The organism is Streptomyces sp. NPDC005728 (assembly GCF_040630895.1).
GTDB lineage: Bacteria > Actinomycetota > Actinomycetes > Streptomycetales > Streptomycetaceae > Streptomyces.
The window spans coordinates 1-56,254 of sequence record NZ_JBEXYL010000055.1 but is presented as its reverse complement, the minus strand read 5'-3'; the positions used below and the strand labels follow the sequence as shown (position 1 = coordinate 56,254).

The following is a 56,254-nucleotide window of genomic DNA, read 5'->3' as shown; positions in this document are numbered from 1 at the left end:
CCGCTCGTTCAGCAGCCGGCTGAAGACGTCGTAGGACCGCTCACCCTGCGCGGTCCGCTCGATGACGTACGGAACCGTGTACGACCCCATGTCACAACCCCATCCGTCGGCGCGACGCGGCCGGGCGGATGTCGGCGAGCGACTCCACCACCCGGTCCACGATCCCGTACTCCCTGGCCTGCTCGGCCGTGAACCAGCGGTCCCGGTCGCCGTCCCGCGTGATCGTCTCCTCGCTCTGCCCGGTGTGCTCGGCGGTGATCCGCTCGATGGCCTTCTTGGTGAACTGGAGGTTCTCCGCCTGGATCTCGATGTCCGCGGCGGTGCCACCGATGCCCGCCGAGGGCTGGTGCATCATGATCCGCGCGTTCGGCAGCGCGAACCGCTTGCCGGGCGCCCCCACGGTGAGCAGGAACTGGCCCATGCTGGCGGCGAACCCCATCGCCAGTGTCGAGACGTCGTTCGGGACGAGCCGCATGGTGTCGTAGATGGCGAGCCCCGCGGTGACCGACCCGCCGGGGCTGTTGATGTACAGGCTGATGTCGGTACGCGGGTCCTCCGCCGACAGCAGCAGCAGTTGCGCGCACACCCGGTTGGCCGACACGTCGTCGACCTGTGTGCCGAGGAGGACGATCCGCTGGGCGAGCAGCTGTGCCGCGAGATGGTCGTCGAAGCGGCTGGGCGGTGTGTCGCCCTCCTCCGCGCGGGGCGGGAGCGTGGTGAGTGGAGTCATCAGGTCTCCTTGTCGAGGCGGGGATGCCGTTGACTCCACTCTTGACCTCGGGAGATCCCCGGATGCGGTTTCTCTGCTCGCCGCAGATTCGCCACCGGCAGAAATGACGGCTCAGTCCTTCTCGCGCAACTGCCGGAAGAACGCGGTTAAGTCCGCCACCAGCAGGTCCGGCTCCTCCATGGCCGCGAAGTGTCAGCCCCGCTCGAACTCCGTCGGGCGCTGCTCGATGTTCTCCGTCCGCTCCGCCCTGTGCCGCAGTGGCACCTGCAGGTCGGCCGGAGAACACGGCGAGCACGGTGTCATCGTCGGCGGCCGCGACATCGACGACGACCAGGCCCGGCCGGCTGACGTACATGTGCGGTCCGTGGAAAGGGGCTTGGGACGTGTACGAGGGTCTCCGCTGGTGGGTCGATGAGGAGAGCCGGAGCCGACGACACGATGCCCCTCCGGAAGCCCCCTGCCAGCACCCCGATCCACAGCCACCGCGCATCCGCACCGCATCGCATCGCGTGTGACAGCGTTGTACGGAACCTGTCACAGGGCTCCCACCGCCAAGTGCCGCCGCTACCCCCAGAGCCCCATCGGGTGGGATGTTTGCCGACCGGAGAGGCCCGCAAAGGGCCACAGGGAGGGATCGGGGTGGGCACCTTGACGCGCCAGCAATACCGCACCAGCAACGACAGAACCGCCGGACGGGCTCGGAGAATGGGCAGGACCGGCGGAAACGACACAACGCAACGCCGTCGGGCGGCGGTGACCGCCACGGCACTTGCCATGGCCCTACCCCTGACCCTCAGCGCCGCACGAGACGCGTCGGCGGCGGGCGACCACCAGATCGTCTTCGCCCGCTACACCGCGGCCGCACCCGTCGAAGACCTCTACGCGATCTCCTCCGGCGGTGGCACGCCCGTCAAACTCACCCACACCTCCACCGTCAGCGACGTGATGCCCAGCTGGTCCCCGGACGGCAAGCGGGTGGCCTTCGTCCGCTATGGGTCCGGTGGCGCCATCGACGGCATCTGGACGATGAAGACCGCGGGCGGCGACCTGAAGGCCGTCCCCGGCACCAAGGGCGCCTCCGACCCGGCGTGGTCACCGGACGGCAAGCGGCTCGCCTACGCCAAGCCGGTCGGCACCCAGCGCGAGATCTATGTGGCCGACATCGACGGCACCCCCGCCACCCGACTCACCCACAACGCGGCGGACGACCTCCATCCGACGTGGTCCCCGGACGGTAAGTACCTGGCGTTCAACCGTGCGGACGCGGGCGGACACAGCAGAGTGATGCGGATCCGGCTGTCCACCCTGGCCCAGACGGCGGTCACCGGGTCCGGCTCCCACGACTGGACGCCCGACTGGTCGCGCAGCAACCGGATCGCCTTCAGCCGCGTGGACTCTTCGGGATTCGCCCATCTCTACCTCGTCCGCCCCGACGGCACCGGACTGCACCGCATCACCGCGGCCCGCCTCAACGACAAGAACCCCTCGTGGTCCCCGGACGGCAGCCGCTTGGTCTTCACCAGAGGCGGTGCCGACGACGCGGACCCCGAACACCTCTACCTGGTACGGGCCGACGGCACCGGACTGACCCAGCTCACCAAGACCGACTCCCATGACCTGGAGGCTGACTGGCGCCGGTAAGGCGCCCGTCGGCGACCGGCGGCTTGCCCCGGCTCGACGCGGGTTACGGAGCGAGGTCGAGCGGACGATCAACCGGCTGAAGATCTTCCGCGCGGTCGCGACCGTTACGACTGTGAGGAGGTCGGGGGGAGCCGCCGTCCCCGTCGCCCGGAGCCTTCTTGCTCACGCCGCCGTCGTCAGCACGGCCCCCACAGCCGACGGTCCTGCGCGGGGCCGGATCGCTCCTCGAACCACTCGGGTCGCACCACGTCCCCGCGTAGTTCGCGGCCTACGCGAACGACACCGAGGTGTTCCACCGGCTCCGCGCACCAGCCCCGCAGAGCGAGGCCGACACGGCCTCGCTCGTGGAGGCCCTGCTCACCGAGCAGAACGAGGACGGTAGCGCCGTATCCGCCGTGACGGACACCGCGACCAGCCAGGTGGTCGGGTGTGCCTGGGACCTGTCGCTGCGATATCGGATCGAGGGTCGGAGCTGTCTGGCGGCCGCTTAGGATCAGCCCATGATCGCTGACCTCCAGTGTGTGGTGCTGGACTGTTCCGAGCCGACGGAACTCGCCGAGTTCTACCAGATGCTGCTCGGCGGGGCTGTCAATCAGGAGGATCGGCGATGGGCCCTGGGTGAGGGCTGGGCCACCTTGCACACGCCGTCCGGCCTCGTCCTCGCCTTCCAACGGGTGGCCGACTACATGCCGCCGCAGTGGCCGGACTCGACCCGGCCTCAGCAGTTCCATCTGGACTTCGGGGTCGCAGACCTGGACCGAGCCCAGGAACAGGTGCTGGCCTCGGGGGCGAGGATGCTGGATGACGGTTCCGGTGGGCGGAGCTGGCGTGTCTATGCCGATCCGGCAGGACATCCGTTCTGCCTGGTACGGCACTGAGGAGAGGGAACCAGCTGTCGACACCCGGCGCACGAGCACGGCCGGACGAGGAGGGCGGCCGCGGTCACGGTGCCGAGGTGGACCAACGTGTTGCGATCTTTGTACCTCTCTGTCGAAGCCCGGAGGCCGCCCGGCGCGTGAACCCCGGCGCAGGCGGGCGGGCTTGTGGTCCTTCTTCTCCGGGATCACGTGCCGGATACCGCGCTCGGGGAGGTAGATGCGGATCTCGCGGTTGCTGATTGCCTTGTCGGCGCCACGCTGTCCGGGGTGCGGCGGGGGCACCCGAGCCACGTGCGGGGAACCCCGATTTTGTCCATGCCCGGCTGGAACTGCGTGCAGTCCGCCCGCTGCCCCGGCAAGGTCAGCGGGAACCGACGCCGCCGCCCCCAGCGAGGCAACCGGCGCCTTCAATTGGCACGAGGCCATGAGGATTCCACGGCACCGTCGCCGCGAACCGGCTCTGGCTTCGTCCATGATCCGCCGGACAGAACCTGACGATGAGGCGCGCGAAAACCAGTGGAGCAGCGCCGCCGGACGCCATTACCGTGCTGCCGAACCAAGTCGTCTGGTCAAGGACGTGCCATTGTACACCCTGTGAGACCTCCCGAGCGCTGATTCGTCGCGCGTCGCGCATGTGCGCCGCGCTCCTTTCTGCTGCCGACTTCTCACTGAAACCGGTGTATTTCTGTGCTCAACAACTGGGTGGTCGCGCCCACCTGCCTGCCGCTCGTTCTCCGCCGTTGCCACGCGTGTGCATCCGAGCGCTTCCGGGCAAACGGTAAATTCCGCGTCAACGCAAACCACAAGCTCATCGACGCCTGGCTCCTCGCGCTCTGTACCGCTTGCGGGGAAACGACAAAGCTCACGGTCCTGGAGCGTATGAACGTGCGCTCCGTGCGACGTGAGCTGCTGGACCGGCTGCATGCCAACGACCCTGGTCTGGCGGCTGAGTTGCTCCAGGATCCGGTCGTGTGTCGCCGTAATCGCATCACCCTGGACTGGGACAACGCCTGGCGCCTCGACACCGGCGGATCGGATCACCTGGACCGCGAGGTGATCGACGTCTCGGTCCGCTTTGCGGCGCGGATCCCTGTCCGGCCGGTGCGACTGATCGCTGAAGGGTGCGGTCTTTCGCGGGCCGAGGTCGAGAGACTGATCACGGAGGGGAATCTCGTTTCAGCAGTCCGGCTGAGCGGCAAGCTCTCCGGCGACTTCACCTTCACGCTCAAGCGCTGAGCCCTCCTCGGACCAGGGGCCTGTCCGGCAAGATCCGCCGGACAGGCCCTAGCCGAGACGGTCGACGGCCTCCTTGGCCTCCTTCAGGTCGGCGCCCGTGGCCTCCCGGTACACCTTGATCGCGTGAATCTTCTTTCCCTCGCGTACGAGTGCGGCCACCTCGTCCATCCGCGGGTGCTCCTCGCGCAGGTCCAGGTGCTCCATGATCAGGTCGAGCTTGCGCTCGACGCGCGCGAGGCGCCGGTCGGCCCGTGCGAACCGGCTCTCGGTGCTGAGGATGCAGCCGAGCACGGCCAGTGCGAGAGCAAGAAAGCCCACTATGTCCATGACCGTGATCTTAGAAGCCCTTGCACATTCCGTGACGTGGACACGCCCGCCGGGTGGTGATCCGGGCGCGGGCGGCTGGACGGAGTGGAAGGGACAACCGCATGACGTGGTCCCTGTCCCTCCCCCAGCCGATGCTGACCCTCGCCGTGGACAGACTGCCTGCCCGCCGGGTGGGCGGCGGAGCCTGCATGGGGCGGCGCCGAAGCCAGGCGGGCGCGGCCGGCGCACTTCGTCGTGGTCGACGTAGCCTCAGCGCGTGTGGACGTTGAACTGATAGAAGGCGCGCCCGAGTTCGGCCGCCTGATCGCCGCGGTCGAGGAGGCCGGCGAGCGCGTCCGGGTCGCCACGGACGGCGAGCCGGCCAGAGCGCTGCTGACGGCGGCTGAGCCGGCAGTACTGGAGTACTGGGCCGCACGTCACAACAAGGGTGCGCGACCGGAGGACGAGCCGGGTACGGACGTCAGGGCTACATGAGGCCGAAGCAGTCGGCGGCGTTCGCCGAACTCCTCGCCCGTCAGGCCCCGATCGACGCCGAGAACTGAACAGCGAACCCGTCTGGCCGCACTCGCCGACCAGCGGCAACGCAGAGGAAGTGCGGCCGGTTGAAGGTGATGTCAGACCTGTCTGCCAAGCTCCGGTCATGGAGATGACGCTGCAACTGACGATCGACTGCGCCGACATACAGAGGCTGGTGGCGTTCTGGAGCGAGGCTCTGGGATACGTACCCGAACCTCCACCGGGCGGTCATGCCACGTGGCGGGAGTACTGGGCAGCCACGGGGGTGCCCGAGGAGGAGTTGCCTGTCGGTGCGGGCGATACCCCGGAGTCGATCGTCGATCCCGCGGGGCAAGGGCCGCGGGTGTGGTTCCAGCAGGTTCCGGAACCCAAAGCCACCAAGAACCGCATACACCTCGACCTGAAGGTCGGCGGCGGCCGCGACATCCCGATGGCGGTCCGCACGCAGCGGGTCACCACCACGGTGGAGAGACTCATCGAAGCCGGCGCCAGCGTGCTTCGGGTCACGGATGAGCCGGACATGGGCCACTACGCCGTCGTGCTGCAGGACCCGGAAGGCAACGAGTTCTGCGTTGTCTAGGAGTCGTTCGGCCACGCTGCTCATCGCCACTCGCTGACGGCTGCGACCAGCACGGTCGCCTCGTAGCGGAGGGCAAGTATCACCCTGTCCCACAGCGCCTGCTCATCTACGACCTTGATCCAGCCCGTTCGGCCGGCTACGTCACCGCGGTCAGCGTTGCGTAGACCACGACGTTGCTCAGGTAACCGGTGCGTTTGGTGTAGCCGCCACCGCAGGTGATCAACCGGAGTTCGGGCCGGCCGGAACTGCCGTAGACCTTTTCACTGGGGAACTTCTTCCTGTCGTAAAGCTCGACGGCGCGGACGGCGAACACAGCTGTCCGCCGGTCCGCCCGGGTGATCTCGATGGTGGCGCCCTCGGTCAGGGCGCCGAGGTTGTAGAAGACACCGGGGGCACCGGTGGGGGTGTCCACATGCCCGGTGGCGATGGCGGTTCCTGCCGAGCCGGGAGCCGTGCCGTCGCCGTACCAGCCGGCGAGCCCGGGTTTGCCACCTGGTGGAGTACGTAGCGCCCCTGCCGCATCGAGGCCCACTCGTGTCATCGGGGCGTTCACGCCGATGGCGGCGATCCGGAGCCGGACCGGATCCGCGGGGGGCAGCGGATGGACCGTGGGGCGGGTGGGGTCCGCAGAGGTCGAGAAGGCCTGGGCCGCCGATGGCTGCGGTGGCTCCTCGTCGCGCACCCCGCTGATCAGCAGCACCGCACCTGCCGTCATTGCGCAGGCCAGAAGGAGCACGGCGGGGATGAACGGAACTCGGGAAGCACTGATGTGGTGTCCGGGCGCCATCGCGGTTGAGCCTTTGCTTCACGGAGGGTGCGTTGCAGCGGGTGGTGTGGGCCTCGCGGTGGACGCGTCTCGCGGCCACCGGATCGATGCCGTTTCGGGGCCGGTTACAGGCCGAAGTGGACGGGGCCGGCCGGCAGGGTCGGACGGTCAGGTTCGGTTGTCGTTCGGGCGGCGCCACATCCAGACCACACCTCCGGCGGCGGCCGTGACGAGCAGCCCACCGCCCAGGGCGAGACCCATGCCTGTTTCTTCGGCCGGACCGAAGCCGGCACTGACGGAGCCACTCGGAGGGCGACCGGTGACCTGGTACGTTTCCGTGACCTTGGTCAGTGGCGGACACTTCAGGGTGACTGTGTCGCTGCCCGGCCTGGTTTCTTCCGGGATCTGGAACTGGCCGGTGAGTACCCCCTCCTCGTCGCCTTCGAAGAGCTGGAACTCTCCTCCCACCTCCGACCGGCCCTTGCCGTAGTCCGCGTCAGGGTCGCAGGCCCTCGTACTGACCGTGACCGTGGAACCCGGGTAGGCATTCCACGGGTCGATACGGACATCTGAGTCATCAGTGGCGGCAGCGACCGGGATCTGTAGTCCGAGGGCACCGAGAGCCAGGCCGATACCTGCACCCACCTGTGTGTAACGCATGCGAATCCTCCAACGAAGCCTCTCCTGTTCCGCTCACGAGGCAACCGACAGTCCGTCAGTTCCGCAACCTGACGAGTCGCCAAATATGTCACCCAGTCAGATGCCCTGGCGTTCCTGCTTGATTGCTTACGCAGGTCACCGACGCGAAGACCATCAATACCAATCACCCACCACCCCCTCCCCATAACGGTGAAAGGCGACCGGGCGGGAAACGGTCTACGAGGCGCCCCCGCTCGCAGCACCTCGTGTCAGCCTGGGGAGACCTCGGCACCAGCCGGTCTGCGAAGCAGGAACCCGTAAGCCGGGCAACGGCCGGATCCCCTCATAGGGGAATCCCCCTCGTCAAGGAGCGACTGTCTGCCGACGGCGCATACACCAAGGTCCGGATACCCGATCTGACCGGTCAGGCGACGGAGCGGCGGGAGAACTGGCACCACCGGTTTGTCGTCGGGATCGCCCAGCGCAGCCGGACCGACCTCCTCACCCTCCGCGTAAGCCTTGTTCGAACGGGCCACACACTCGTTCCAGATCCACCGACACCGGTCCCACTCGGCTTCCAGCGCCCTGCGGGCCGTCTTCGACAGGCGCACACGGAGGTGTACCGGGCATACCCGGCATCCTCGCTCATGGTCGCTCCTGTCATCATGCACCCGAACCTATCCTGGGGGACTGACAGTTGAGCGCTCTCGATCATTGTGGGCAGCTGCCTCACCCCCGTCTCGGGGTGGACGCCGAATCGCCCTGGCGGCGATTCAGCTGCCTCTGCCCTGCTCCGCAGGAATCCGATTCCTCCCCGGCCTGAAGGCCCGGGCATCCTCGGAGATACCCGGCGAAACGCCGCCGTCGCTGCCAGGTGCCCGCCGATGACATGGTGCGATGCGTTCTCGATGCCGCCGGCTCCCGGATTGTGGCGGCCGCCGGCGGGATGCAGAGTGGTCTCGGGGCTGTCTGAGCGAGGCAGCAGGCGCACCGTGTGTCACGGATGCGGGCTGTGGTCCTCATGATGGAGCAAGTCGCGTGAGCCCGGAACCGACGAACTCGGTCACCGCCGAACGAGTGGATCGGTTCACTGGCCCCGCAAGCGGCGACCGACGCAAGATCGTCCATTTCAGGCAGGGTACGGAGGTGTGGTGCATGTCAGAGAAGAACCCAGCGAACGGGACCGCCGACGAGGGGCCCGAAATCTCGTTGCCGCCCGAAGTCCAGTTGCTGCAAGACGTCACTCCGCCCTTCTTCCCCGAAGGTGGTTCGGGAATGACCATCCTTGTCGAGTGGCCTCCCGGTCACCCCGGGCTCCCTCCGCACCGCCACTCGGGGCCGTCGTTCGGCTACGTGATGGAGGGCGCGGTCCGGTTCGAGCTCGAGGGTGAGCCGGAGCGTGTGGTCGAGGCCGGTGGGACGTTCTGGGAGCCGGGTGGTGACGTGATCCATTACCAGGACGGCAACGGCCTGTCGGACGCGTCGACCAAGTTCGTCGTGACCATGGTGTGCGCGCCGGGTCAGCCGATGCTCACGTTGGTCGACGAGGAGGAGCTGAAGGAGCGGGCACACCTGCGGGCCCCACGTCCCTCCAATGGCTGACCCGCGACGCCCTGGGTTCCCGGACTCCACCTGCAAGTCCCGTCCGGCCCGCGGGCGGACGATGCTGCTTTCGCAACACCCCCTACGCCGACTTGCGGCTGCCGGGACTCGGCCATCAGGCAGGACGGAACCTCCCGCGCCCTCGCGGTACAGCCAGCCCCTACCTCGGGCCGCGCGAGGTGCGACGGCTGGTCGATGACCCGCAGGTCTGCCCGGAGACGATGCGCGGGCAGCAGACGCTGTTTCCCGTGCGGCGGCGTCGTGAGCGCGTGTATACCCGGAGGTTCAGCGTCCGGACGTGGCCTGAGGAAGCAGCAGTCCTGTACGCACCCTCCGAACAGCGGGCGGCGAAGGGATGCTGCGGCCGCGCGCGGCACCGCCCAGACTGCACCCGCGATATGACACTCGTTATAGACCCGATGTAGCCTCCTATTATAACAATCGTCATAGGAGGCAGTCGTGACCATCATTACCGTGAACGCCTCGAAGAACCGCCTGGGGCTGGAGCAGCGCCGAAGGCTGGCCGAGACGCTGACCGACGCCGTGCTCGTGCCGGAGGTCGGGCAGTTCGCCCCTGCCGCGCGGGGCGGTTTTCAGGTGCACTTCGTCGAGCGGGAGCCCGACATGATGGCCATCGGTGGCCGACTGATCGCGGATGCGGGACCGGACCTCGACGTGATGGTGATCGACGTGGCGGTCATGGACGGCGACTGGCGCCAGGAGGTCCGTAGCCAAGTCATCGAGCGCGTCCTGGCCGCGACGGCCGACGCCTGCGGCCTGGCGGAGCCGTCGCCGGCCTGGTGGGTGAATTTCCGGGTGATCGACGAGGGCAGTTGGGGCTCCAGCGGCGGCGTGCTGTCGGTCCTCTCCCTCCTCGACAGTGGCGTGTTCACCGAGGGGAAGGCCGAGGCCATCCGCGCCGCCCTGAGTGCGTAAGGGAAGCCCGGCCGGCGAAGAGCGCGATGCTCGCGGGGCGCCGGCCGTCGCGCCATGGTGCTCGCAGGCCGGCGGCCGTCGCACCATGATGCTCGCAGGCCGGCGGCCCGCTCAGTGCTCGACCGCGGTGGCGATGAGGGCCTGGAGCTGGGCCGCGGTACGGTCGAGGGGATCGGTGCTGCGTTTGGCGCGGCACATGGCCACGGTGCCCTCGACGGCGGCGACGATGAGCGTGGCGATCTGCGCGGACCGCTCGGCGTCTGCGCCGTGCTCCCGCAGGGAGCCTGCGAGCAGACCCTCCCACTGCTCGAAGACCTCCGCCGCGGCCGCCAGGGCGGGCGGGACTTCGTCGGCGGGGGGTTCCTCGATGGCGACTGCCAGGACGGGGCAGCCGGCATGGAAGTCGGTGTCGACGACGATCTTCCGCCACAGGGCGAGAAAGGCGTTCAGGCCGGCGGCCGGGCCCGCTTCCAGCTCCTTGCGCAGGCTGCGAGCCACCCAATCGCCCGTGTGGCGGACCGCCTCCGAGGCCAGCTGCTGCTTGCCCTCGGGGAAGTAGTGATAGGTGGAACCGAGCGGCGCCTTGGCGTGCTTGGCCATCTCCCGGATGCTCGTGGCGCTCAGACCGCGCCGGCTGATCATGTCCGCGGCGCCGGCCACGATCCGCTCGCGGGACGGCGTGCTGCTCTTGGACACCTGTCTCCACTCTCCTCTGGCTATAACACTCGTCATAGTCTAGCGTGACCATCACCTATAACGACCGTCATAGCGCGACGGTGTCGCGAGATGGAGGAGCTGCCGTGCCGATGATCAGGCTGACCGTCCCGACCGGTGCGCTCACCGATCAGGGACGTACGACCGTTCAGCGTGACCTCGCCCGGGTGCTGCTGCACTGGGAGGGCGCGCCGGACACCGCCTTCTTCCGTGCCCAGGCGTGGAGCTACCTGACCGAACTGCCCGAGGGGGCTCAGGCGACCGCGGAGGACGACGCGCCCCGCTTCCTCGTGGAGGTGACGGTTCCCCAGGGCGCGCTGTCCGAGCGCCGCAGAACTGGCCTTGCCGAGGACGCCACCAAGACCGTGCTCGCGGCCGCCGGGCTGTCCCCGGCCGAGGCGCTGCGTGTGTGGGTACTGGTCCACGAGCAGCCCGACGGCACCTGGGGTGCCGGCGGCTCCGTGATCCGACACGCCGACCTCGTGACCCTCGCGAAGGGACAGGCCGATGCGTGAGCTGACGTACGTCGCGCGGCGCACCGTCGAGTGGCGCGAGGCCCCCGAACTCCGGGTCCAGTCGGCCGACGAGGCGATCGTCGCACCGATCGCGGCCACCTCCTGCGACGTGGACTCCATGATCCTGGCCGGGCACGGCTTCATCGACCCGCCGTTCGCACTCGGGCACGAATGCGTGGCCCGGGTCGTCGACGCCGGCGACGCGGTGACCGCAGTAGCCCCGGGCGACCTGGTGGTCGTCCCCTGGTCGATCAACTGCGGCACCTGCGACCACTGCCGCGCCGGACTGACCGCCCACTGCGGCTCCGTGCCACACATGGCCATGTACGGCGCGCCGATCGGCGGCAGTTGGGGCGGACTCTTCTCCGACCTGGTCCGCGTCCCGTACGCGGACGCCATGCTGGTGCCGATGCCCGCAGGGCTCGACCCGGTCGCCATGGCCTCAGCCAGCGACAACTGGTCCCTGTCCTGGCGCCTGGTCGCCCCGCACCTCAAGTCCCGCCCCGGAGCACGCGTCCTTGTCGTCGCGCGCGGCAGCATCGGTCTGTACGTGTGCGACATCGCCCGCGCGCTCGGCGCCTCCGACATCCTCTACGTCGACCCCGACCCCACGCACCGCGCCCTCGCCGAGAGCTACGGCGCCCGCACCGCCGAGACCCTCGAACCGGTACGGCACGGCTTCGACCTCGCCGTCGAGGCCACCGGACGCGTCGACCAACTCGCCATCACCGTGCACTCCCTCGCCCCCGAAGGCATCTGCGAATCAGGGGGCAACCACTTCCGGCCCGGCGAACTGCCGCTGCTCGACATGTACCTCACCGGCGTCACCCTGCGCATCGCCCGCGACAACGTCCGCGCGCACATACCCGACGCCCTCGACCTCGCCCTCACGGGGAAGGTCGCGCCCGAACGCGTCGTCTCCCACATCCTCGGCTGGGAACAACTCCCTGACGCACTCCCGGAGAACCACCTCAAACCCGTCTTCGTACGCACCATCGACTGAGCCGCCCGACCGCACCACCCCCGCCACACCGAGAACGCCGATGAACGCGTGGTCCCGCTCAACTACGGCGCCCCGAAAGCGTCGGCCGACCTCGCCGAACAGGCCCGCCGCGCCGCCGGCACCCGCCCCACGGCCCCGGTGACCCTGTCGGCCGCCGTCGCCGCCCGTGCCTACGCCCTCAACCACCAGCCCGAGCAGGCCCGCGCCACACTCGCGGCGGCCGACGCCATCATGAACCGGCTACCCGAAGGGGAACGGTCGAACACACGGCTGACGTACGGCGAGCAGAAACCCCACGTCCACCTCAGCCACGCCTACACCACGCTCCCAGACACCCGCTCCGCACATGAAAGCCGTCAGCGCGCCCTGGAACTGACCGCACCGACCAGCAGCACCATGACGCGCACCCTGCTGCACATCGACAGCGCCGCCGGTCGTCACCACGACCGCGACGGCGAAGAGGCGTGCCGCCGTACGGTCGCCGCCCTGACCGGACTGCCCGGCGACTACCGCACCCGCCTGGTCCGCCGCCGCACCCTGGACCTGTACGAGGCGATCCCCACCGAGCACCAACAACGAGCGCGCCGTACGGGAGCTGCGGGACGTCCTGGCCGCCTGAGAACCCGGGCCGAGGCCCTTCTCGGCCGGGTGAAACCCGCCCGGCGGTGGCGGAAGTCGCGGCCGCTGATGACGAAACCGCGTTCGCGGTCCAGGACTCGCCGCCCGATCGGGAATCGCACCGGCGGACCGAACGACCCGAGACCCCGGCCAGCCCGGCGTACGGTTGCGCCTCAAGTATCCGGAGGCCTACGACGAGGTCGTCGGGATTGCCGCCGCCGACCACACCGGCACGGTCGCCCCCACCTCCCAGCACGGCCAGGAGGTCGACATCTCCGCCCCGGCGTCGACATCCCCCGTCGGTGCGACACCACCTTCCGCCGCTACTGCACGGACGGCGGCGGCACCGCAGCGGCCTCCGCCCTGGTATCAGCCCAGGCAGCGCTGGTGTGGTCCAAGCACCGCGACTGGACGGCCGCGCAGGTCTGGCGAGTCCTGGAGGACACCGCGGGCCGCTCCTGGCCCGCCGACAACCTCAGCGTCTACCTCGGCTACGGGTTCGCCCGCGCCCGGCAGGTCCTGGTCCTCGGCCGGGGACGGCCCGGCCCCGCCGACCGGAACACCATGCCGGCATACGTCCAGCCGCTCCCCGGCTCGCCCAGCCACGGCCCCGCTCCGAAGCCCTCACAGACGGGCGCCAAGCCGGCCTCGCCAGCCGCTACTTCCCCGGCCGCCGCGGCCGGCTCCTCCGGGAGCTCCGGACTGCCGCCGACGGGCATCGCCATCGGTACGGCGGCCACCCTTGTCCTCGCCGGCGGCGCCCTCCGGGCCCTGCTGCGCCGCCGCGCCCGCTGACCGCCGGGACCTCGGCCCGCGCGCCTCCGTCGCGCTCCGCGACCGGCGGCGGGCCGTGGAACCGGGAGCGCCCGCGCAGCCGTCCACGGCGCCACTTGGGGCCTTCGAACGGGGCGGCGTTGCGGCCTTGGGCGCTCAGCGCAAGGCCCTCACGGGCTCTGTGACGGCCCCCAAGGCCCACATAGAGTCCCTTCCGGACGGGATGACCGAAGACGAATGACACTGTGCCGTCCAGCCGGGGCACGCCGGTTGGCGTCCTTCCTCAGCGCGCCGAGCCGCTGCCTGGCGCGGGCGAGGTCGCTGAGCTGCTCGGCGGTCAGCTTCAGCGCCGCCAGGTCGGTGCGCGGGGCCGCGAGGTCGACCGCCGAGCGGGCCTGCGCCGCAGGCCGCTGATCCTGGGCGGAGAGAGTCAGCTGCTCGGGCGCGATCGGCTGGTGCGCTGCCGGGCCGTGCAGGGGCGGCCGGTACGGCGGGCGTGCGCAGCCGGGCGGTGAGGACGCGGGCGGCAATGACGGCGCGGTCGTGGCGCAACGGCACGCGCGGGATGTCCCGCTCCCCTGACTCCAGGAGGAGGAAGGGCGCGGCCGGGTCCGCGGCCGGCTGCCGGTCCCGGACGGGCACGGCGGTCGGTGTCCGGGAGGGCGGCGAGACGGTGGGGGCGTGCAGGCGGTGTAGAGGCGGCAGCGGGGCTCCTCGCCGCTTTCGGTGTGGGCCTCGGTGACCTTCTCCCCCCGCTTGACCTTGCCCCAGCGGGAAGGACAACAGTGTTCCCAACGATCACATGAGCGGGTGGTGTGTGTGCTCGCCTGCCAGGCAGGACGAAGTGGGGAATTCGCGTGACCGCGACTTGCGTCATTCTCGATATCGGCGGCGTGCTGGAGATCACGCCGAAAACGGGATGGGTGCAACGGTGGGAAGAACGGCTGGAGCTGCCGCTGGGCACTGTGAATGAGCGGATGCACGACGTGTGGCGGGCTGGAAGCGTCGGGAGCATCAGCGAACGAGAGGTGCACGACCAAGTGGCGGCACGCTTGTGTCTCGACTCGCTCCAGGTCGAAGCCTTCATGGCTGATCTCTGGGCGGAGTACCTGGGGACGCCGAACGAGGAACTCATCACCCATGTACGAGGGCTGCGAGGAAGCTGCAGGCTGGGCATCCTGAGCAACAGCTTCGTTGGTGCCCGGGAGCGGGAGATGGCGCTGTACCACTTCGACGAACTGGTGGAACAGATCGTCTACTCGCATGAGATCGGTGTCGGCAAGCCTGACCTGCGTGCCTTCGATGCTGCTTGCGCCGGCTTGGACGTGCGGCCGGAGAACTGTCTCTTCATCGACGATGTCGCGGTCAACGTTGAGGCCGCTCAGGCGGCGGGCATGCAAGCGCATCTGTTCGAGGGAAACGCCGGGACCATCACACGCATCGCAACTCATCTGAACACAAACACCTGCCCCTTGGTGCCAGGGCATGTCCCGCTCGGTTGACGTCGGCCTGGCCGGTCTCCAGCGGTTGCCGGCCAGACATGGAGCGGGTTGGCCAGCCGGCTTCGGCGTGTTCGGCGCGGGCTCGGGTACTGGCGAGGCGGTAGGAGTCGCTGCCGGTCTCGATGAAGGTGCCGTTGAAGGTGAGCCGGACGACGTCGGCCGTGCGGAGACGGGGATCGGTGAAGGACTGCGTCCATCCGAACGACGTGTCGGAGGCGATGGAGACGCTGTTCCTCCTCGGTCAGGACATGGAACAGCAGTTCGGCGCCGTGCCGGTCCAGCTCCATATGTTGGGTCGGGCACAGGCTGCCGGCCGAGCGGGGCGGCCGGCCGCTGGAGAGTCTGGCCGACGAGCTGGTGGCGGCGATTCGGCTGCCCCTGCCCTGCTCCGCAGGGATCGATTCCTCCCCGGCCTGAAGGCCGGGGCATCCTCGGAGGTGCCCGGTGGTCCGCACCTCGTCCTCGACGGACACCCGGTAGTACGCCCTACTTCGGCACCTGGAAGCCGCCGATCTTCTGCTCGAGCAGTTCGGCCAGCCGCAGCGGGGTGCGGTCCTCGAACATCGGGCCGATGAGCTGCGCTCCCACCGGCAGGCCATCGGAAGCCCGGCCCGCTGGTATGGCGGTGGCGGGCAGGCCGGGCATGGTGGCCAGGCCGGCCCAGACAAGCTGGTCGAAGTACGGGTACTCGACGCCGTCGATGTCGATCCGGCGTTCCAGCGGATTGGGGTTGTGGTCGTGCGGGAACGCGGGAGTGGGCGTGATCGGGCACACCACGGCATCGAACTCGGCGAACAGTTGCCGCCAGCCGTGGCGGTGCAGTTCGCGGCGGTTGTTCGCCTGGAGCCAGTCGCGGTGGCTGAACACCATGGCGCGCAGCCGTGCCGCGTCGAGACTCTGGTCGTCCGCGCTCAGTCCGGCGGCGCGGGTCCGCAGCCGATCGTACGGTTCGACGGGAAAACGTGCGACGGAGCCCGAAACCAGCAACTGGCTGTAGAGCGTCCCGGCCTCGGTCAGATCGGGTAGCAGCGGACTGTGCCGTTCGACGTGGGCGCCGCCGTCGACAAGCGCGTCGGCGACTCGGTTCACGCCCGCCCGCACCGCCGACCCGGTTGGAATGAGCGGATGTTCGTCGAGGATCAAGACCCGGAAGTCGCGGAGCCGTTCGTGGCGCGCGGGCGGCAACCTCAAGTGGTGCGCCACGCCGAGCGTCAACGGATCCGGTCCGGCCATGACGTCGAGCAGGAGCGTGAGGTCGCGGGCGGTGCGCGCCATAGGACCGACGACGGCGAGGTCGAGGTCGACCGGCAAGGCCGGTGCGGACGGCGGGACCATACCGCGGTTGGCCGCCAGCCCGAGTGTCGGCTTGTGTGCGTAGACACCGCAGAAATGCGCGGGGGTGCGCAATGAACCGGCGATGTCGGAGCCGATGGACAACGCGCCGAATCCGCACGCCAGGGCCGCCGCTGATCCGCCGGAGGATCCGCCCGACGTGCGGCCGTGGTCCCACGGGTTGTTGGTGGTGCCGTAGATCTCGTTGAAGCTCTGGATATCCTGCAGCCCCAAGGGCACATTGGTCTTGCCGAGCACCACCGCGCCGGCGGCCTTGAGTCGCGACACCTGTACCGCGTCCTCGGCCGGCACATAGTCCCGGTGTTGCGGCATGCCCCAGGTCGTGGGCAGCCCGGCGATGTTGTAGGACTCTTTGACCGTCACCGGAATGCCGAGCAGCGGCCGGTCCTCGCCGCGGGCAAGCGCCTGGTCGGCGCCGCGCGCGGCGGCCCGCGCGCGGTCGAAGTCCGGCACACAGATCGCGTTGATGGCCTTGTCGTCCCGCTCGATACGGGCAATCGCCTCGTCGGTCAGTTCCGCCGAGGTCACTTCACCGGCACGCAACGCGGCCGCCAACTCTTCGGCCGTCTGTAAATTCCACTCCATGAATCCGACCGTACCGGCCTCTGGAACAGGCCATGAAATACCGCTTCGCGCAACGGGATTGACGTCTCAAAACTCATGGTGTTCCTCTGCGGCCACGGGCATTCGCCCGGCCGCTGGCACTGGCGATGGCGATGGCGATGGCGATGGCGATGGCGAACCGCGCCGGGAGATCAGCGACGGCCTCCAGGCGGTGGAGAACTGGAACAGCGCCAACCATGACCTGTTCTACGGCAAGGACGGCGTTCTGTTCTGGACCCACGTGAACCGGTACGGCAGGTTCGAGCTGGACATGGCATCGCATCTCGGCACCGCGCCGCCGACAGTCTCCGGCCCCCGAGAGGGCACTCCTCCGGCCGGAGCCCCAGCGCTCAGCCGCGCTGGGCGGCGTCATAGACGGCCTGCGCGGTCTTGTCGAGCGTCGGCCCGTACATCGGGGTGCCGCCGTCGCCCTCGCCGTGGCTGTTGACCGAGACCACGGTGCCCTTGCCGGTGGCGGAGTTGAAGCCGGCGAGCCAGGGACCACCGCTCGCACCGCCGCCGAGGTCGCACGGGACGCGCTGCTCGCCCTCGGGAGCGCGCTGAGAGGTACCGGCGCAGTACAGCAGCTCCTCGCCCCGCTGAGGAGTGGTCGCCGGATAGCCGAAGGCGGTGACCCGCTCACCGGCCGGGCGGCCGAAGGCGATGTCCTGCGCTCCCACCGCGTCGGTGAGCCGCTTCCCCCTGGCCGGGGTCGCGACGACCATCGCCGCTACGTCATTGACGGTGTCCTCGGCCCAGGAGCGCGGTGTCATGGTCGCCTTGACGGCATAGCGGCCGTACGGCGCCTTACCCTTGGCGTAGCCGGGGACGAACACGATGTCGCTGTAGGTGTTGACGGGCGAGGAGCCAAGGCGCGCGCAGTGGGCGGCAGCCGTGATCACTGAGCGGTTACGGCTGGTGACGGCACTGGCTGTGCACCAGGTGTCCTGTCCCCTTGAGTTGACGAAGAAGAGCCGGCCGATGCTGGGGATGCCCTTGCCGGTCCAGGGCTTGCTCAGCGGTCCGGTCGGCCCCAGGTCGACGCTGCGACCGACCTGCTTTATGCGTGCGGGCGTCCAGTACGAGAGGGCGGCGACCTGCTCCGCCGTCGTATAGGTGACCGTACTGACCTGCCCGGTTCCGGCGGCGGCCGCCGCGGGTAAGGCCGGGGTCGCCAGGGGGCCGGCCAGGGCCAGCAGGGCGGTGGCGAGACCGGAGACGGTGCGGCGCGCTCCTCGGGACGGGCTAGGTGACATGGGCGTCCTCTCGGATGATCGGGATCGGGCGATCACCCGGAAGGATGTGATTCCGGCCGGTGGGGTGCATCCGCCGTCTGAATCTTTCGCTGCCGCGGCCATCGAAAGGCTCGTTCCCTTCGTCGTGCCTTAACCCCACGAGATGAGGCGGCCGTTGGCCATCAGCCAGGGATCATCACCCACCCCGGCCAGAGAAGTCATCGACGATGTTTGGACTGACCTTTCAGCAGGTCGGAGGCCTCCTGTACATCTCCGGGGAAACGAAGGTGATCTTGATTGTGGCGAGCCGCCCGGTCTGCTCGCGGATTGTCGTGTCCGGCTTGGTGTCCTGCGAGTCGAGCGAGGTGGCGAAGTGGATCCTCGCCGTCTTGTCCGCCCATTCGCCCGCCAGCAGGCCGTCGACGGCCTGCTCGATCTTGGTCGCGGTGAGCGTCTTGATCCGCCGGGATTGCAGGGTGATGTAGTCCCGGCGGCGCGGCGCCGACTTCACCGTCCACGTCGCAACTGGAGTGCGCACGGGTCCTGCGCGGACACCACGGCCGGGATCGAGCGAAGTCAGCAGGCAGGATGTCGCGCCCCTCATCGTCCCCGATCCGGCGGTGCGCACCGAGTTTTGGGACACGTTTTACACGACGCATGCAACTGCGACCCACTCCGTCGCTGTCTGACAGGGAGTCGGGCCCGTCAGGGCCGAAGGGCGAGAGAGCGGGGCAGGTCGTGGGACGGCGCAAGGGCGGCATAGGGATCGCACTCGTCACAGGTGTGCTGCTGGTGGGCGCAAGTGCCTGCGGCGGGGTCGGCAGTAACAAGGCGAGCGGGGACGACGCAAAGGCGTCGGGCAAGCCGAGCGCGAGCGCCTCTCCGTCACCGACGAAGCCCGCGGGCCCGCCGATGCTGCTGGAGACGATCACCCCCCAGACGGGAACCACGGTCGGCGTGGCCATGCCGATCTCGGTGGTCTTCACGAACCCGGTGGCGGCAAAGGCACGGGCCACGGTGGAGAAGCACATGAAGGTGAGCGCCTCGCAGCCGGTGGCCGGCGCCTGGCACTGGTTCGGCGACAAGCGCGCCGACTGGCGACCGAAGACTTACTGGCCCTCCGGCACGACGGTGAAGATCGACGCTGACATGAAGGGCGTCAGCAACGGTAGCGGACGCTACGGCGTGCGCACCTACACGCACACCTTCAAGATCGGCGACGATGTGCGCGCGGATGTCTCCGTGACCGGCCACACCATGAAGGTGACCCGGAACGGCAACGTGGTGCGCACCCTGTCGATCAATGCGGGCAGCGCTCAGTATCCGACGTGGAACGGCACCATGGCCGTCATCGACAAGCAGGAGAAGGTCCACATGACCTCCTGCAGCGTCGGCATCAGCTGCGACAAGGGCAGCCCCAACTACTACGACCTGACGCTGCCCTGGGACGTCCACCTGACCCAGTCCGGCACGTACGTGCACTACTCGACCGGCGACCCCAATCCGGGCAGTGGCAGCGCCCGCGGCTCGCACGGCTGCGTCCACCTGTCCATGTCGGACGCCAAGTGGTTCTACGGCCAGGTCAAGCAGGGCGATCCCGTCACCGTCACCGGCTCGCCCCGTGCCAAGGCCCCGGCCGACAACGGCTACGCCGCCTTCAACCTGGGCTGGGACCAGTGGCTCGCGGGCAGCGCGTCCGGTGAGGGAACGACGTCGACGCTGTGATGCGCTGCGGTGGCGTCGCCGGTCAGCACTCAATGATGTTGACCGCGACGCCACCGTCGTACTCGCCCTTCGGGCTGATCGGAAAGCCTGGTGAGCCCCGTGTGCGGTTCTCTGCTTCCTGGACCTGTGTCGCCTGCATCGTGGCGAGGGTGACCAGTTCGGCATCGCTCAGGCGGGGCGTCATGCCGACCGGCGGACGCCACGGCGCCAGGTCGGGATGCTCCTTCAGCGTGTCGTCAGTCGTCGCACAGAGTGCTGTCGCGAGGGTGTCCACGTCGTTCGTCACAAAACGATCTTGGACACCCTCGTTCTCGTCTCCGCAGGCACCCTTGGACCACACCACCGGGAGGAACCAGTGTCATACCCGCAACTGCTCACCCCCGAGGAGAAGCTCGCCGACGCGAAGAAGCTGTTGAGCCTCCCGCGTATCGTCGTGATCTGCGGCTCCACCCGCTTCATGACCGAGATGAACGAGGCCGATCTGCGGGAGACCAAAGCCGGAAAGATTGTCGTCAAACCGGGCTGTGACATGAAGTCGCCGCACGAACTTTGGTCCGATCCTGTCGAGGCCGAGGCGCTGAAGGTTCGACTCGACGATCTGCACCGGGCGAAGATCCGGCTCGCTGATGAGGTGCTCGTAGTCGGCGACTACATCGGAGACAGCACCCGAGCCGAAATCGCCTACGCCCGGTCGCTGGGCAAGCCCGTGCGGTTCACGCACCCCGAAGTCGACCCTGACGCCTGACCGCCCGCTGCCACCTCGACAACCAGGGCCGGCAGCCCGCCGCCTGACCGTCTCGCGGTGGCTTCGGCCGCCGCCCACCCCACACCCTCCGCAGGCATCACTTGGAATTGCTCATCTAGACCGCAGACACTGATCACAGAGTGCGGTACCAGTCTTCGCCGTTGCCGCCGAGCGTGTTGCGTAGGTAGTTCTCGAGCGATGACTCAATCCAGGTGCGACTGTCGGTTTCGTGATCCCAAACGAAGATTTCATCGCGGGCCGGGGTGCGCAGCCGTCGACGCCCCGGCCGCGATCGAGGAGCAGCTTGGCCAGCCGCTCCCCGAGTCCTTGCGTGAGCTTCTGACGGAGACAGACGGCTTCCCTCCAGTCGCGCGCGAGAGCCACAGCGCGGGTCCCGGCCGTGAATTCGTCCAGCAGCGCCAGCTGTCGCTCGGTCGCGCTTGCCGGGTCGACGCCTTCGGGGGCGGCCCAGTTCCTGCGCACGGGCGGGTGAGCGTGCGCGTGCCGATCGCCCTGCCGGACGACTGGGTTGCCGATCACCGACAGCGTCTGCACCAGGTGATGAATCACTGGGTTCCGATGCTGTCAGCGTAGGCAGACAAGCCGTCGCCAGCAGATGAGTCCACACAAGGGTGGTCACCAGGATGAGGGAGGCGAGGTGCGGGTGACCGCGGAAGGAAGCTGCCCGCTCTCGAGCACCTGCCGTGACAGGGCCAGTCCGAAATGCTCACCGATGACCTGAAGGGTCTTGCGCTTGGCTTCGAGAGGCGACAGTTCCTCGTCGTCGCCGAGCAGGTCATCGATGGAGCCTTCCGGCGCGACGACCCCTGCGGCTTCCAGCGCCGGGCGTAGCAGGTCGGGTTGGGCGCCGCTGGGGTGGTAGTCGGCGCCCAGCTCGAAGTGCAGCTGTACTTGACCGTCGGCGAGGTATCGGAAGAGGGAGGGCGGGTCGTCCGGCCGCGGGTCGAAGATCACTACCTCGGCACCGTCTCGGGAGACTGCCGGGTCCAGAGCCCAACCCTCGCTGCCTCCGGACTCCACGATGAACGACCAGTCGCCGCTATGGCCGAGGCGGCCGACGCAGTTGATCTGCGAGAGGTCGACAAAGGCGGATGCTTCCTTGCCGGTGAGGGCAGCGCCGATCTCGACAGGTTCATGGTCGGACATGCGTTCTGCGAGCTGCTGGAGGCTGAGGCCGCGGGCACAGGTGATGTACAGGTCGCTGGCGTTCAGGTTGGTGCCGCCCCAGGCGTCGGCGATCCAGGCAAGATTTTCGGACACTGCCGGCTTCCCTTCCGTTCGTAACGTAGGGCTGGTGGGGCAGCGTAGATCTCGTGCTGAGCCCCACCAGTTGTCAGTAGCCGGTCAGGGCTTGGGAGCCGTGCAGGCCACGGTCGCCTGTGCGGCACAGTGTGCGAACTGCGGGAAGTCCACCCGGTACGAGTCCTTGTTCAGCAGCCGGTACTCGCCCGAGAAGCCCGAGTCGACGTCGGCGAAGACGGCGTCCTCGAGCTCGCCCGACGGACCGTTGCCGGGCGCGGGCGCGACGAACATGCGGTGGAGACCTCCATGGCCCCGCCTCCGTAAGGGTCTTGGGGCGCCGGAGTTGATCCGGACCATGGTCAAGCGGGGCTGCCGGCCGGTGCTGGACCCGGCCGCGGACGCGAAGTAAGCGGACGCGTGAGGTGAGGGCTTGGCCGCGGCTCCAGCAGGCTGTTTACGGCCAGCTGGCAGGCAAAGGCCACCCCAAGGAACGCGGCCGCTCCTGGGGAGCCGTGCAGAAGCGGAATGACCAACTGCCGCGACGCCCCGCCGAGTGTTCGGGGTGAAGATCCTTGATGATCAAGGAACCGCACCGAAGCAAGATCCTGAAGGGTAGCCGTCCGGCGACGGTACCGGAATCAAGAGCAAGACGGACATGTCCAGTTTCGGGTGTTGCGCGATTGAGCCAACGGCGCGGCTGGAGTTCATCCAAGTCGGTTGACGATCTTCGACGGGTGTGGATTCACTTTGCTCGATTGCATCGCCGAATTCGTACGGGGGCTATTTTGAGTGCGCAGGTTATTCCAAAGGGACTCGTCCACCTGGCTTCTTGCTCCGCGAGGCACTGACGCCCAGGGTATGTCGCCCTCCTGTTGCGGCCGGCGCCGCTCGACCGCGGCCCTGTTCGCCTTCGGCCGGTTCGACACGACCGCGCCACTGGTGAGCGCCCCGCTGACGCGGATGCGCGGTGCGGTCGGCCCGTGGGCGGCGTCGTACGTCGTCGCCGGGCTGTTCGCCCTGGCCACGTACGGCCCCCGCCCGGCGGGACTGCTGCTGTGCGCCGCGCTGCTCGCGCTGGGCGCATGCGCCTCCTCGGGCTCGTTCCACCCCTGGCCGATCTCCATGGCGCCCGGGAGTGAGCCCACCCGGGCCGCCGCCACGGCCGACTCGACGACGGGCGCCGGCGGGTTCGCCGGGCCCTCGATCGGCGTCGGACCGGCCTCCGCCAGTGCCACGGCCGTCCGGCCCGCACTCGCGCCGGGCCACGCCCTGCCGGGCACCCCGCCCGGCCCGCTGACCTGCAGACAGGTTCGGCGACAGGTCGCCGGGGCTGCCGCGCTCCCGCGGTAGCTCCGCAGCGCACCTCGCGCACCACCCCCTCGTCCCACCCTCCACCCATCCACCGTGCCGGTTCCGGCACGCCCCATCTGTGTCCGACGGAGAGACAGGAGCGTTATGAAGGTCCGAAACGCAACGAATGCCCCCGGAGCGGAGCGGTTCGAGCCGTTCCCGCTGACCGAGATCCAGTACGCGTACTGGGTCGGCCGGGGCCCCAACTTCGTGCTGGGCAACGTGGCCCCGCATGCCTACTTCGAACTGGAGGGCCGCCGCCTCGACCCCGGCCTGCTGTCCGAGGCCTGGCGCCGGCTGGTGGAGCGGCACGACATGCTGCGCGCGGTCGTCGGCCCCGACGGACGCCAGCAGGTGCTCGAGACCGTCCCCGCGTTCGAGGTCCGATGTACCGACCTGCGCTCCGCCTCCGAGGAGGACAGGGAGCGCACGCTGCTCGCCGTGCGGGAGGAGATGTCGCACCGGGTGTACACGGCGGCCGACTGGCCGCTGTTCGACCTCCGCCTGAGCCGGCTGCCCGACCACGACCGCCTGCACGTCAGTGTCGACCTGCTGATGGTCGACCTGGCCAGCCTCACCCTGCTGTTCAGCGAGTGGAGCGCACTGTGCCAGGACCCCGGCCTGGAACTGCCGCCGGTGGACGTCACCTTCCGCGACTATGCCCTGGAACTGGAGCGGGGATCGCAGGCCCCCCGCTACCAGAAGGCGCTCGCCTACTGGACGTCGCGGGCCGCTACCCTCGCCCCGCCCCCCGAACTCCCGCTGGCCAAGTCACCGGTGAGTGTGCACCAGCCGCGCTTCACGCACCGTGAGTTCCACCTGCCCGAGGACAAGTGGAAGACGCTGCAAGGGCGGTGCGAGGACCGGGGGCTGACCCCCACCGCTGTGCTGGCGGCCCTCTTCTCGGAGGTTCTCGCCGTATGGGGCGGCTCCCGCCGCTTCACCCTCAACCTCACCCTCTTCAACCGGCTGCCCCTGCTGCTCGCCGACGCCGGGAACGGCAAACGAACCGTCCACCCCCATCTGCGCCGGATGGTCGGAGACTTCACGTCTATCTGCCTCATGGAGACGGACGCCTCGACGGGCCGTACGCTCACCGAGCGGGTGGAGGCCACCCAGGCGCAGCTCCAGCAGGACCTGAGGCACCGGCAGGTCAGCGCCCTGGAGGCGCTGCGCGAACGCCGCCGTCTGGGTCTGCAGAGCGGCTTCGAGACGATGCCCGTGGTCTTCACCAGCGGCCTGGGCACCGCCGCCGACGTCTCCGCATCCCTGAGCTACTTCGGTGACATCACCTACCGCGTGAGTCAGACCCCGCAGGTGTGGTTCGACCACCAGGTCGTCGACATCACCGGCTCTCTCGACCTGACCTGGGACTGCGTGGAGGAACTCTTCCCCGAGGGCCTGCTCGACGACATGTTCGCCGCCTACACCTCCCTGGTCACCCGGCTCGCCGACGACGACTCGATGTGGGACGAGGAGATCACCGTCGAGCTGCCCCCGCATCAGCTCGCCGCCCGCGAACGCGCCAACGACACGAGCGGCGAGCGCCCCTCCGGCCTGCTGCACGAGCCGTTCCTCGACCAGGCCGCCCGGCACCCGGAACGGACCGCCGTGCTGGCCGGGAACCACGTCCTGACCTACGGAGAACTCGCCGCCCAGGCCCAGGCGGTGGGCCGCGAGGTCGCCGCACTCGGCACGGACGGCCTGCGCGACCGCCTGGTGGGCATCGGCCTGCACAAGGGCGCCGACCAGATCGCCGCCGCGTACGGCGTGATGATGGCCGGCAGCGCCTACCTGCCCGTCAGCCCGGCCCTGCCCGAGCGGCGTCGGGCCGACCTGCTGCGGGACGGCCGAGCCCTCGCGGTGCTCACCGATGCCGGAACCGACGGGCTGGGCTGGCCCGAGGACCTGCCGCGCGTCCTCGTCGACCAGGTGCGTGCAGGGGACACGGAGGCCGGGCGCCGGCCGGGCGGCCCCGCCGATCCGGGCGACCTGGCGTATGTGCTGTACACCTCGGGCTCGACCGGTACTCCGAAGGGCGTGATGATCGAGCACCACGCGGCCCTCAACACCGTCGTCGACATCAACGAGCGGTTCGGTGTCGGACCCGAGGACCGGGTCTTCGGCCTCGCCGAACTCGGCTTCGACCTGTCGGTGTACGACGCCTTCGGCGCACTCGCCGCCGGCGCCGCCCTGGTCCTGCCCGATCCGGAGCTGCGCTCGGAGCCGGCGCACTGGGCCAAGCTGATGAGCGAGTACGGCGTGACGGTATGGAACTCCGTCCCGGCACAGATGCAAATGCTCGTGGAGCACCTGGAGGCGGGCGGCGCGCTGCCCGAGCGGCTGCGGCTGGTCATGCTCAGCGGCGACTGGATCCCCGTAGACCTGCCCGACCGGATCCGCGGCCTGTGGCCCGAGGCGGAGATCATCTCTCTGGGCGGCGCGACCGAGGCCTCGATCTGGTCCATCCACCACGTCGTCGACGAGGTGGAGCGGGGCGCGAAGAGCGTTCCGTACGGCGTTCCGCTGCGCAACCAGACCTTCCACGTGCTCGACGCCCGCATGGACCCGTGCCCGGTGTGGACCCCGGGCGAGCTGTACATCGGCGGGGTGGGCCTGGCCCGCGGCTACTGGGCCGACGAGGAGCGCACCGCGGCGGCCTTCGTGACGCACCCGCGCACCGGCGAACGCCTGTACCGCACCGGCGACTTCGGGCGCTACCGGCCCGACGGCACCATCGAGTTCCTGGGCCGCCGGGACGGCCAGGTGAAGATCAACGGGCACCGGGTGGAGCTCGGCGAGATCGAGGCGACGCTCACCGCGCATCCGGGTGTGGACAGCGCGGTCGTGGTGAAGTCCGCCGACCAGGACGGCGCCGCCCGCCTGCTGGGGTACGTCGTGCCGACCCGTGACGACGACAGGCTGTTCGTGACGGAGCGGGCCGACGAAACGCTGCGCGCGGCGCAGTGGCAGGCGCTCGCCGGCACCGCCGGCAGGCCCGCCGAGGGTCCCTCGCCCGAGGAGTTGCGCATCGTCTGGGATGCGCTCAACGAGGTGTACACCATCGCCACCGCGAGCGCCTTCCGCGCCTTCGGCCTGCCCCACCTGCCGGGCGAGCACTTCGATCCGGCGGCCCTGCGCGGCGCCGGGGTGGCCCCCCGCTACGGGCGATGGCTGGCCCGTGCCGTGGCCGCCCTGGAGGAGTCGGGGCACCTGCGGCGCACCGCCGAGGGCCTGGAGGTGGCCCGCGAACTGCCCGACGGACTCCCGGAGGCGCTGTGCGAGCGCGCCCGCCATGCCCTCGGACAGCTGCTGGACGTCCCGGAGGACGTCACCGACTGGATGCTCGGCCTCGCCGGGAACCTGGCGGGCGTGCTGACGCAGAGCGTCCACTCCGCCGAGCTGTACGCCTCCGACCGCACCCCGGGCGTCTACGCCCGGCTCTTCGGCCCGACGTACGCCGCCGCAACCACCGCGGTGCGTGAGCTGACCGAGAGCTGGCCCGCCGACCGGCCGCTGAACGTCCTGGAGGTCGGCGCCGGCTACGGCTCGCTCACCCGGCACCTGCTGCCCCTGCTGCCCGCCGACCGCACGGAGTACGTCTTCACAGATGTCTCCCGCTACTTCCTCGACCGCGCGGAGAACGAGTTCGCCGCGTACCCGTTCCTCCGCTGCGACCTGTTCGACCTCGACCGGCCGCCGGCCGCCCAGGGCTTCGAAGGCCAGTCGGCGGACCTCGTCATCGCCGCGAGCGTCCTGCACGACATGCGGCAGGTACGGCGGACGCTGGCCGCCCTGCGCTCCGTGCTCGCCCCCGGCGGCGTCCTGCTGCTCGTCGAACAGACCACCTTCCACCCGTGGTTCGACCTGGTCATGGGCCTCCAGCAGGGGTTCGACAACTTCGAGGACACCGACCTGCGCAGTACGCACTGCCTGCTGGACCGCGCGCAGTGGCAGCAGGAGCTGACCGCCGCCGGATTCACGGAGTCGGCGCTCCTCACCACCTCGGGCGGGCCCGCGTCGGTCGGCTTCGACGTGCTGATCGCCCGAGGACCCGCAGTGCGGCGCCGGTTCGCCCCGGAGGAGCTGCGCTCCTTCGTCGCCGAGCGACTCGCCCGGCACATGGTGCCCGCCCAGCTGTACGCGCTGGACGAGCTGCCGCTCAGCCCCACCGGCAAGGTGGACCGCGCAGCGCTCGCCCAGGCCGGCCGGCGCGGCAGCGGACGGGGCAGGCCGGCCCGGCCGCCGCGTACGGATCGGCAGCGCAAGCTCGTCGACATCTGGAAGGAGGTGCTCGGCCTGAACCAGATCGACCTGGCCGACGACTTCCTGGACCTGGGCGGCGACTCCCTGCTCGCCGCGCGCCTGGCGGCCCAGCTCCAGTCGGCGTTCGGGATCGACGTGCCGGTCCGCACAGTCCTGGAGTACACCACGGTCGAAGCGCTCGACGGACATCTCGAGCAGCTTCTCGGCCCGTCGGCGCCCATCACCGAGGAAAGGTGAGGAACAGTGAGCAACACGGCTATCGCGCACACCCCTGTCCCCGTCGTCGACTGGCTGACCGGCTTTCTCGCCGAACTGCTCGACGTGACCCCTGACCAGATCGACCCGGCCACCGGGCTGGACCTGCTCGGCGTGGACTCGGCCACCACCCTGGTCGTCTGTGCCAAGGCCCGCGACGAACTGGGCGTCCCGCTGCGGCCCAGGGAGGTCTTCGACAACTTCACGGTGGAGGCCCTGGCCCGCCATCTGACCGCACGGCAGCCGGCGGGAGTGTGAGTCCCGTGCCCAACTGGCTGCTCAGCGCGGCACCCCGCGCCGCTGCCTGTGACCTGTACTGCTTCCCGCACGGGGGCGGTTCGGCCGCCGAGTACCTGCGCTGGTCCCGCGACCTGCGGACAGCGCGGGTGCACGCGGTGCAGCTGCCGGGCCGCGTCCCGCGGCTGCACGAGGCCGCGCCCGGCACGATGCGGGAGCTGGTCGAGGCGTTCGTCGCCGAAGCGCCTCTCCCGGCCGGCCGGTTCGTCTTCTTCGGACACAGCCTGGGCGCGCTGTTCGCCTACGAGATCACGCGCGCCCTGGCGGCCGCCGGACGTCCGCTTCCGGCCCGGCTGGTCGTGTCGGGCTTCCGGGCGCCGCACCTGCCGCATCCGGTCACGCAGATCCACCGGCTGCCCGACGACGAGTTGCTCGACACGGTCGCCCGCCTGCACGGCGGGCTGCCGGACGAGGTGCTCGCCTCGGCCGAGCTGCGCGGGCTCGCCGCGAGCGCGCTGCGCGCGGACTACCGGATCCTGGAGACGTACGTCTGGCACGCCGGGGAACCGCTCCCGGTGCCGCTCACCGTGTTCGGCGGCGAGGACGACCGGATCACGGCGGACGAACTCGAGGCCTGGAGCGAGCACACCTCGGCCGGGGCGACCGTCCGCCGCTTTCCCGGCGGGCACTTCTACCTGCGCGAGGGGCCGGTGCCCGTCCAGCGGGCGCTGTCCGCGGCCCTCGCCACGGTCCGTGCCGGGGAGCGGAGCACGACGTGCTGACCTTCGCCGCGGCCTGCCTGGTCCTCATCGTGATCCCTGGTCCCGACCAGGCTCTGATGACCCGGAACGCGCTGGCCGGCGGGCGCAGGGCTGGGCTGCTGACCATGCTCGGCGGGGTGCTCGGCCTGAGTGTCCATGTCTCCGCGGCCGCGCTCGGCGTCTCGGCCCTGCTGCTGGCCTCCACCACCGCCTTCACCGTACTGAAGGTGGTGGGAGGGGCCTACCTGGTGTGGATGGGCATCGCGACCCTGCGCGGCTCCCGTCGCACCCTGCAGGAGGGCCCGCGGGACGACGACGCCATGGACGACCAGGCGCCCGGTGCGGGCGAGGGCGGCCGGATGCTGCGCCAGGGTTTCCTGTCCAACGCGCTCAACCCGAAGGTGGCGCTGTTCTTCGTCACCTTCCTGCCGCAGTTCCTGCCGTCCCAGGGCAGCGTGCTGCCCCGGGCTCTGCTGCTCTCGGTGGTGTTCGCGGTCCTGTACGTGCTCTGGTTCAGCCTGTACGTGTCCACTGTGGACCGGCTCGGCAGAGTGCTGCGCCGACCTCGGGTGCGGGCCCGCATCGAGCAGGTCACGGGGCTGCTGCTGATCGGTTTCGCAGCCCGGCTGGCCTTCGAGTCGCCCTGATCCGACCGGGCGCCGGGGCCTGAACCGGACACCGTCGCCCGTGCGTTCGAGGTACTCCACGACGCGTTCGCCGACTCCGGCGAACGCGTCGTTCTCGTTCCGGCCTGGCTGTCGACCCGCGGTGGGTACGAGGGGGTCCGGGCGCCCTTCACAGAAGGCGGCTCGCTATACCGCCGTGCGCTTCTCGTTCCACTTCGAGCCGGCGTAGCCGTCGCGGTTCTCTCCGAGCAGGCCCCACGTTCCGCCGGTCATCGGCTTGGTGTAGAGCTGGGCTCAGTCGTTCCCGGAGTTGACCTGGTTCAGGCCGCCCGGCATGCCGCCGCTCTGGTACGTGCTCGCGGGTGCGTACTCGTCGCACGGTCCGCTCGGCGTGGCGCTGTTCGGCGTCCAGCTGCTGGGGCAGACCCTGCCGCGGCTCTTGGTGCTGGTCCAGTCGCCTCCGTTCGGGTCGGCGTTGTTGCCGGGGCCGAGGTAGGTGACGAGGGAGTCCCGCTTCCGGCTGCCGGGTACAGGTCGGCGTCGACCGTCCAGGTGGGCTTGAAGAACGGGAAGACGCAGCCGGCTTTGATGTTGCCCCCGGCGATGTCGTCACAGCGCGGCGCCGGCTCCCGGACACGGACGTCGCCGCTGGTGCCGAGGCTGGTCCGGGCGTGAGCGTCCCCGGCGTCGAACGAGGAAGCTCCAGCCGAGGTCGAACTGCTCCTTGCCGGTGCCGTTCCAGATCGTCTGCGTCTTCGCGGTCACGGCTTACTGGGCGCCGACTTCGCCGACTGCCCGGTGCGGCGTGGTGTTGAGGCCGTCGTTGCTCGCCCACTGGACCTGCGAGCTGGTGCAGTCCTTGCAGTCGTCGCCCGGCTTCCAAGTGCGGCGCACGCCCTCGATCGCGTCGTCGATCTGCGTCGGGACCACGGTGAGCTGCTGGTCGAACTCCGCCCGGTCTCCGCGCCGGTGGCCGACTTCGTGTTGTACAGCTCGGCTTGGCGATCAGACGGTGAGCGCTGCGGCGTACTGCTCATCGGTCACCGGTTCCAGCCAGGTGGTGCCGTCGCCGTTGGCGTCGCCGACGACCATCGCGATGTGGGCCATGAGGGTCGTGTCGGTGCCCCCGTGCCAGTGCTCCTCTCCGGGCGGGCACTTGATGATCTGTCCGGCGGAGACGCGTACGACGTTGCCGTCGCGGGTGCCGACCAGACCGACGCCGTCGGTGATGTAGAGGATCTGGCCGTTGACGTGCGAGTGCCAATGGGTGCGGGCGCCTGGGGTGAAGCGCACCAAGGCGGTCGCCAGCCGGGCTGGTTCGGCGGGGGCCTCGATCATGTTGAGGTATACGTCGCCGGTGAAGCGTTCCGTCGGCGCCTTGCCAGCCACAGACGTCCCTGTCGCAGGGTCCGGATCTCGGCTCGCACCGAAACCTGGGCGCGTTGCTCCGTTCGGGGAATGAAGCGTGCGATCACAGCGGCGGCGAGGACGGCGAGCGCGGCCAGGGCCCAGAACAGTCCGCGCCAGCCGGTGACGTGTCCGGCCAGGGAGCCGGCCGGGACGCCGACGACGTTGGCCAGAGTCAGGCCGCCCATCATCACACTGACCGCGCGGGTGGCGTTGCCGGAGCCGGCGGCAGCGGTGGCGATGACGAAGCCGACGGCCCAGAACGCGCCGGTGGCCAGCGCGGTGACGAACCGGGCGGCCAGGACGACGGTGAAGGAGCTGCTGACGGCCGCGACGACGTGCCCGGCGGCGAAGACCGCCAGGGCGAGGACGAGGGTGAGGCGCTGGGGCAGGCGCAGGGTGGCCAGGGCCATGGTCGGCCCGCCGACGATCATGCCGACGGCGAAGGCCGTGATCAGCAGCCCGGTGTGGGAGACGCTGGTACCGAGGTCGGGGGCGATGTCCGGGAGGATCCCGGCGATGACGAACTCGGTGGTGCCCATGAGGAAGGTGCCGGCGGCGAGCACCCACACGACGAAGGGCAGCTTGCCCGGCGCGGGAGCGGCGGGGAAGGACATGCTCGGAGACTTCTCCTTATGAGGTGAGCAGGTCAGGATGCGGCCTGGATGCGGACGCGATCGGCTGAGGCCAGGCGTGCGGTGTCGTCGCGGTCGGTGAGGTGCCCGAGGACGACCAGGCCCTGGGAGGGGGTGGCCGTCGCGGTGGAAGAGGGCCAGGTTTCCCCACGGCGCGTAGAAGGCCAGGTCACCCGCCTTCGGGTCGGATGAGGCCGGTGCATCGTCGGTGCTCGGCCTGCGGGGCAGGCCCGCGACGCGTTCGGTCTGCTGAAAGTCGTCCAGATCGAGCGTGAGCGGCAGCAGGGCGGCGAAGTCCCGTGCGGCCCGCATGCCGGGCAGGACCGCGTTCACGCAGGTGAGCGGGCCCTTGAGGGGTCTTTGGGTCAAGGCTTGAGGAGGGCCTTGATGGCACGGCGCTCGTCCATGGCCTGGTAGCCCTCGGCGACCTGATTCAGGGGCAGGGTGAGGTCGAACACCTTGCCCGGGTCGATGCGGCCGGACTGGACGAGGCTGATCAGGTCGGGCAGGTAGCGGCGTACGGGTGCGGGGCCGCCTCGCAGGCCGACGTGGGAGAAGAACAGTTCCTGGCCGTCGACGGCGACGTCGTGGGGGACGCCGACGAAGCCGACGTTGCCGCCCGGGCGGGCGGAGTGCAGGGCCTGCTGCATGGCCTGGGGAGTGCCGACGCACTCCAGCACGCTGTCGGCGCCGATTCCGCCGGTGAGGTCCTTGATCCGCTCGACGCCTTCGTCGCCGCGCTCGGTGACGACGTCGGTGGCGCCGAACTCCAGGGCGAGCTGCTGCCGGCTCTCGTGGCGGCTCATGGCGATGATGCGCTCCGCGCCCATCTCCTTGGCGGCGATCACGGCGCACAGGCCGACGGCGCCGTCACCGACCACGACGGCGGTGGAGCCGGGCTTGACCTCGGCGGCGTCGGCGGCCCACCAGCCGGTGCCCATGACGTCGGAGACGGCCAGCAGGCCCGGCCACAGCTTCTCGCCCGGGATCCCGTCGGTGGCCACCAGCGTGCCCTGTGCGTTGGGGATGCGCACGTAGTCGGCCTGGCAGGTGCTCATGAATTCGCGGTGCAGGCAGCTGGACTGGAAGCCGTTCCTGCAGTTGGCGCAGGTGTTGTCCGAGGTGGCGAACGAGCCGATCACGAACTGGCCCGGCTGGACGGAGGTGACCTCGGAGCCGACTTCCTCGACGTAGCCGACGTACTCGTGCCCCATCGGATGGGGATCACCGATCGGCTCCAGACCGCGCCAGGGCCACAGGTCGGAACCGCATACGCAGGTCACAGCGGTACGGATGATCGCGTCGGTGGGGTGGAGGATCTTGGGGTCGTCCAGCGTTTCGAAGCGGACGTCGCCGGGGGCGTGGATCACTGCTCCGCGCATGAGAGGGGTTCCTTTTCGTGCCGAGAGGGGCGCCGTCGTGCGGGCGCCGAGTACAGGTTGCGAAACCCGGCATCGGCACCGCTTGGCCGAGCGGCCGGACGCGGCACCCTCGCCGGTCGTCGTACGCGACCGGAGGAAAGGCACCACGTCATCCAGGTAACCCGCTCTCCTCGCGCGCAGCGAGTCACCGTCAAGGGGTGTACTGGCGGTACACCCCAGTCGGGGCGAGGGGAACGTAGCGTCGAGATGTGGACAACCATGAAGAGGTCCGCGAGTTCCTGACCTCGCGGCGAGCCAAGATCACCCCGGAGCGGGCCGGACTGCCTTCCGGCCCCCGCCGTCGCGTGCCGGGCCTGCGCCGCAGCGAGGTCGCGGCCCTGGCCGACATGAGCGTGGAGTACTACGCCAAGCTGGAGCGGGGCAACCTCGCCGGGGTCTCCCCCACCGTCCTCGAAGCAGTCGCCCGGGCGCTGCAGCTCGACGACGCCGAACGCGCCCACCTCCTCCACCTCGCGCAGACCGCGGACGGCTCCGACGCCCTCACCCGGCCCCGGCGCCGCAACCCCCGGCAGTGGACCCCGCACCGCAGCCTGCAATGGACCCTGGACGCCATCACCGCCGGACCCGCCTTCGTCCGCAACGGCCGCATGGACCTCCTCGCCGCCAACCAGCTCGCCCGCGCCTTCTACAGCGACGTCTACGCCTCTCCGACCAACCAGGCCAATCTCGCCCGGTTCAACTTCCTCGACCCCGCCTCCCGGCGCTTCTACCCCGACTGGGACCAGGCCGCCGACATCGCCGTCGCCATCCTGCGCACCGAAGCCGGCCGCAACCCCCACGACAAGGACCTTCACGATCTCGTCGGCGAACTGTGCACCCGCAGCGACGAGTTCCGCACCCGCTGGGGCGCCCACGACGTCCGCCACCACGGCACCGGCACCAAACGCTTCCACCACCAGGCCATCGGAGAACTCACCCTCGCCTACGAGGGCTTGGACATGGCAGCCGAACCCGGCCTCACCCTCACCATCTACACCGCCGAACCCGCCTCCCCTTCTGAAGAGGGACTGCGCCTGCTCGCCTCCTGGGCCGCCACCCAGGAAACCGCCTCGCTCCCACAGACATCTCCAGCCGACCGACCGAAGTAGTGGCCCAGGACGTGGAGGGCAGCCGCAGCTTCTTGTTCCCTTGGTCAGCCGGCTGATCCAGAACAAGAGCGCCCAGCCGTGTCGCTACGCCCCCACCACCGTGTAGGCCCCCCAGTAGTGCGGATTCTCGTACGGCCGGTCCTGCGGCCTCAGCCCCAGCAGTCGCCAGCGGCGCGCCGCGGCCCGGGCTCCCGGACGTCCGGCCTGGTACGCGGTCAGCTCCGCCAGCGTCGCCTCCCGCAGCCACAGCTGGGCCAGGCGCAGTGCCCGGGCCGGGTCGTGGCCGGCGTCGCCGCTGAGTTCCTCGTAGAAGCGGGACATCAGCAGACTGCTCGCGTGGTCGTCGACCTGCCAGAGGGTCGCGACGACGGTGGGAGCGCCCGCGCTCAGCAGGGACGCCGCCAGACCGCTGTACTCACCCGGTACGTGCTGGCTGACGGACGTGCCGGACTGACACGCCGACAGCGTGACCAGCCGCGCCTCGGACAGATCGAGCCCGGCCAGCTCCCCCGCGGTCAGGTAGTCGCCGTCGGCGAGCGGGATGGCTGAGTAGTTCGGCTGGAACCAGTTCAGGTAGGCGTGGCAGGCCACGTGGACGTACCGGCGGCCCGCCACCGCAGCCAACACGGCCTCGCGACCGATGTCCGGGCCGGTCAGGACGAGCCGCCGATCGACGGGGAACAGCTCCTTGACCGTGGCGACCTCCTCGGCCGCGTACGGCAGGTCGCCGAGGGAGTCGGCCAGGAACAGCGCGGCCCGGGTGTCGTGGGGGCGCCGCGCGAGCCGGTGGTGGGCCTGATGCAGCAGCTGGATGCTGGGCGTGTATGTGACGACGTAGTCATCCAGGAGCATGCGGTGCCGGCCGCCCTCGCTGCGCCGGGCAGCGTGCAGCGGCAGTTGATGGGACAGGATGGAGGCGGTGATCCACAGCCGGGTTCCGTCCGGCACCCCGAGGTCCCGAAGCCGTCGGTGCAGCGGGCCGGCGGCGGCCGTCCACAGCCGGTCGGTGACCTCGTCGACCGCCTCGAACCAGGCGGAGCGGGGCGCCCGTTCCAGGTCCTGGTCGAGTCCGGCGCTCATCCAGCGCACCACCATGTCCATCGCCTCGCTCCAGGCGTCGGAGGCAAGAACGAGCACGTGATCGCTGGTCACCTCCTCGATGCCGTGGGGGAGCACGAACAGCGCGGAGCCGTGGAAGGTGAGCAACGGGGCGACGAGGACACCGTCCGGCGGGACCAGCTGCCAGGGCTCAGCCGTCACCGCGTCGGCCGACGACAGGGCCCTGACCCGGGCCAGCTCGGCCTGGGCGAGGGCGAGCTGCCGCCCGAGTGCGGCATCGCTGTCGCGCCCCGGCGCGGGCACCGAGTTCAGCTCGGCCCGCAGTCGGCGTACCCGTTCCTCGGCACGCCGGACGAAGGCGTGCTCCGGCTCGGACAGGGCTTCGGGGTCCGGCTCGGTGGCGAACGCGTCCAGCAGCAGCCGGGCGCGGCCCCGGTCCAGCAGGCGAAGCGCCTCGGCGTATCTGCCGCGCCGCAGCTCCAGAAAGGAGGCGTGCTCGTAGGCCCGCCCGAGATGGTTGAGTACGACGCCGCGGCCCGCGTCGGTCACCGTCTGCGCCAGATAGGCCTCGGCGTCGGCGATCAGGGCGTGGTCGGCGGCGAGCGCGTCCTCGTCGTTGCCCTGGTCGGCGATGACCCGGCCGAGGATCAGTCGGGTTTCGAGGAGGTCGAAGCGCATGGCTTCGGGGGGCTGTGCGAGCGCCTGCTCGTAGTGGGCACGGGCCGCCGCGAGATGCGGATCGTCGGGCGTGTGCCCCGCGAGGGCGTGATGCAGGTTACCCAGGCCCACGTGCGCGGCGGCCGCCATGTCCGGGTCGTCGTGCTCGGCGGACCAGGCGAGGGCGTGCTCGCCGTGCCCCTCGACCTCCCGCACCAGGTCCTCGGAGTGGTCGCCGTCCCACACCCGGCGCCAGCCGATCCCGAGGAGATTGGTCCGCACCTGCGCCACCGACGCGGTCCTGCCGTGTTCCTCGTACACCTTCAGGGCACGACGCAGGTGCTCGTCGGCCAGGGCGAGGTGGTCCACGCCGGGCTCGGCCAGGTGGTTGGCGTGGGTGGTACCGATCTTCTCCTGCATCGACGCCCACAGCTCGTGCTCGCCCTCGGCGGCGTGGAAGGCGGCCAGCAGGGTGAAGTGATCGATGGCCCGGCGGGCGTTGACGACCGGGTTGCCGCCGATGCGCCGGCGGAGGGCGGTCCCCAGACGTTCGGTGGCGGTCGCCCACTGGTCGGGGAAGTCGTCGCGGGTGAACACGTTCAGAGCCTGCTCGGCGTGCTCGATGGCTTGCTCGATGTTGTCGGCCGGATCGCCGTGGATACGGCGCAGATGGACCTCGGCGAGCAGGTCGTGCACCCGCGCCCACTGCTCGGGACTGCCCGCTGCGTCCGTGCGGACCAGGGCTTCCCGCAGCGCCGTCAAAGCCTCCTCGGCGTCCTCGGCCGCGAGGGTGGTACCGCGTTCTAAGAAGGCGCGGGCCAGTTCCATCATGACCGCGGCCCACTCCAGGGGCGCTTCGCTGGCGTCGAACTCCGCGGCGGCCCTGCGCAGATGATCCGCACCTCCGTCGTCGTCCGGGTCGGGGCCGCCCGCCCGTGCGATCATGCCGAGGGCCTGCAGAATCGCGCCGCGCTCCACCGGCCGGGCGTCCGGGCCGAGCAGGTCCAGCGCCCGGCGGGCGTGGGTGTGCCCCTCGACCAGGTCCTGCGCGGACGACCGGGCGAGCCGTGCCTGCGCGGCGTATGTGTGCACGAAGACGAGAAGGCCCGGCGCGTCCCCCGGTGCCTCTTTCACGGCCAGTTCCGCCTGGCGCACCGCCTCGTCCCAGTTCGCGTTCAGGTCGCCGCGGACGCGGTTCAGATACGCGTGCGACAGCTGGGCACGGATCTCGGCGACCGCCGCATGCCGTCCCGCGGCCCGGCCTGCGTCGAGGGCCGCATTCAGCCGTTCGATGGCTTCCTCCACCCTGGCCGGACGGTCGCGGGAGCGGTCGTTGAGCAGGCACTGGGCGATGTCCCACTGGAAGAAAGCCCACTCCGGGCTCTCGGGCCCGACGAGTTCCAGCCCGCGGTGGTCCAGTTGGAGCCGTCGCTCGACCGGCATGTACTGCTCCGCGTAGGCCAGTTCCTGCAGGATCTCCTCGACTTCCGGGTGCCGCCCGGACGTCGGGTCCTCCTCCTGCAGCTCTCCGTACGCCCACATGATGGCGGCATCGATGCCCTCCGCGCGCGCGACGGCGACCAGGTCGGCGTGGACCTGGTGGTCCGGGTCGTCGCCGTGGGCCATGCGCAGTGACAACTCGGCCGCGGCGGTCAGCAGCAGGTCCCGGTCACGTTCGAGGACCCGGCGCTTGGCCACCGGGCCGGACGCGAGGACCAGTGACTGCGCCGCCTCCGCCACCAGGCGCCGGACCGCCAGGTGCGTGGTGAGGTAGCGGACCACTTCCTCCTCATCGGTCGTCGCGGCCAGCCGCCGGACGACGTCGGGGGTGAGGTCCCGCCCGCGTTCGGGGCGGGCCCGGCGGGCGAAGGCCCCGGCAATGCTGTACACACGGCAGTCGGCGAGCAGTTCCCGGTCCGCCGTCAACGCGTCGTGGAAGTCGGGTTCCTGCTCGTACTGGGCGAGCAGGATGCCCACCATCAGGTCGGCGTACTCCCCCAGCAGTTCGCCCGCGCGCGCCTCGATGAGCGCCCGTTTCTCCTCCCAGGAGTAGCTGTTGGCCAGCTCCACCACGGCGTCGACGACCCCCTGGGGAATGTAGATCGTCTCGACGTCGTCGTCCTCGTCACCGAAGCCGTCATTCATGCCCGCCCCCTCCCCCTGTGGCGCCCCCCGGCGTCCCGTCCCCATGGTGGATGCGTGCCCCGGCGCGCGGCCAGCCCCGGTGCCGGATCGGGTGCATCGCTGCGGACGGTGTGGACCGCGTACGGCGGACACTGGTAAGCACGGGAGCGTGCACATGACTGAGTACGGAAAGGTCGGCGACCGGCCGCTCCGGCAGGCGCTGGGCGTGGCCGCCACGACCACCGTCACGGAGGCTCTGCGGCGCGCCGGCGACCCCGCCGGGGCCGCGGACACAGCGCCCGCCGACGGCGAGCGCTGGCTGGTTGTCCTCGACGGCGACGGCGTCCCGCTCTCCGCGGTGTCCTGCGCCGCTCTGGCGGACGCCCCGGCCGAGGCCGACCTCGCGGCGGTCGTCCCAGGACTGCCGCCCGTCATCACCGCCTCCGTGGACACCCGGATCGCCGATCTGCTGGCGTCCCGGCTTCTGGACGAATTCGAGCCGGGGTCCGCGGTGATCGCAACGGACGGCGGCCGGATTGCCGGTGTCTGGGCAGGCCCGGACCTGATGGCCCTGGCCGCCACGGGCGTCCGGCGCACCCACTGGGACGCCGAACTGCCCGGGGAGATAACGATCCCCATGCTGACCCGCACCTGCTGCTACGTCGAAGGGGACACCGTCTGCACCGGCGTGCTGCGGTTTCCCGAACGCCCCCACCGACCGCCCGCCTGCCCCAACCCTGTTCCCCTCGCTGCGCACGCCTTCGTGTGGTGACGAGCGATGTTCGGCAGCCTGCTCGACAAGAGCACCGGATGGCTCGGCCAGCGGCTCGTCGGCACCCTCCTGCTGCCGTCACTCGCCTTCTGGGCGGGCATCGGCGCGCTGGTCGTCACCCACGTCGGCTGGTCCCGGGCGGCGGACCGCTGGAACGCGCTCGGCGGCGCCCGACAGCTACTGATCTGTGCCGGCGCCGTCGCCGGGCTGCTGGTCTTCGTGCTGCTGGCTATGGCGGTGCTGCCGGCCCTGGTGCGGGCGTACGAAGGGTACTGGCTGCTGCGCCATCCCTTCGGCCGCCTCGGCCGGCTCGGGGTGTCCCTGCAACGGCGCAGATGGCAGCGGCTGCGGCTGACCGATCCGCGCGACTACGGCCGCCGTTACCGTTGCTTCCCGCCGGAGCCGCGGGACCTGATGCCGACCCGGCTGGGCAACGCCCTGCGCGCCGCGGAGTCCTACGCTTCCGACGAGCGCCGCTACGGCATGGACGCGGTGTTCTTCTGGCCGCGCCTGTACCCTCTGCTTCCGGACTCCCTGAGGTCCGCGCTGGGCGCCGCCAGAGCGTCCCTCGAACAGTTCCTGGTGCTCGCCGCCCTGTCCGCCGCGTTCGTGCCGGTGACCGCGGTCCTCGCTATGACACCTGGCCTGCCGCTGCCCATCTGGCTACCGACGCTCGTCGTGGGCCCGCTGCTCAGCATCCTCGCCTACCGGGCGGCCGTCTCCGCAGCACTCGGCTACGGCGAACTCGTCCGCTCCGCCTTCGACACCCACCGCCGCGCCCTGCTGACCGCGCTGGGCCTTGCCCTGCCCGCCACCCTGGAAGCGGAACGCGCCTTGTGGCAGGCCCTGGCCCAGCAGTTGTACCGCCGCGACACCGACCACCCGGAACTTCTGCGCTTCACCACCGACCCACCCGTGGGCTAGCTCTCGAGACCCGCGGCCCCAGCGCGGCGCCCGCCCTGCTCATCACCCAACTGCGGGCCGCCGTCCAGGCCGTGCCCGACACCCTGCTCGACATCCACAACCGTCCCATCGCCCCTGCAGTTCCGGCACCCCGGCCAAGTACTGGGTGATCTGACCATCGTGGAAGTGGACCCCCTGCTGCCGAGGGTGCGGACGGCCCGAGCCGACGGCATCTGGTTCACATGCGTACGCCAGTGCGCCCTGGGTGCCTCCGTGGGGTGGGGGCGGGCGGACCGCAGGGCGAGGTGGCCGTCGGTGGGCTGAGCTACCGTCGTTGAGCCCGCTGGGGCGGCTCCGCTGGCGGTGAGCGGGTACGACCCGGCCGAACTGGTGGCTGTCTCATGCATCGCGGACGGCACCGACGCGTGGTTCGCCGAGGCCGTGCTTTCCGCCGGCGGACGCCTTGAGGTCGTCGTCCCGGCCGCCCAGTACCGCGAGGACCTGCCGGAATGGCATCACCGCGCAGTTGGCCATTCTGAGCGTTGTAGTTGGCCGACCTGAGCGGCCGGAGCAAGGTCAGTTTCGGTGAGGCGTGTACATGATCACGGCCATGCCTGGGGCGCAACCAGGGCGTCGGTGACGTCCCAGCGGTCGGGGCGGTAGCCGTCGGCGGCCATGGCCCAGGCGATCGATCCGCGGCGGCCGGAGCGGGCGCGCCCGGGCCGTCTGGTCAGGTGCCCTGGCAGGGGGTGTGGAGAGCGGCGGTTGCGGCGGGTTTGCGGGCGGTAGTCCGTCCGCAGGGCGGAGGCAAGCGGCGAGCGGACGACCGTGAGGGGCTGGCCGCGATCATTTTCGTCGCGACCTTGGGTTGCACCTGGCCCTCGCGCAGGTCGCGGCAGCTGCCGTCGGTGTTCGGCCCGTGCTGGCAGACGGAGTCGACCGAGCGTGTCGGTGCGCTGCCCGCTCGCCGCCGCCAGCTCCGGCACTGCAGTGCGTCAGGTGGGAATGCGTACCGTCTCCACCCAGCTCGGGGGCTGTGGTGCAGCGGGGCCGATCAAAGCCGCGATGATGCGGCAGGGTGGGTTCTCGTCGGGCCACGGGGTGAGTCCGTCGGTGAGGACGACGACGATGCTCGGGCGGTCCCGCGTCGCGAGCGCTGCTTCGATACCGACGCGCATGTCCGTGCCGCCACCGCCGCCCAGGATGATCTGCTCGGTGGCCGCCACCCGGGACACGGCGTGCACGTCGGCGTCGCACGCGAGTACGGTCACGCGATTACCCCGTACACCCACCTCGCGCAGGACACCCGTCACCTCCGCGAGGGCGGCGGCCAGTTCGGCGTCACCCATCGAACCCGAGGTGTCGATGACGACCGCCACCCGCGGCAGCGGCCGGCGCAGGCTCGGCAGGACGACGCCACGCAGCGCCGGTGTGCGGCGCGAGGGGCGGCGGTAGGTGTAGTCGACGGCTCCGCCGGCCCATGCGGCGGCTTCCCGGACCGCGCCGGACAGCGCCCGCCGCCAGTCGACCGTGGGTTCCAGGACCTCCTCGGCCCAGCGCTGCCAGCCCGCGGGCAGGGTGCCGCGGGTGCGCTGATGGGCGCGCATCGCCTCGGCGGTCTGCCGCCGCAGGGCCTGCGCCTCGACCTCGCCTAGCCGTGCGGAGCCGGCGGACTCGGGGAGTTCCCAGGGCGAGGGCCGGCCGTGGGCGCCCGAGCCGCAGTCCGGCGCTCGCACATGCGGCGGCAGCTGATCGACGTACACCTCGAACAACTGGCCCTCGGGGAGGCCGAAGAGGCGGGGTTCCATGCGTCCGTCGGGCAGGCGCAGACCGTCGGCGAGGAGGTCGTCGTTGATCTCGCAGTCCTGCGCGACGTTGACGCGGTGCCAGTCGCGCTGGGCGGCGGCGGGGAGCCGTTCTGCCCGGCCGTGGTGGTCGCGCAGCAGGTGCGCCGCCTCGTGCACCCAGACGCCCGCGAGCTCGGGCACCGGCGTCGCGTCGACGAAGGCAGGGGACACGTAGCAGCGCCAGTGCCGGTCCACCCCCATCGTCCGGACCTCTGTGCTCGGAACGACGGTCAGGGCGTACAACGCCGACGCCAGATACGGCCGGTCGCTCGCCGCCCGGTAGCGGGCGGCGAGGAGTTTGGTCATGTCCAGGGCGGAGCGGGAATTTTGCGTCATCCCCGCGCGCCTCACCGGCCGGTGCCGGGCAGGGCCCCGGACATCTGCAGCAGGTCCAGGAACCCGTCGATGCCTGGCGGTACGGGCCAGTCGAGGTGCCGCATCGCCGCGAGGTCGGTGGCGGCTCGGGCGGCCACGTCCGGTACGCCCGCGTCCACGGCCTTCGCCAGCACCGCCCAGCCGGCCTCCCACCGGGTCCGGGTGAGGTCGCTCTGGATGGCGGCGACCACCGCGATGAGGAACGCCAGCTGCCGGTCGCCGCGGTCAGGCAGGGCGAAGGCGTCGGGGTCGGCGAGGACCCGGTCGGGGTCGGGCAGGTCGAGGTGTTCGAGGTAGGACAGCAGCTCGATGCCCGCGCCGTCCCCGACGGCGCCGGTGAGTGCGGCGGCCAGCGCCTCGCGGCCGACGCCGGCCGCATAGCCGGTGGCGAGCAGCTTGAGTGCCATCTCCCAGGTGCGGGGGGACGGCCAGGACCGGCCCCGGCTCTCGGCGTCGCCGGGGATGTGGTGGACCAGTCCGGGCCGGGCCGTGAGGAATCCGGAGATCGCGCCCCGGGCCCGTGCGACCGCACCGGGCACCTTGGCGGCAGCGACGACGGGCACGGTCACCTGCGGCCAGGTGCCGGCCATGCCGCGGGCGACTGTCCGGGGGTCGTGGGTCCATTCGAGGTGGACGAACCGGTTGGCGAGCGGCGGGCTGAGATGCCAGCCGTCCGCCGCACTGGAAGGCGGGTTGGCGGCGGCGACGATACGGACCGCCTCCGGCAGGTGCAGGCTGCCGACCCGTCGTTCGAGCACCACCCGCAGCAGCGCTGCCTGCACGGCCGGCGGTGCGGAGGACAGTTCGTCGAAGAAGAGCAGGCCCTGTCCGGCCCGGGCGAGGCGGACCGCCCAGTCCGGTGGAGCCATCGGCACACCGGTTGCGGCCGGGTCGTCACCGACGATGGGCAGGCCGGCGAAATCGGAGGGCTCGTGCACGCTGGCGATGACCGTCTCCAGCGGCAGACCGAGCCCGGCGGCGAGCTGCTCCAGGGCCGCCGACTTGCCGATTCCCGGCTCCCCCCACAGCAGCACGGGCTGATTGGCCGTCACGGCGAGGGCGAGCGCCTCCAGCTGCGGGTTCGCGGCGGGCTCGGTCCGCCGCGTGCGCAGCCTGCGGTTGAGGTCGTCCGCGGCCGCGAGCGGGCCGGACGGCGCGGCGGGGGCGGTACGGTCGGTGCTCAAGAGGCCGGTTCTTCCTCGTCGTCGGGGTCGTCCGCGTAGTACTGCTCCTGCTCGTCCATCCATTCGTCCCACCACTCGGCGCCGACGCCCGGGTGCTCCTCCTGTACGCGTTCCCGGAGGAAGGCCAGGTCGGGCCGCTTGTACCGGCGGACGATCTGGGCGAGCGACAGCTCGGACTGGTCGATCACGTCGATCCGTGCCCCGGCGGCGACGAGCGCCTCCACCAGCGCCTTCGAACCGAGGTCGTTGACGGCCACGAACAGCGGTGTGCGCTCCCGCCGATCGCGGGCCTCGAGGTCCAGTCCCTCCGCCAGCAGCCGCGGCAGCAGTGTCTCGTGGTCGAGGAGGTTCAGTACGTGAAGCAGGGTGCGCCCACTGGCGTCCCGCACGCGGGGGTCGACACCCGCGTCCAAGAGCTCCAGCACACCGGGGGTGTCACCGTGTTGGGCGCGCAGGAACAGTTCGCTGCGTTGCGCCCGCAGCGACTTGGGCAGGCGGCCTTCTCCGGAGGTCCACGTCTGTTCCACGGCGAAGCATCCGGCGACGGCACCGCCGAAGGCGCGCATGGCGCGCTCGCGTTGTTGTTCCTCGTCGCTGTGCGGCATGCGCAGCAGGCCGCCGGGCCGGAAGGCAACCTCGTGCCATTCGTCCCGGCACCTGACCCGGACGGGTGTGGGAGCCGTCGGCGCCGGCGGGCCGACCGTGCCTTCCGGGACCTGGAGGGCGGGGAACAGCGCCTCGCGGACGAGCGGATGCAGCTGCTCCGGCGCGACGCCTCCGACTCGCATCAGGTCGAGGTCGGGGAGCCGGCGCCACAGGGCCTCGGCGAGGATGGGTTCGCCCTTCACGTCGTCCCGGTCGACGGTTCGTGCCAGCAGTCCGCAGGCGCCTGTGGGCTCCAGCAGGATGTAGGTACGCCAGTGCGCGGCGATGAGGAAGCGGTCGCCGACACCCTCGGCCGCCTGCCGACGGACTTCCGGCTCCAGTCGGGTGTGGTTGAGCGGGATCCCGCCCAGGAGCCGCTCCGGATCCGCCTGGTACCAGCCCGATTTCTGCGGGGGTGTCAGGTCCAGCTCGATGCCGGCGGCGGCGAAGGCGGCCTGTGTCTCGCCCTTCTGGTGCAGCAGCGTGGTCCACTCGGCGCGCGTCGCCGGGTCGCCGTCGCCGGGATCGGCCGTCGGCAGTTCGTCCGTGCCTCGTGGCGTGGCGTCGGCGTGGAGGAACGGCAGCCTGTCCGTGTCGCCGCCGCACCGTGCACGCAGCTCGGCGGCGTGCCGTGCGTCCCACAGGTGCCGCGCGGACCGCCAGTCCTCGGTGGTCCGCCCGAAGGCGCCTGCGGCGTGCTCGTCCGAGACCGTTGTGAACCGCAGGGCGATCCGCTGCGGTCCGTCGATCATCGGAGGGGTGGTGACGTGCAGGTAGGGCGTGGTTCTGCGGCCCTCGTCCGTTGTCTTTGGGCGGTAGCGCGCGAGGACGACCGTCGTGTCGGTGGCGAGCGTGGTCCGTCCGCCGAGCACGCGCGGCAGGTGCCAGCGCAGCAGGTCGGGGGCGAAGTGGCGGAGGTCGTCCTCGAGGGCCGCGGCGACGTTGTCGCCGCAGTGGTCGGCGACGTCGGACAGGTCGAAGGTGATGTCTACGTTCGCCGCCGCGCAGGCACCCCGCCAGTCACCGGCCAGACGGCGTTCGGTGGCGCGCTCGATCATCCAGCGGGGCACTGCGTACCGGCGGATCCGGCGCCGGCTTGCCGCCTCGTCCGGGGGCAGGCAAGGGAGTTCGCTACGGGAGCTCAACGGTAGACACTCCCTATCGCGCGCAGGTCGGGATGCGTCCTGCCGACGGGCCGCAGACGCTGAGTGAAGGACCGTTTCACCTTGCGGGGCAGGCCGGGCCCCAGACCGACGTACTCCAGCAGCGAGTTGTCGGGAACCGCCGCGAGCAGTGTCTTGGCGCCCCGGCCGGTCAGGCCGGTGTGGCACAGCTCCAGGCGGCGCAGCGGGCTGCCCGGCAGGGCGGCGGCCAGCGCGTGGGCGCCTTCGTCGCCGGTGGTGTTGGCGGGGGCGCCGAGGCTGCGTTCCGACGGCGGGCGGCCCAGGTCGAGTGTCTCGATCCCGCCGAGGGAGTCGGCGAGTGCCCGGGCCCCGACGGGACCGATCCCGTTGCCGCCCAGACCGAGGCGCACCGGCCGTGCGGGGTCGGCCGCGGCGGCGAGGATCGCGGCGCCTTCGTCTCCGAGGTGGTTGGCAGGGAGGTACAGCTCGCGCACACCCGCCTCACGGATCAGCGCCGCCAGTAGCGGGGCGGCGTCGGCGGTCAGGCCGTTGCCGCCGAGGAAGAGGCGTTCCACCGGGCTGGGCCGGCTGGTGAGGGTGTCGAGCAGGGACCGCAGACCGTCGGTGGTCAGACCGGTGTTGACCAGGTCGAGCGTGCGCAACGCCGTGTTGCGGCGGAGCATCGCGGCGAGCGCTCGGGCGCCGTTGTCGCCCACCGGGTTGCGCTTGAGCCACAGGGCGCGGACGGTGCCGTCCGTCGTCAGCGTGTCGGCGAGCGCGCTGACGCCTTCGGGCCCGATGCGGTTGCAGCCGAGGTAGAGGGTGTGCAGGCCGTGGCCGTCGACCAGCGCCTCGGCGACCGCGCGCACTCCCTCGTCGCCGATGGCGTTCGTGCCGAGCAGGACATGCGCGGCGTGCGGAGAGGCGGCGGCGACGGGCATCAGCCGAGCGGCGCCGCCCGCTCCGAGGCCCTGCTTGCACAGGTCGATGCGCCCTTCCGCGCGCACCGTGCCGAGCGGGAAGGTCTCGTCGGCCTCGACCGGCTGCGCAGACCGCAATCGGGCAAGCAACGGTTCCAGAGCGGCGGGATCGCTGATCGCGATGTCGGGGTGCTCGATCGCGGGGCAGCGTACGGGTGTCGGCTGCGTCATCACCACTCCACCGGTCCATCGCCGGTGCCCGGCTCGCCGAGGGCGGCATCACCCTCCGCCCGCCCAGGACGAACCGACGCCAATCGACTTTCCTCCACGACAAGGGCGGCAAGGCCGGCCGGATTCGAACCGACGTCCTCCAGCTTGATGCTTGGGCGCGACGACCTCTGCGCTACAGCCTTGCCGCGGAGATCATAGCGGGCTTTCGCCTCTGCGTTCGAACCCGTTGGTCTCGGCCAGGGAGCGAACGGCCCACAGGGGGCCGCTCCCGGCAAAGGTGATGACGGCGTCGGCAACTGTGAGGCCGTTGGCTCGGCTGCCACAGGTCGGCCCGGTGCGCCCACGGTGGCGCCGAATCCGCAGGATCTCCCGGGCTGACGAACTGCTGGCGTCAGCCACTCCCCTACGATCCCCACCCACACAGGGTGGTGTCACCCTCCCCGGACCGGCCGCAGCACACTGCTGCTGCAAGCCCTCCCACCGACACTGACCGTGCCCGATCCGATGCGCCCCTCGGCATCCTTCTCGTCCTCACCAGTCGTGCACAGTCCCGTCGTGCAGCCTGCTGATCGGCAAGTACGCCTGCTGATAGGGGAAATGACGCGCTGCTTCGAGATCGAGGTCGACGCCCAGACCCGGCGTGTCGGACGGATGCAGCAGTCCCTCCTCGAAGCGGTAGGAGGTTCGGAACACCTCCAGGGTCCGCTCGGAGTGCCGCATGTACTCCTGGATGCCGAAGTTGTGTACGGCCAGGTCCAGATGGAGGGCGGCGGCCATGCCCACCGGGGAGATGTCGGTGGGGCCGTGCATCCCGGACCTGACACCGTAGACGGCCGCCAGGTCGAGCAGCTTCTTCATCGCGGTGACGCCGCCGGTGTGGGTCACCGCGGAGCGCACGTAGTCGATCAGCCTCTCGCTCAGCAACGTGGTGTAGTCGTACACGGAGTTGAAGACCTCGCCGATGGCCAGCGGTGTCGTCGTGTGCTGCCGGATCAGGCGCAGGGCCGCCTGGTCCTCCGCGGGTGTGGCGTCCTCCAGCCAGAACAGGTCGTACGGTTCCAGTGCCTTGCCCAACCGGGCGGCCTGGATCGGTGTCATCCGGTGGTGTCCGTCGTGCAGCAACGGGAGTTCCGGGCCGAACTCCGCCCGAACGGCCTCGAAGACGCCGGGCAGGTGCCGTAGGTACGCGCGCGTGTCCCAGGTCTCCACGGTCGGCCGGGACCATTCGCCGGTGGTGGGGCGCGCGGGCTCGTAGTCGTAGCGGTCTCCGCCGCCGGCGCTCGACGAGGCGACGCCGTACACCGATTCGAAGCCGGGGATCCCGGTCTGGATGCGGATGGCACGGTAGCCCTGCTCCTGGTGCGCACGTATGGAGTCGAGCAGTTCGGGCACATCGCGGCCGGAGGCATGTCCGTAGGCGAGAGCGCCGGTGCGGGACGCACCGCCGAGGAGCTGGTACAGGGGCATCCCTGCGCACTTGGCCTTGATGTCCCACAGCGCCGTGTCCACGGCCGCGATGGCCGCCATGGTCACGGGGCCGCGCCGCCAGTACGCCCCTCGGTAGAGGTGCTGCCAGGTGTCCTCGATGCGGGAGGCGTCGCTCCCGATGAGCAGAGGAACGACATGACTGTCCAGGTAGGAATGGACGGCCAGCTCGCGGCCGTTGAGCGTGGCGTCGCCGAGGCCGACGATGCCGTCCTCGGTGGTGACGCGGAGAGTGACGAAGTTCCGTCCCGGGCTGGTGACGATCACCTCGGCGGACATGATCTGCATGGAGGATCCCCCTCTTTCCGGCGGTTCGGTCGGTCCTCTCAGGGAGCACGGCTCCCGTGTGCGGCGGCGACGCAGAGACAAAACCGGGTTCAGTGACCCCGGGTGCGCCGGACCAGCTCGGTCTGCACCTCGGCGACGATGCGTTCGACCGGCTGGGTCGCGTCGACGGTCATCCCGGCCTCGTCGTCCTCGAGTGGTTCCAGGTCCTCGAACTGCGACGACACGAGGGAGGCGGGCATGAAGTGCGACTTCCTCCCCTGCACACGGGAAGTCGCCGTGTCCCGGTCGATCGTCAGGTGCACGAAGACCGCATCGGGCCGGGCCACTCGCAGCAACTCCCGGTAGATGCGTCTGAGTGCGGAGCAGGTGATCACCAGCCCCTCCTCCGCGCCCGCCGCCCGCATGCGGCCCGCGATGGCGGCCAGCCACGGACTACGGCTGCGGTCGTCCAGAGGGGTGCGGTTCTCCATCGACTGAACATTGCGCCTGGGATGAAAGGAGTCTCCCTCCTCGAACGGCACCCTGAGCGACTCCGCCAGGTACCGGCCCACCGTGCTCTTGCCGCATCCGCTGACGCCCATGACGACGACGGGTGCGCGCCGGGCGTGGAACAAACCGGCCATGGCCTCCTCGAAGCCGGCTCGATGAGCAGGTGGCAGGCCGTTGGTGTTGAAGAGGTCCAGGCCCGCCCGCAGCCGGTCGCGTACGCCGGGATCGTGCAGTCGTCCGCTTCGGATCTCGGCGAGGAGAGCCTCCGCGAAGGCCTCGGCGGCCGTGGCCAGGCCCTGGTCGATGGCGTAGGCCAGCCCCATGTGCAACCACATGGCGATCGGCTCCGGCCGGGTGGGATAGCTCTGGACGGTGTCGGCTCCGACGACAGCCCGCGTCGGCGTGATCACCGCCTCCTGGTGAGCACCGGCCCAGTCCCGGTCGATGCGGTGGTTCAACGCCATGACGACCGGATAGGAGAGGCGCACGAACAACTCGTTGCGCGAGCCGGCCAGGAGAGTCCGGTGGAAGGCTGCGTCCACGTCCCTGAAGCGCTGCCGGATCGCCGCGCCTTTCCGTGGCTGCGCGAAGTCCGGGTCCTCGCTCAGGGCGAGCAGGGTGCGGGCGTGGCTGGTGAGGTCGTGGCAGATCTCCGCAGACCGGCTCAGGGCGGCCAGCCTGGCCGCGCGGGGCTCGATCACCTCTCGCAACTCGGTCAGTGACCGCATCTGGCTGTCGGGGGCCACCTCCAGACGCCACGCGATCACGTCGGGGTCCAGCAGGTCCCACCGTTCCAGCGCCTGGACGGTGGCCCCGATCCGCGGCTGCAGATTCACCAGGCCCTTCTGGTGCAGCGTCTGCAGGGCCTCGCGGGCCATGGGCCGGGTGACCTCGAACTCATGCGTGACGGCGTCCACAGTGAGGTGGTGGTCGCGGGGTTTGCCGCCTGCCACGATCTGGCAACCCAGTCGCTCCACCACCCTCGCGGTGGAGCCCCGTAACGCGTCCTCGGATCCTTCGGGCAGGTCGACTTCGGGACCAGTCATGGCGGAGATGCTAAATCACAGAGTCGTTCTGGTCATCCGTCTGAACGCCGCCGAAAGGAGCGCAAAATGCCTTTGGGGCGCACGCCGGAGCATTCCGCGCCTCTCTACCGCCCCCGTGCGCCTCAGAGGCCGATTGATGAGGTATCAGAAGCCTTCTCTGACCTAGATCACATGAGTACCGTGGTCACCCATTCGAAAGGTTTCGGTAATGCCGAGAACCGGCCACGGCGAGTGGACGTGCGCCGTCACATGACCGGTATCGATGCGCGGCAGCTGACAGAGGGCTGCCTCGTCCCCGTTCTGACGCAGCCGCAGGAGAGCCGCATGCCCGAACCGACCTCACCCACGCCTCCGCCGGAGCGGTTGTCACTGCGCTGGGCGCTCATCCTCTTAGCCGCGGTGGTCGCGGGCTTGCTGGCAGGACTGCTGACGTACGCCCAGTCCCGCAACTGGCCGGCCTCACTCCTGGCGGCGCTCGGAGCGAGCGGCGCAGCCCTTGTGAGTCTTCCGCTGCTGCTCTGAAACACTGGCTACTGACTTCGGCTCGTCGGGTTGATTCCACTCGAAGCCCCTGATGGGTTCGGGGTGTTGTACAGGCTTTGCCTCCCGTGGGCGGGGCGGGTCGCGGTGCCGTCCGTCCCCGTGCTGTCTGCAGGTCGGGCCGCACCTCGCAACCGGTTGAACGGGCCACCCACGGAGTAGGCCGTACGCGAACGAGATCCGAAGAGCCTCCTGATGTGTCTCCCGGATCGGCAGTTCGCATCGTGTGCCCTTCACCCGGGCGGTCCCGACTAGATGCGCTCACCGCGGGCAGGCACTTCTCATGTCCGTGATCTTCTTCGACATCGGGGCAACCCTCGCGGATGCCCGCATGGAACCCGATGGCTCCCTGACACTTCAGGCCCGACCGCGCGTCATGGCACTGCTCGACGCACTCCGCGGGGTCCGCGAGGGCATCATCTCCAACCCCGGGCCGGGCAACGGTGCCGCCGCCCGCGCGGAGGCCGCGCTGCACGAAACGTTTCCCGGCCGTTTTATGGAAGAGGCACTTGTTCACTGGGGTGTGAAAGACAGTCGCAGGATCTTCGACGAGGCAGTCGCGAGCACTGGGGCGGCGGCCGACGAATGTGTCTTCGTGGGCGAGGACGCCCAGGAGCGCGCGTTCGCACGGGAGGCGGGGATGCGTACGGCGGCCCACCCGGTGTTCGCTTTCGCTGCGTTGGAAAGCCGTACCGTGCACCGGTCACGGATCGAGCTACAGGAGGGTCCGGGCCCGGCCGAGTTGACCGCGGCAGTGGACGAGGCCGAGGCCGTTGTCGTGCAGATCGTCTCCGAGCAGCTCGCGCTCGTCATGGTGACCATGCGAGGGGCCGAAGCACTCAACCATGCCGGTTTCAGGGTTCACGTGCGCGGACCGGTGGATGAGACTGCGGCCGTCCCGAATCGGGACGACCAAGCGGTCTCGGCACCCGATGCGCTCGCGGACGCCCCTCATGAAGCCCCCTAGACAGCCGGCCGACGCCGCTCCCGGGGGTCGCGCAGTCAGTCCTCGGGCGGGCATCCGGCCGTCAGCGGAATAGAGTGCCCGGTATGAGTGCAAATGATGAGGAAAGTCAGAGGGGTACCGGCGCAGGCAGGCAAGGAGACGACGCCGACCCCGATGACGCCGAGCGCCGAGCGGCCGAGAAGTTCATCGACGACCTACTGGCGCGGGGCGAGGCGGTGTTCGAGGGTGAGGAGCCGACACCGCGTACTACGCACGTCATCAAGCGCGAGGACGACGGACGGCTCACCGCCCGCCGTCTGCGCTTTCACCGCTGATTCAGCTCACTTGTCAGTCGAAGCACCGCCGGACCAGGGCGAGTCCCTCACCCGTCTCGCTTCGGGTGATCTCGTGCGTCTTGAGTCGGGAGGGGTCGTCGTCGATGAATGCGGCCTCGGTGCGGTGCTCCTCGGGTACTTGGACACGGCCGCGGCGGAAGAGGTCCTCGAGGTACGACGTCGCGACCCGTTCGGGGTCGGCGGGGCGCACCGAGCCGCCGGCGGGGTCGGAACCCGCGATGCCGAACCGTCGTTCCTCGGCGGGGGCGGACAGGGTGAGGGGCTGGGTGACACCGTACGTCGCACCGTGGATCGTGACCTCAGTGAGCCCCTCGTCGTCACCACCGCCCGGCGTCGCCTCGGCGATTCCGGCACCTCGGCGTGCCACCTCCGGCCCGGTGACGGCCGCGGCGGCCTCCAGGGAGAGGATGCCGTGGCGGATGAACGCCGAGCGAAGGGACCGACCGTACTTGCCGCCGTTGCGGCGCTGGTCCGCGGCGATCATGTGACCCGCGACCTGCGCGTAGTAGGCGGACACCACGGGCGCGGCCACCACAGCATCTACCAGCAGCTGTCCCGCGATCTCCCCCGCCCTGGCAAGACCGGCCTGGTCCTGCAGATCCTGCTGGCGGAAGATCCCGGCAACGATCTTCAGGAATGCGCCGCTGAACACTCGGGAGAACGAGTGCGGCTCGCTGGACAGCATGCTCGCGGGTCCGTTCGGGGGCAGCTGCACAGGGTCGCTGTAAAAGAAGCTGTTCGACAGGTTGCGCAGGCAGTCCGGGTCGACGGCGTTCGGGTGGCCCTGGCGGATGGCCCAGCCCAGTTGCTCGGCCATCCTCGACATCCGCGAAGACAGCTCGAGGTTGCCCTGTGTCTCGGCCAGCACCAGGATCCGCAGCGATTCCAGCTGGAGTGAACTCAGCAGCGCACTGATGTCACCGAATGCCTCGTGCAGGGCGGCCGCCTCAGCGCTTGCCGCGTTGAACAGCTGAGGGCGCAGGGCGTCGAGGATCGCGTGTCCCGTCTCGTGCTCGACGATCTCGTTGCTCTCGCAGGTGGCGACGGTGACGCCTGTGACCGTGCTGCGGAAGAACCACAGGCCTTTGCGGTCGTAGAAGGCGTTGAGGTCGTTTCCTGCGTTGAGGTGTGCGGTCAGCGCGCGTCCGACCCTGGGGTGCCATTGCGTTCCCGCCGGAACCAGCGGACCCCAGGTCTGGCCGGCCCGGCTGAGTGCATCGGCCGCCACCCAGTAGCGGAACGCCTCGGTGCCCGGACCGGCGCTGTCGGGCTGCGGAGTGGTCTCCGCGATGGCCGTCGGGAAGGGCTGTGTGTCGAGCTGTGGAACGGGATGCGGTACGGGCATGTTCACCCGCGGCGGAAAGCCGGGGTCGTCCTCGTACACCAGAACAGTCGGGATCATCGCTTGCTGTTGCTGCACCGTCATGGCGGTTCCCTGAGGGGGAGAGTTTGCGGATGAGGGGTTCACGACGGGGAATCTCTCGACCAAGATTCCCTCATGCTCAGTACGAGGCCCCGCTACCCCGGCGTCAATTCGAACAGAGGCAGGTGGGGCCTCCTGGGGACAGCGGCGGCAGCAGACGAGTGGGCGGTCGCTCTTGGCCTGTGGCTGGTGCGCACTGCCACCGGACCCGGCGAAGCGATGTCGGCCGGACGGGTGACGGTGCCATGCGGCGGGTACTGGAGGAAGCCCGCCGCGTTCAAGGTCTTCGTGAGGGTCGCGGCCAGATCCTGCTGATGTTCGCCGAGGCGCCGGCCTTGAGCATGCCGAGTGGCGCGACCACCAGGTCGACCGAGGCAGGGTGAGCCGGGCGCACGCATCGTGCGCCCTGCTCATGATTGCCCCGCCAGTCTGCTACGGCCCCATATTGATGGCTGTACAGGAACCTGCGGCCCGCGCGGCTAGTCCCACCGGATGTCGGCGAGGCTGTCGAGGGGGACTCGATCGGCCGCCGCTTCCGGAACCTTCAGGGTGTCGCCCTGGTGGAGGGCGGCGGGGAAGCGGAGGTGGGTGCGGTCCTCGAGTTCACCGAGGGTGACCTGGAAGACGCGGAACTCGTCGAGTTCGAGGGCTTCGAGCTGGTTGAGGTTCTGAGTGAGCAGGAACGCCTTGGCCTTCAGCTCGCCGCGCTCGGTGAAGGTGATGACCTTCCAGAACTCGCGGGGGATCCGCACGTTGCGAAAGACACGGTCGTCGTCCTGGAAGACGGGCCCGCCGAACACGCTGACCTTGAGGTCGTCGACGTCGACGTCGGCGAAGACGGCGTCCTCGAGCTCGCCCCACAGACCGTTCTTGGCGCTCTGGTTGAAGTCGTCCATCTGCGGGGTGATGTTGGTGTAGAAGAAGGAATCCGTGTTGGCCTTCTTGGCCTCCGCGAGGCTGCCCCACAGCAGGTCGGCACGGCGGGCGATGTGACCGCGATCCAGCCGGTTGTTCGCATACAGTTCGTTGCCCACCTGGGCTTTGGCGGGCAGGCGGGGATCCTTGACGAAGGTGTTGGTGCGGCTGAGCTTCTTCAGTGAGCCGCCGTCGACGTTCCAGGCGACCCAGAACGGGAACCGTCGCGTCTTGCTGAGCGTGAGCGAGAAGTGGGTGTAGGGAATGACCTGGGAGCCGTCCAGAAGGACCGCGTCCCGGACGAGGCCGGCGCCCAGCTGTGGCGCCTCGATGCGCTCGCCGAGGAAGTCAGGGTCGTAGCCCTCGATGGTCTCGGCGTCTTCGGGGCGCGGCGGCGTCAGAGTGATCTCGAGTTTCTTGAACACCCGGGCAGGCAGGCAGGCCAGGGCATGCTCGTCGGATTCGCCCGGAGCCTCGCCGCCGAAGTGCAGCCCGGCCATGACCGTGCTCGGGCGGCCGTCTGCCTGTTTGAACAACCACAGCGCGCCGGAGTCGCCGCCCATGCTGATCTCGTTGTCGTCCGCCGGATGGTCGGGGTCAGGGCCGATCTCGAAGCAGCCGATGGTCTTGACGCCGACGTCACCGCCGTAGTTGATCTTGACCATGGTGTCGATACGGCGGACGATGCCGTGCGTGACCCCGGTGGTCCGCCCGCTCTTGACGACCTTGTCGTCAAGCTCAGGCTCCCCCAGCTCCTTGGGCACCGCCCCGAGCTCGAAGATCTCCTGGACGAACGAGCGGTCCTCGATGGTGGCGACCGCACAGTCGCCGGCCAGCCCGAGGTGGGAACGCTTGAGTACACCCAGGCGGTTGCGGGCGATGCGGTTGTCGTCGTGCGGACCGGGCTGGACGACCTCTGCCCCCAGCTTCCCGTCCGGGCCGTGCAGGACATGCCAGTTGCTCAGCACATAGGGGGTGCCGTCGGTCTTGTCGAAGGCGACGCAGCCGATCGTGCCCGCCGTCACCGTGACCGCTCCGACGCTCACGCCGGGCGCGATCGGGTCCTGCCGGACCTTGCGTGCCGGCGACTCCACCTCGGCCAGCGTGCGGAAGTGTGCGTCATAGCTGCGCTCGATGACGTCGGTGGGTATCTCCGCCCCGTCCACCGTGACCGTCGGAGGGATCACAGCTGCGCCCAGCGCCTCCAGATGCTCCGCCTCAGCCTTGCTCTCCACCGTGAACTGCAGCACGACCTGCTTGCCGCGCTTGCCACCGGTGACCTTGCGGCCGATGCCGACCGAGGTGACGTTCGGATCCTTCAGCAGCTCCGGCCCGCGGGCACGGACGTACTGGCGGAGCGACGCGATCAGCTCGTCCTCGGCGGGACCGCCGTTCTTCCGAGGCGACGTGGACTTCTTGTTGTTAGTGGCCATGCCAGGGATATCCGTTCATCAGAGGAGACGGCGCGCGGGCATCCGCAGGCGAGCCCGAAGTGGGCGCGGCGAGTACCCGAACAACCGTTCGATCGCTACGTTGGGTTGTAGTTCAGTTACAGAATTTGCGATGTAGGCCGCCAGGCGGACAGTCGCGCGAGGACCGCCCTGATGAGGCGCGTCTCACGGCAGGCCGTTCGGAGACCGACGAACGAGGCGACGGGCGATCCGCCCGCGTTCTGCCTGCGTCGATGACTCCATTGCGCCCTATCAACAGAAGCGGGTCACGTCACGCCAACTCGTGGCTTGACAACCTGGGGGCACAGATCGACGGGAGACCGCACCAGGCACGGCTGCCGCAGCCGCGGTCAGGCGATCACCGAGGGCCCCGGAAGCGCCGAGTGCAGGGTGAAGGGCCCAGCCGTGCGCAGGCGTGGCGGTGTTCAGTCAGGTCGCGTCTGACCATTGATCTTGCTGTGGCAGGCTCTCCTCGCGGGGAAGAAGGAGAGCCGATGCGGCTGGAGCGCGGAGCGACTGGGGTCTGGGGTCACGGTGACGAACTGGCTTCGGCGACGGATGTGACGCGCTTTCGCAGCGTCTGCAGGGAAGCGGCAAAACGGACTGGTGGCTGTGTCAGCGAGCTCGCCTTGGCCGGGGGCGTCCAGCTTCCACGCGCTCACCATCACCAGCCGCGCGAAGGCCTAAGTCGTTCTGCGTCACGCGCACCTGCCGGTTGTCGCCTTCGCCGGCGCACCCCCTGTTCCAGGACAGCCGCTGTCAGGCTTCGTCGACCCGCCGCCGTGGGCGGACGACCTCGGGGTTGCCGGTATCCGCTGCCTGCACGTTGAGGAACTGAGCACACCGACGTCGCAGGTGGACGTGACCGAGCCGGCGGAAGCAGAGCTTGCTCAGATCCGTTACCGGCGCCCCGAGGTGTTGAGCGACCTGCTGTTCAACTGGTGGGACTGAAGGGTGATGTCTCATCGCTCCCGGTCCGCCTGTGGCGCTCAGCGGGATCGCGAAGCCCGAGGCTGAGCGAGGTGGCAGGCGGGCGGCGATGGCGCGGACGTGAGCCGAGCCGGGCGGCCCGGAAGGAACTTGGCCGACGACCCCCGGGGACGCGGGCGTGGTCGATTCTGCGGACGTCACCCTCTGCTCTTGCGCCACCTGCACCCGGCCGGGCTCCCGATGAGGGTCCTGTGTGCACGCGGTGCAGCCAACAGCTCCGCCGGAACTCCGCAATCGTGTGCGCCACGAAGTCAGCGAACGCCGAAGGCGCCTACCCAGGCGCCGAGTTGAGCGACGCCTGCTGCGGCGTCGATGCCTCGTGTAAGCCGGCAGAGTCTTCGGTCGACCTCACCCTCACCATGGCCGAGGCAACTTCGTGTCAGGGTGCGGCTGCCGGAACTGACCTCAGAAAGGTCAGGGGCAACCGTGAACGAGGGTGGCCGCCCCGACCTGCAAGGTCGGGGCGGGCACCGCGAGCGACAAAACCCGAACGGACAAAAAGACAGCGTCAAGCAG

At 70.0% G+C, this 56,254-nt stretch carries 52 protein-coding genes and 8 pseudogenes (1 of these 60 cut by a window edge); 30 read left to right on the top strand and 30 right to left on the bottom strand.

What is annotated here, in order from left to right:
- The 4 genes and pseudogenes from ABZ471_RS30495 to ABZ471_RS30480 all read right to left on the bottom strand — a co-directional run.
- On the bottom strand, positions 1-90 hold the 5' portion of the coding sequence (locus tag ABZ471_RS30495; protein WP_359070860.1) for an ATP-dependent Clp protease proteolytic subunit. 513 nt of this gene lie to the left of the window's left edge; the window shows 90 of its 603 coding nt (coding positions 1-90); its start codon is at positions 88-90; its stop codon lies off the left edge, out of view.
- 1 nt (position 91) lies between these two features.
- Complete coding sequence (locus ABZ471_RS30490; RefSeq protein ID WP_359070858.1) at positions 92-730, bottom strand: ATP-dependent Clp protease proteolytic subunit; 639 nt, start codon at positions 728-730, stop codon at positions 92-94.
- A gap of 111 nt (positions 731-841) precedes the next feature.
- Positions 842-1,009 (bottom strand): annotated as a pseudogene (locus ABZ471_RS30485) (epoxide hydrolase); the annotation flags it as partial.
- A 31-nt stretch (positions 1,010-1,040) separates the two neighbouring features.
- A pseudogene (locus tag ABZ471_RS30480) lies at positions 1,041-1,085 on the bottom strand (hypothetical protein); the annotation flags it as partial.
- Between the two features lie 419 nt (positions 1,086-1,504).
- Here ABZ471_RS30480 and ABZ471_RS30475 point away from each other — a divergent pair.
- The 4 genes from ABZ471_RS30475 to ABZ471_RS30460 all read left to right on the top strand — a co-directional run bounded on the left by ABZ471_RS30475 (position 1,505) and on the right by ABZ471_RS30460 (position 4,485).
- The gene (locus ABZ471_RS30475) at positions 1,505-2,371 is read left to right on the top strand and encodes a hypothetical protein (RefSeq protein ID WP_359070856.1); all 867 of its coding nucleotides are present in this window, start codon (positions 1,505-1,507) and stop codon (positions 2,369-2,371) included.
- Positions 2,372-2,658: 287 nt separating this feature from the next.
- The gene (locus ABZ471_RS30470; protein ID WP_359070854.1) at positions 2,659-2,862 is read left to right on the top strand and encodes a hypothetical protein; all 204 of its coding nucleotides are present in this window, start codon (positions 2,659-2,661) and stop codon (positions 2,860-2,862) included.
- A 9-nt stretch (positions 2,863-2,871) separates the two neighbouring features.
- Entirely contained in the window at positions 2,872-3,249 is a 378-nt protein-coding gene (locus ABZ471_RS30465; RefSeq protein WP_359070852.1) for a VOC family protein, read from the top strand.
- A gap of 687 nt (positions 3,250-3,936) precedes the next feature.
- Complete coding sequence (locus tag ABZ471_RS30460; RefSeq protein WP_359070850.1) at positions 3,937-4,485, top strand: DUF1062 domain-containing protein; 549 nt, start codon at positions 3,937-3,939, stop codon at positions 4,483-4,485.
- Between the two features lie 48 nt (positions 4,486-4,533).
- On the opposite strand, the gene ABZ471_RS30455 is transcribed toward ABZ471_RS30460, so the two are convergent.
- On the bottom strand, positions 4,534-4,812 hold the full coding sequence (locus tag ABZ471_RS30455) for a ribosomal protein L7/L12 (protein WP_359070848.1): 279 nt from the start codon (positions 4,810-4,812) through the stop codon (positions 4,534-4,536).
- Between the two features lie 258 nt (positions 4,813-5,070).
- Between ABZ471_RS30455 and ABZ471_RS30450 the strand changes: the two genes are divergently transcribed.
- Positions 5,071-5,286, top strand: a complete 216-nt coding sequence (locus ABZ471_RS30450) for a hypothetical protein (RefSeq protein ID WP_359070846.1) — start codon at positions 5,071-5,073, stop codon at positions 5,284-5,286.
- 166 nt (positions 5,287-5,452) lie between these two features.
- On the top strand, positions 5,453-5,908 hold the full coding sequence (locus ABZ471_RS30445) for a VOC family protein (protein ID WP_359070844.1): 456 nt from the start codon (positions 5,453-5,455) through the stop codon (positions 5,906-5,908).
- A gap of 136 nt (positions 5,909-6,044) precedes the next feature.
- On the opposite strand, the gene ABZ471_RS30440 is transcribed toward ABZ471_RS30445, so the two are convergent.
- The 3 genes and pseudogenes from ABZ471_RS30440 to ABZ471_RS30430 all read right to left on the bottom strand — a co-directional run.
- Positions 6,045-6,623 carry a class F sortase gene (locus ABZ471_RS30440; protein WP_359070842.1) on the bottom strand — a complete coding sequence of 193 codons (579 nt, stop codon included), beginning with the start codon at positions 6,621-6,623 and terminating at the stop codon, positions 6,045-6,047.
- Positions 6,624-6,842: 219 nt separating this feature from the next.
- Complete coding sequence (locus ABZ471_RS30435; protein ID WP_359070840.1) at positions 6,843-7,334, bottom strand: sortase; 492 nt, start codon at positions 7,332-7,334, stop codon at positions 6,843-6,845.
- A 458-nt stretch (positions 7,335-7,792) separates the two neighbouring features.
- Positions 7,793-7,962, bottom strand: a pseudogene (locus ABZ471_RS30430) (RNA-guided endonuclease TnpB family protein); the annotation flags it as partial.
- A gap of 506 nt (positions 7,963-8,468) precedes the next feature.
- Here ABZ471_RS30430 and ABZ471_RS30425 point away from each other — a divergent pair.
- Together ABZ471_RS30425 and ABZ471_RS30420 are read left to right on the top strand one after the other, a co-directional pair.
- Positions 8,469-8,915 carry a cupin domain-containing protein gene (locus ABZ471_RS30425; protein ID WP_359070838.1) on the top strand — a complete coding sequence of 149 codons (447 nt, stop codon included), beginning with the start codon at positions 8,469-8,471 and terminating at the stop codon, positions 8,913-8,915.
- A gap of 459 nt (positions 8,916-9,374) precedes the next feature.
- On the top strand, positions 9,375-9,851 hold the full coding sequence (locus ABZ471_RS30420) for a tautomerase enzyme (RefSeq protein WP_359070836.1): 477 nt from the start codon (positions 9,375-9,377) through the stop codon (positions 9,849-9,851).
- A gap of 111 nt (positions 9,852-9,962) precedes the next feature.
- Here the strand turns inward: ABZ471_RS30420 and ABZ471_RS30415 are convergent, their stop codons facing one another.
- Positions 9,963-10,547 (bottom strand): TetR/AcrR family transcriptional regulator, encoded by a 585-nt coding sequence (locus ABZ471_RS30415; RefSeq protein ID WP_359070834.1) that lies wholly within the window; start codon positions 10,545-10,547, stop codon positions 9,963-9,965.
- Positions 10,548-10,651: 104 nt separating this feature from the next.
- Between ABZ471_RS30415 and ABZ471_RS30410 the strand changes: the two genes are divergently transcribed.
- The 4 genes from ABZ471_RS30410 (at position 10,652) to ABZ471_RS30395 (ending at position 14,977) form a co-directional block, all read left to right on the top strand.
- Positions 10,652-11,080 (top strand): tautomerase family protein, encoded by a 429-nt coding sequence (locus ABZ471_RS30410; protein ID WP_359070832.1) that lies wholly within the window; start codon positions 10,652-10,654, stop codon positions 11,078-11,080.
- Positions 11,073-12,083, top strand: a complete 1,011-nt coding sequence (locus ABZ471_RS30405) for an alcohol dehydrogenase catalytic domain-containing protein (protein ID WP_359070830.1) — start codon at positions 11,073-11,075, stop codon at positions 12,081-12,083. Before ABZ471_RS30410 ends, ABZ471_RS30405 begins: the two co-directional genes overlap by 8 nt.
- Before the next feature lie 909 nt (positions 12,084-12,992).
- A complete protein-coding gene (locus ABZ471_RS30400; RefSeq protein ID WP_359070875.1) occupies positions 12,993-13,496 on the top strand; it encodes a S8 family serine peptidase in 504 nt (167 codons plus the stop codon).
- Between the two features lie 836 nt (positions 13,497-14,332).
- Positions 14,333-14,977 (top strand): HAD family phosphatase, encoded by a 645-nt coding sequence (locus ABZ471_RS30395; RefSeq protein ID WP_359070828.1) that lies wholly within the window; start codon positions 14,333-14,335, stop codon positions 14,975-14,977.
- A gap of 58 nt (positions 14,978-15,035) precedes the next feature.
- Here ABZ471_RS30395 and ABZ471_RS30390 read toward each other — a convergent pair.
- The 4 genes and pseudogenes from ABZ471_RS30390 to ABZ471_RS30375 form a co-directional block, all read right to left on the bottom strand.
- Positions 15,036-15,267 (bottom strand): annotated as a pseudogene (locus ABZ471_RS30390) (ATP-binding protein); the annotation flags it as partial.
- 196 nt (positions 15,268-15,463) lie between these two features.
- On the bottom strand, positions 15,464-16,915 hold the full coding sequence (locus tag ABZ471_RS30385; protein ID WP_359070827.1) for an amidase: 1,452 nt from the start codon (positions 16,913-16,915) through the stop codon (positions 15,464-15,466).
- A 368-nt stretch (positions 16,916-17,283) separates the two neighbouring features.
- Positions 17,284-18,189 (bottom strand): peptidase, encoded by a 906-nt coding sequence (locus ABZ471_RS30380; protein WP_359070826.1) that lies wholly within the window; start codon positions 18,187-18,189, stop codon positions 17,284-17,286.
- A 223-nt stretch (positions 18,190-18,412) separates the two neighbouring features.
- Complete coding sequence (locus ABZ471_RS30375) at positions 18,413-18,706, bottom strand: hypothetical protein (protein WP_359070824.1); 294 nt, start codon at positions 18,704-18,706, stop codon at positions 18,413-18,415.
- Positions 18,707-18,906: 200 nt separating this feature from the next.
- Here ABZ471_RS30375 and ABZ471_RS30370 point away from each other — a divergent pair, with 200 nt between their 5' ends.
- Positions 18,907-19,893: a L,D-transpeptidase gene (locus ABZ471_RS30370; RefSeq protein ID WP_359070822.1), complete on the top strand. Its 987-nt coding sequence runs from the start codon at positions 18,907-18,909 to the stop codon at positions 19,891-19,893.
- A 130-nt stretch (positions 19,894-20,023) separates the two neighbouring features.
- Here ABZ471_RS30370 and ABZ471_RS30365 read toward each other — a convergent pair.
- A pseudogene (locus tag ABZ471_RS30365) lies at positions 20,024-20,179 on the bottom strand (IS982 family transposase); the annotation flags it as partial.
- Between the two features lie 69 nt (positions 20,180-20,248).
- Between ABZ471_RS30365 and ABZ471_RS30360 the strand changes: the two are divergent.
- Complete coding sequence (locus tag ABZ471_RS30360) at positions 20,249-20,638, top strand: hypothetical protein (protein WP_037743720.1); 390 nt, start codon at positions 20,249-20,251, stop codon at positions 20,636-20,638.
- Positions 20,639-20,836: 198 nt separating this feature from the next.
- Positions 20,837-21,232 carry a DUF5959 family protein gene (locus ABZ471_RS30355; RefSeq protein WP_359070820.1) on the top strand — a complete coding sequence of 132 codons (396 nt, stop codon included), beginning with the start codon at positions 20,837-20,839 and terminating at the stop codon, positions 21,230-21,232.
- Positions 21,233-21,274: 42 nt separating this feature from the next.
- On the opposite strand, the gene ABZ471_RS30350 is transcribed toward ABZ471_RS30355, so the two are convergent.
- Both ABZ471_RS30350 and ABZ471_RS30345 read right to left on the bottom strand, forming a co-directional pair.
- A complete protein-coding gene (locus ABZ471_RS30350) occupies positions 21,275-21,919 on the bottom strand; it encodes a DUF6461 domain-containing protein (protein ID WP_359070819.1) in 645 nt (214 codons plus the stop codon).
- Positions 21,920-22,003: 84 nt separating this feature from the next.
- Entirely contained in the window at positions 22,004-22,192 is a 189-nt protein-coding gene (locus ABZ471_RS30345) for a hypothetical protein (protein ID WP_359070877.1), read from the bottom strand.
- Between ABZ471_RS30345 and ABZ471_RS30340 the strand changes: the two are divergent.
- From ABZ471_RS30340 to ABZ471_RS30310, 7 genes and pseudogenes are all read left to right on the top strand, one after another.
- Positions 22,160-22,310, top strand: a pseudogene (locus tag ABZ471_RS30340) (uroporphyrinogen-III synthase); the annotation flags it as partial. The gene ABZ471_RS30345 and the pseudogene ABZ471_RS30340 overlap by 33 nt on opposite strands.
- A gap of 449 nt (positions 22,311-22,759) precedes the next feature.
- Positions 22,760-23,251 (top strand): hypothetical protein, encoded by a 492-nt coding sequence (locus ABZ471_RS30335; RefSeq protein WP_359070817.1) that lies wholly within the window; start codon positions 22,760-22,762, stop codon positions 23,249-23,251.
- 105 nt (positions 23,252-23,356) lie between these two features.
- A complete protein-coding gene (locus ABZ471_RS30330) occupies positions 23,357-27,754 on the top strand; it encodes an amino acid adenylation domain-containing protein (protein ID WP_359070815.1) in 4,398 nt (1,465 codons plus the stop codon).
- A 6-nt stretch (positions 27,755-27,760) separates the two neighbouring features.
- Entirely contained in the window at positions 27,761-28,030 is a 270-nt protein-coding gene (locus tag ABZ471_RS30325) for an acyl carrier protein (RefSeq protein ID WP_359070814.1), read from the top strand.
- A 5-nt stretch (positions 28,031-28,035) separates the two neighbouring features.
- The gene (locus ABZ471_RS30320; RefSeq protein WP_359070812.1) at positions 28,036-28,791 is read left to right on the top strand and encodes an alpha/beta fold hydrolase; all 756 of its coding nucleotides are present in this window, start codon (positions 28,036-28,038) and stop codon (positions 28,789-28,791) included.
- Entirely contained in the window at positions 28,785-29,417 is a 633-nt protein-coding gene (locus ABZ471_RS30315) for a LysE family translocator (protein ID WP_359070811.1), read from the top strand. The genes ABZ471_RS30320 and ABZ471_RS30315 overlap by 7 nt, the downstream gene beginning before the upstream one ends.
- A 289-nt stretch (positions 29,418-29,706) precedes the next feature.
- Positions 29,707-29,892 carry a hypothetical protein gene (locus ABZ471_RS30310; RefSeq protein WP_359070809.1) on the top strand — a complete coding sequence of 62 codons (186 nt, stop codon included), beginning with the start codon at positions 29,707-29,709 and terminating at the stop codon, positions 29,890-29,892.
- Between the two features lie 272 nt (positions 29,893-30,164).
- Here ABZ471_RS30310 and ABZ471_RS30305 read toward each other — a convergent pair whose 3' ends face one another.
- The 5 genes and pseudogenes from ABZ471_RS30305 to ABZ471_RS30285 form a co-directional block, all read right to left on the bottom strand.
- The gene (locus ABZ471_RS30305) at positions 30,165-30,326 is read right to left on the bottom strand and encodes a hypothetical protein (RefSeq protein ID WP_359070807.1); all 162 of its coding nucleotides are present in this window, start codon (positions 30,324-30,326) and stop codon (positions 30,165-30,167) included.
- Between the two features lie 75 nt (positions 30,327-30,401).
- Positions 30,402-30,734, bottom strand: a complete 333-nt coding sequence (locus ABZ471_RS30300; protein WP_359070805.1) for a cupin domain-containing protein — start codon at positions 30,732-30,734, stop codon at positions 30,402-30,404.
- Positions 30,731-31,420, bottom strand: coding sequence for an MFS transporter (locus ABZ471_RS30295; protein WP_359070874.1), 690 nt, complete (start codon positions 31,418-31,420; stop codon positions 30,731-30,733). The genes ABZ471_RS30300 and ABZ471_RS30295 overlap by 4 nt, the downstream gene beginning before the upstream one ends.
- Before the next feature lie 195 nt (positions 31,421-31,615).
- Positions 31,616-31,750 (bottom strand): annotated as a pseudogene (locus ABZ471_RS30290) (cyclophilin-like fold protein); the annotation flags it as partial.
- Positions 31,751-31,803: 53 nt separating this feature from the next.
- Positions 31,804-32,820, bottom strand: a complete 1,017-nt coding sequence (locus ABZ471_RS30285; RefSeq protein WP_359070803.1) for a zinc-dependent alcohol dehydrogenase family protein — start codon at positions 32,818-32,820, stop codon at positions 31,804-31,806.
- Between the two features lie 248 nt (positions 32,821-33,068).
- On the opposite strand from ABZ471_RS30285, the gene ABZ471_RS30280 reads away from it, so the two are divergent.
- On the top strand, positions 33,069-33,968 hold the full coding sequence (locus ABZ471_RS30280; RefSeq protein WP_359070801.1) for a helix-turn-helix transcriptional regulator: 900 nt from the start codon (positions 33,069-33,071) through the stop codon (positions 33,966-33,968).
- Positions 33,969-34,052: 84 nt separating this feature from the next.
- Here the strand turns inward: ABZ471_RS30280 and ABZ471_RS30275 are convergent, their stop codons facing one another.
- Positions 34,053-37,829, bottom strand: coding sequence for a CHAT domain-containing protein (locus ABZ471_RS30275; RefSeq protein ID WP_359070800.1), 3,777 nt, complete (start codon positions 37,827-37,829; stop codon positions 34,053-34,055).
- Positions 37,830-37,983: 154 nt separating this feature from the next.
- On the opposite strand from ABZ471_RS30275, the gene ABZ471_RS30270 reads away from it, so the two are divergent.
- From ABZ471_RS30270 to ABZ471_RS30255, 4 genes and pseudogenes are all read left to right on the top strand, one after another.
- Positions 37,984-38,580, top strand: coding sequence for a hypothetical protein (locus ABZ471_RS30270; RefSeq protein WP_359070798.1), 597 nt, complete (start codon positions 37,984-37,986; stop codon positions 38,578-38,580).
- Between the two features lie 6 nt (positions 38,581-38,586).
- Positions 38,587-39,504 (top strand): hypothetical protein, encoded by a 918-nt coding sequence (locus ABZ471_RS30265; protein ID WP_359070797.1) that lies wholly within the window; start codon positions 38,587-38,589, stop codon positions 39,502-39,504.
- 342 nt (positions 39,505-39,846) lie between these two features.
- Complete coding sequence (locus ABZ471_RS30260) at positions 39,847-40,044, top strand: hypothetical protein (protein ID WP_359070876.1); 198 nt, start codon at positions 39,847-39,849, stop codon at positions 40,042-40,044.
- A gap of 221 nt (positions 40,045-40,265) precedes the next feature.
- A pseudogene (locus ABZ471_RS30255) lies at positions 40,266-40,361 on the top strand (IS5/IS1182 family transposase); the annotation flags it as partial.
- A 117-nt stretch (positions 40,362-40,478) separates the two neighbouring features.
- Here the strand turns inward: ABZ471_RS30255 and ABZ471_RS30250 are convergent.
- From ABZ471_RS30250 to ABZ471_RS30225, 6 genes are all read right to left on the bottom strand, one after another.
- Complete coding sequence (locus ABZ471_RS30250; protein ID WP_359070795.1) at positions 40,479-41,666, bottom strand: VWA-like domain-containing protein; 1,188 nt, start codon at positions 41,664-41,666, stop codon at positions 40,479-40,481.
- Positions 41,667-41,677: 11 nt separating this feature from the next.
- A complete protein-coding gene (locus ABZ471_RS30245) occupies positions 41,678-42,952 on the bottom strand; it encodes an AAA family ATPase (protein WP_359070794.1) in 1,275 nt (424 codons plus the stop codon).
- On the bottom strand, positions 42,886-44,679 hold the full coding sequence (locus ABZ471_RS30240) for an ankyrin repeat domain-containing protein (protein WP_359070792.1): 1,794 nt from the start codon (positions 44,677-44,679) through the stop codon (positions 42,886-42,888). The genes ABZ471_RS30245 and ABZ471_RS30240 overlap by 67 nt, the downstream gene beginning before the upstream one ends.
- Positions 44,676-45,809, bottom strand: coding sequence for a gala protein (locus ABZ471_RS30235; protein WP_359070790.1), 1,134 nt, complete (start codon positions 45,807-45,809; stop codon positions 44,676-44,678). The genes ABZ471_RS30240 and ABZ471_RS30235 overlap by 4 nt, the downstream gene beginning before the upstream one ends.
- A gap of 531 nt (positions 45,810-46,340) precedes the next feature.
- Entirely contained in the window at positions 46,341-47,582 is a 1,242-nt protein-coding gene (manD, locus tag ABZ471_RS30230) for a D-mannonate dehydratase ManD (protein WP_359070789.1), read from the bottom strand.
- Between the two features lie 89 nt (positions 47,583-47,671).
- Entirely contained in the window at positions 47,672-49,117 is a 1,446-nt protein-coding gene (locus tag ABZ471_RS30225; RefSeq protein WP_359070787.1) for a gluconokinase, GntK/IdnK-type, read from the bottom strand.
- Between the two features lie 324 nt (positions 49,118-49,441).
- Here ABZ471_RS30225 and ABZ471_RS30220 point away from each other — a divergent pair, with 324 nt between their 5' ends.
- From ABZ471_RS30220 to ABZ471_RS30210, 3 genes are all read left to right on the top strand, one after another.
- Positions 49,442-49,639, top strand: a complete 198-nt coding sequence (locus tag ABZ471_RS30220) for a hypothetical protein (protein ID WP_359070785.1) — start codon at positions 49,442-49,444, stop codon at positions 49,637-49,639.
- A gap of 301 nt (positions 49,640-49,940) precedes the next feature.
- Complete coding sequence (locus ABZ471_RS30215) at positions 49,941-50,624, top strand: HAD family hydrolase (RefSeq protein ID WP_359070783.1); 684 nt, start codon at positions 49,941-49,943, stop codon at positions 50,622-50,624.
- 83 nt (positions 50,625-50,707) lie between these two features.
- Complete coding sequence (locus ABZ471_RS30210; RefSeq protein ID WP_359070781.1) at positions 50,708-50,938, top strand: hypothetical protein; 231 nt, start codon at positions 50,708-50,710, stop codon at positions 50,936-50,938.
- Positions 50,939-50,951: 13 nt separating this feature from the next.
- Here ABZ471_RS30210 and ABZ471_RS30205 read toward each other — a convergent pair whose 3' ends face one another.
- Positions 50,952-52,385, bottom strand: a complete 1,434-nt coding sequence (locus ABZ471_RS30205; RefSeq protein ID WP_359070779.1) for a hypothetical protein — start codon at positions 52,383-52,385, stop codon at positions 50,952-50,954.
- Between the two features lie 476 nt (positions 52,386-52,861).
- Positions 52,862-54,730: a DNA/RNA non-specific endonuclease gene (locus ABZ471_RS30200; RefSeq protein WP_359070777.1), complete on the bottom strand. Its 1,869-nt coding sequence runs from the start codon at positions 54,728-54,730 to the stop codon at positions 52,862-52,864.
- Positions 54,731-56,254: the final 1,524 nt, after the last annotated feature.

Bases quoted from the DNA above. Each gene is read 5' to 3' on its own strand.
- ABZ471_RS30215 (WP_359070783.1), top strand. From the start codon at position 49,941: ATGTCCGTGATCTTCTTCGACATCGGGGCAACCCTCGCGGATGCCCGC.
- ABZ471_RS30250 (WP_359070795.1), bottom strand. From the start codon at position 41,666: ATGACGCAAAATTCCCGCTCCGCCCTGGACATGACCAAACTCCTCGCC.
- ABZ471_RS30475 (WP_359070856.1), top strand. From the start codon at position 1,505: ATGGCCCTACCCCTGACCCTCAGCGCCGCACGAGACGCGTCGGCGGCG.
- ABZ471_RS30220 (WP_359070785.1), top strand. From the start codon at position 49,442: ATGCCCGAACCGACCTCACCCACGCCTCCGCCGGAGCGGTTGTCACTG.
- ABZ471_RS30425 (WP_359070838.1), top strand. From the start codon at position 8,469: ATGTCAGAGAAGAACCCAGCGAACGGGACCGCCGACGAGGGGCCCGAA.
- ABZ471_RS30405 (WP_359070830.1), top strand. From the start codon at position 11,073: ATGCGTGAGCTGACGTACGTCGCGCGGCGCACCGTCGAGTGGCGCGAG.
- ABZ471_RS30440 (WP_359070842.1), bottom strand. From the start codon at position 6,623: ATGACGGCAGGTGCGGTGCTGCTGATCAGCGGGGTGCGCGACGAGGAG.
- ABZ471_RS30270 (WP_359070798.1), top strand. From the start codon at position 37,984: ATGACTGAGTACGGAAAGGTCGGCGACCGGCCGCTCCGGCAGGCGCTG.
- ABZ471_RS30205 (WP_359070779.1), bottom strand. From the start codon at position 52,385: ATGACGGTGCAGCAACAGCAAGCGATGATCCCGACTGTTCTGGTGTAC.
- ABZ471_RS30355 (WP_359070820.1), top strand. From the start codon at position 20,837: ATGACTCAATCCAGGTGCGACTGTCGGTTTCGTGATCCCAAACGAAGA.
- ABZ471_RS30345 (WP_359070877.1), bottom strand. From the start codon at position 22,192: ATGTTCGTCGCGCCCGCGCCCGGCAACGGTCCGTCGGGCGAGCTCGAG.
- ABZ471_RS30490 (WP_359070858.1), bottom strand. From the start codon at position 730: ATGACTCCACTCACCACGCTCCCGCCCCGCGCGGAGGAGGGCGACACA.
- manD (WP_359070789.1), bottom strand. From the start codon at position 47,582: ATGCAGATCATGTCCGCCGAGGTGATCGTCACCAGCCCGGGACGGAAC.
- ABZ471_RS30295 (WP_359070874.1), bottom strand. From the start codon at position 31,420: ATGTCCTTCCCCGCCGCTCCCGCGCCGGGCAAGCTGCCCTTCGTCGTG.
- ABZ471_RS30235 (WP_359070790.1), bottom strand. From the start codon at position 45,809: ATGACGCAGCCGACACCCGTACGCTGCCCCGCGATCGAGCACCCCGAC.
- ABZ471_RS30300 (WP_359070805.1), bottom strand. From the start codon at position 30,734: ATGATCGAGGCCCCCGCCGAACCAGCCCGGCTGGCGACCGCCTTGGTG.
- ABZ471_RS30225 (WP_359070787.1), bottom strand. From the start codon at position 49,117: ATGACTGGTCCCGAAGTCGACCTGCCCGAAGGATCCGAGGACGCGTTA.
- ABZ471_RS30285 (WP_359070803.1), bottom strand. From the start codon at position 32,820: ATGCGCGGAGCAGTGATCCACGCCCCCGGCGACGTCCGCTTCGAAACG.
- ABZ471_RS30200 (WP_359070777.1), bottom strand. From the start codon at position 54,730: ATGGCCACTAACAACAAGAAGTCCACGTCGCCTCGGAAGAACGGCGGT.
- ABZ471_RS30245 (WP_359070794.1), bottom strand. From the start codon at position 42,952: ATGGATGGACGAGCAGGAGCAGTACTACGCGGACGACCCCGACGACGA.
- ABZ471_RS30465 (WP_359070852.1), top strand. From the start codon at position 2,872: ATGATCGCTGACCTCCAGTGTGTGGTGCTGGACTGTTCCGAGCCGACG.
- ABZ471_RS30335 (WP_359070817.1), top strand. From the start codon at position 22,760: ATGTCGCCCTCCTGTTGCGGCCGGCGCCGCTCGACCGCGGCCCTGTTC.
- ABZ471_RS30435 (WP_359070840.1), bottom strand. From the start codon at position 7,334: ATGCGTTACACACAGGTGGGTGCAGGTATCGGCCTGGCTCTCGGTGCC.
- ABZ471_RS30385 (WP_359070827.1), bottom strand. From the start codon at position 16,915: ATGGAGTGGAATTTACAGACGGCCGAAGAGTTGGCGGCCGCGTTGCGT.
- ABZ471_RS30275 (WP_359070800.1), bottom strand. From the start codon at position 37,829: ATGAATGACGGCTTCGGTGACGAGGACGACGACGTCGAGACGATCTAC.
- ABZ471_RS30455 (WP_359070848.1), bottom strand. From the start codon at position 4,812: ATGGACATAGTGGGCTTTCTTGCTCTCGCACTGGCCGTGCTCGGCTGC.
- ABZ471_RS30265 (WP_359070797.1), top strand. From the start codon at position 38,587: ATGTTCGGCAGCCTGCTCGACAAGAGCACCGGATGGCTCGGCCAGCGG.
- ABZ471_RS30330 (WP_359070815.1), top strand. From the start codon at position 23,357: ATGAAGGTCCGAAACGCAACGAATGCCCCCGGAGCGGAGCGGTTCGAG.
- ABZ471_RS30380 (WP_359070826.1), bottom strand. From the start codon at position 18,189: ATGTCACCTAGCCCGTCCCGAGGAGCGCGCCGCACCGTCTCCGGTCTC.
- ABZ471_RS30210 (WP_359070781.1), top strand. From the start codon at position 50,708: ATGAGTGCAAATGATGAGGAAAGTCAGAGGGGTACCGGCGCAGGCAGG.
- ABZ471_RS30445 (WP_359070844.1), top strand. From the start codon at position 5,453: ATGGAGATGACGCTGCAACTGACGATCGACTGCGCCGACATACAGAGG.